The following is a 57,671-nucleotide window of genomic DNA, read 5'->3' as shown; positions in this document are numbered from 1 at the left end:
TTCCAACCACCTTCAACAAACTTACTAACTAATACATCAAACAATTCACCCCGTTTACACGAGCCCTTTTTATAAATTACTTCCATCCCAATCCCCTCACTCTACTCTTATTGCTACCGCGTTAGTTATAAATGACGTATAGTTATTACCCGCACCGCCCAAAGCAGTATAGCGATATTTTTGAGTCTTATTTTCAACCTTAATTTCGATTATATCACCATCTAGCATTCCACCAGGTGACAATAAATAGATTCTACCAAAACGTCCTCTTAAACCTGTAGTACTATCTCCATAAAATATCTCGCTCAATACAAATTTGTTGTCCACATTAGGAGAAAGGGGGGAGACAAGACTTAAAGTTCGTTGCGCCATAGTTGTTCTACTCGGTAACGGTAGTAAATTTTTAGGTGTTTCCGTTATCCTTGCGGAATATTGGCCAATATCTGAACCAGAATGCCCACTGTTGGCATATATAGCACCTGAATAAGGTTTCTTTTCTTCTTTTCGACTTTCATCAACAAATGACTCTTCTGGAAAACCTATAAATATTAAAGTATTACTTAGATTCGTATATCTAAATGGTGTTACTAAAAAAATAATAACTTCTTTATCCACATAATAATAGTATTCCATATCATATAGCCTATCATATTGACGAGCTGCACTTAAGCTATGATCATTGTATTGACGACCTGGAAAGAAGCAAAGAGTATTAAAACCATCTTGAGTGGCAAAGTTTCCATTTTGTTGTATTGCACCCATCGTGATTGAGCCATCAGAGTAATTTGTTGTTCTTATATTATAAACGGAATAATTACCATCAAGACAACTTATTCGAATCGCCAAATGTTTGTCTTCATTGTAACCATTAGTATATAGATCAATAGTAGTATCAGTTAGGTTAGTTCCATCACGTAGTTTCCATCCCCCATTCAATGCTACCTGAACAAATGTATCAAATAACTCATATTTTTTGCATGTTCCCTTTGTAAAAATAGCCTTTGTCATTTAATTTCACCCCTAAATTAATGTCGTTACTTTTAATACCACAGTATATAAAGAAGGAACATTACTAAAATTTTCAATAAATAGGTGACAAGACTTTGTTTGATCTTTATCGTCACAAGGAATATTGATTATATCGTATGTTCTTTTTTCTTTAATACTGCTGTACTGAATTTGCCCATCTTTTTGTTTATCAAAAATTGTACACTCATAATCATTATTTGCTGTATTTTCAATAAAGATTGTCCTAAGTTCATACTTGTTTATACCTAGTTCAATAGGTATATACTTCTTTTCATTACTATTAATCTCAACCTTTACTTTTTTTTCGATAAGCTTTGGAAGAATATTTTCTGTTTGTTCTTCTTGCTTGTAATATCGATTTACGATCATTGATGTTCCCATCATTTCACCTCCAACTACTCATGTTCAAGATGTATTTGAAATTGTAATGGAGCAAGCCCAACATAATCTGTTCCCTTTGTTACTTTTAACCAAAACTTTATTGTTTTTTCTGGATTTACATAAGGAATATTGATACTATCTTGATATTGACCTGGTTTACCATTACTGTCTAACGCAAGATCCGCCCATGACCATCCAAATTTATCTTCATATTGAGCAATACTTAAATTCACATTATTCGCTCGTGCAACTGAAGGATTCACAAGTTCTAGCATAATTTCTGATTTCCCTGATATCATATCTGGCAATCGAGTTTGTGCTAATGTTGAAAGCTCCTCACCTGAAAATTTAATTTCTAAATTAGATCCGAACCCATATACATCTCCACCATAAAATGTATTCTTAATAACACCTAATTCTTTACCTTCTACATTTTTCAAAATAACTTTACCTGCAAATTCTAGTGACGGGAGAGTAATTTGAATACCAGTGTTATACCCTGTATTTCCATTGAATATAATTCTCCCAAATTCATCTTCCATCTCCACACTTATATTCGGCGCTATATTAGCAATTGTTAACTTTCTTCCTCTTGTAGCAATAATGGAATCAATATCAAGATTTATAAATTTTGAATTCGATCCTTTTTTTAATACAACCCCAAACTTACTACAGTTCATTCTATCTGAGTCATAAAAATTAAAACCTTCGCCATAATCAGAAAAAAACGTCCAATCTTCATTATCTTTGCACGCCATCCACTTCAATTCAGTTGTTTTTCGAGTACCATCTTCTGTTTCTAAAAACTCAATATTCTCCTCACCGTTTTTCCAAACGATAATACCGCCTTTGTCATCTTCATGGGTTGGCGTATAATCAGCAGATACTTCAAATGCGAATTCTTTCTCATTTGGAAGGTCTGCAAGTAATAATGTGTCACGCGAAACATTGTGTAGCATTCTAAAATATCCTTTTCGATCAATTAAAGAATAGCTACCGACAGGAGATGCAATCCATCTGGAATCGAACGTATCAAAATCATCCTTAAAGATTAAACCACTTCTTATTTGATATGGTCTTAATTTCTCATCAGGTAGTTTTAATAGTGTTGCACCTTCTTCTAAGTCAATAGCATCGATACTGATGTATTTCCCTGACAACTCAATAACGTGAATCATATCTTCAAGGTTTTTCTTTTCATATGCAAACGTTTGATATTGCATACCTTCTCCTGAAAGTTTAAGTATTTCCTTTTGGCCATCAATTTTCAATTCAATGTCTTCCGGATAAGATGGACTTGTCATACTAATTAATCGGAACTTAGTACCCTTGAATACAAATCTAGCTGATATGGTGCTATCGTTATTGTCTTCCTTACTCTTCCAATGATGAGTATTATTGTAGCAACTAACATCAGCTTCAGTTGTTTTCCAGAAACCGTTGTATTCAATATTCTTATGAGTATCATCGAAACGTACCCAACCGGGTTCCGGCTCAACTAACTTGTCACCTAATCTAGCAAGTAAGTATCCGTCAGCGTCGATGTCAATGGAATCTAACGACATAGCTTTACCAATCACTTTTACAGTATGCTTGCCACGGTCTAAACCTATTTTCTCGTAACGTATGACTTGGTTACCTGAGGGACTATTGTAAACCATAGTTTCTTCTTTACCATCAATAAGTACTTTAGAAGTTGCATCGTAACCACTGTCGCCATAAGCTAGAAGTCTAAGTTTAGTACCTACGAACTCAAATTCGAAACTCGTATCAAGTTTCTTGTCGAGATTGTAATGAGTTGTCTTGTTGTAGTGCTTATCATTACCCGTGGCTAGTTTCCAGTTTCCGATATATCGAATTAAAGGGTCATTATCATCAATTCGTTGCCAACCTTTTTCAGGCTCTGTAAGAACAGTACCTACACCAGGTCGTGAAACAAGACTACCAGTGTCATCAATATCAATAGCATCCATACGGAAGTCATATTCTAAAGCACCGGGTTGATTTGTAATAACTGTTACCGTTACATCGTGCTCAATATCTTCTAAACCGAGTTTCTCATATTTCAAGACTTGGTTTGTATCTTGTGGTGCAATAGCGTCAAAATACTCTTCCGGTAAGTCATCAATTTTTACCCTGATTCTATCTGAATAATATTGATTAGTAGCACAGCCAACAATGAGTCGTAACTTAGTACCTTTAAATCTGAATACCATACTTGCATTTTTACCCTTTTTAGCACAAGTACTTTTCCCGCCATAAGCACCATTATAGGCTACGTTTTTACTCCAGTTAGCATCATATTGAATGTATGTGGAGTTGTCATCATAACGTTGCCATCCATAGTTTGGATAAGTAGAAACATCACCAATACTTACAGGTAGTCTATCAATGTGTCCAGTAGCGTCGATATCAACACCAATAAATTGAGGGTCCCAACCTTCATGAGTTCCACCGTTGACTGTTACCACGTGGTATCCTTCATCTAGGTTAAGTACTTCACAAGCGACTTTAGCTGGTCCGGATACAGGGAACATATTAACAGGATACTTCACTCCGTCAATTAATACGTGACCAAGTTGTTCTTCATTTGAGCCTAAGTTAGACGAATAAATCAATCTAAATTTTGTACCGAAGAATCTAAACTGAATTTTATCAAACGAGTACTTGATTGGCGGTGTTTGACTTTGGTAATCCATACCACCAGTATAATCGAAATACATATTCTCCTTCGTAAAACGTTGCCAACCTGATTCTGGTGTAGCTAAGAAATCTCCAACTGTTATTGGTGGTTTTTCAATATAGCCATCTGCATCAATGTCGATTGCATCAATATTAAGTCGATAAGTACCTTTAGTTCCACACTGAATTCTAACTCTATGCTTCCCTTTAGTTAATCCTAACTTCTCATACGCAAGACCCTGATTAACAATAGCAAGTGCTACCTCACTATATTTTTCAGTGACACCGTCAATTGTAATTGATATATCGTCTGAGCGATAAGATGCAACATCGAATCGAGTAATGATTCGTAGTTGAGTTCCGTAGAAATCAAATTCAACTGCACCTTTAGAGTCATTGTCTTTTACATAATGATAAGTACCATTATACCAGTCAGAAGATGAGCCTTTTTCCCAAGTACCTTGATATTTAAGTAACGAGTCGGTTCCATCAAGGCGTTCCCAACCTGCCTCTGGCTGTTTTAGTTGATCCCCGATTTTAACTGATGGCTTACCTCCAATTGAACCAGATTCATCAATGTCGATAGCATCTAGATTTATAAATTTACCTTTTATTTCAACAGTATGCACTTTATTTGATAATCCTAACTTCTCATATATTAACGACTGATAGATAGGGTATACAGCTGAAGTTCTAGAGAAGTTGATAGATTCTTCTACTCCGTCAATTAGAATCTTAGCATTTGAATCATACGCAGACCCAGCCAAACCTATAATTCTAAGTTTTGATCCTTCAAAATTAAATTTAACAGAAACAGGGTTAGCGTCTGGCGGTGTATTAGAAATCGAGTCCTTATAGTGAATAGTATCGTTGTAACACCTACCATCAGTGCCTGCTGCCCATACACCAGTGTATTGAATATTACTATCCGTATCGTCAATTCGTTTCCAACCTGGTTCAGGCTCAAATAATACATCACGAAGGTTTGTAGGAGTTCCTACTAAATCACCGCCTTTTATATCAAAAGCGTCTACTGTCATTAACGTACCAGTGAGTTTCACTGTATGAACGCCGTCGGGTAAGTTTTTCTCGTATAGTATAACCTGATACCGATTCTTGTCCCGGTCAGTTGGAGTGTTAACCTTATATTTCTCAGTCACACCGTCAATTTCAATGGTAACATCCTCCCAAGAACTGTCGGAGTAGTTTTTCGAAATGACACGAAGACCTGTACCTTTGAAAGAGAACTCTACTGTCCCTAATGTCCTGTTCGAATAGCTTGGGACTCTATAAGTTGCCGTTTGATTATATCCGGATTCAAACCCTGCGCCCATAGCTAAGTCCCAGTAGTCACCTCTGTAATGAATTAGGGGATTTGTATCATCTACACGAGTCCACCCTGGTTCGGGTTGTAATAGAATGTCTCCTACTTTAGCAGGTGGGTTTGGTTTTACTAAAGACCCCGTTTTGTCAATATCAATTGCATCTAGCGTTATGTCTATACCAGATAACTCAACTAAATGCTCTTTATCTTCAAGTCCACTTGCTTCGAACATTAAGGTTTGCTGAATTCCGCGAATTGGTGATCTTCCTTCAACCTTAGTTAAGTCGTAAGATACTCCGTCAATCTTTAAAATAGCTTTTTTCTGGAAGTAACTGCTTAATGCTACAATTCGTAACTTAGTCCCTTTAAAGTTAAAGGTAGCAGACGCTTCTTCTGTACTCCCCGAAGGTGCAGAATAATAATGCAGAGTTTCATTGTATGCACCTTTCTGAGTAGTTATGAAATTCCATTTTCCGTCATATCGAATATTTGAATCTGCGTCATCCATACGCTTCCATCCAGATTCTGGTTGGAGTAATTGGTCCCCTACTTTAGCAGGTGGTTTTTCAATACTTCCGTCACTATCAATATCAATAGCATCGAAAGTTAACGGGAAAGGCGAATTAGTTCCGGATTTAATAACCACATCGTGAACACCTTCTGCCAAACCAAATTTCTCATAAACCAATGTTTGATATCCAACTTTAGTAGCTTGCTCACTGTAAAATTCCTCTTGACCATCGATAATAATCTTAATATCGTTACTTCGATACTGAGACTCGTGTATACAACCAATAATTCTAAGTTTAGTGCCTGAAAATTGGAATTGTACTTCCCCTGAAGCTCCGTCAACATAGTGGAATGTATTGTTAAACCATTCAGGAGTAGTATTACCCGACTTCCACCAATCACCTACATATTTAAAACTAGAATCGGTATCGTCAATACGTTTCCAACCAACTTCAGGAATAGTTACAACTTCCCCTACAGTTGCATCATAATCTACAAAATAGTCTGCGCCTAGTAAATCAACTGTACATAAAGCCAAGTTCATGTTTTCATTTACATCAATTACTACACTATGAATACCTTTTGAAAGACCCGTTTTCTCGTAGCATAATTTTAATCCATCTTTCGGGTTACCGTATTGTGCGAAAGTACCACTAGCCATTCCATCTATCGTTACTTTAGCTGATTTTGTAGCATCACTAAACCACCTAGAAATGATTCGAAATGCCGTTCCGAAAAACTTAAATCTAATCTGACCGACATTCTTAACTCCTGTACAAGTATAATCTTCGAAGGTCTTCCATACGTCTTGAGGTAATAACTCAATTTTGCGCTTCTCACTAGATAACTTAGAATCATGGTTATGCCTTGTCCAACCCGATTCCGATGTATTAAGTACATCACCTACTTCAGCTTGTTTTACTAAGTAGCCCTTATTATCTATATCAATAGCGTCTAAATTGATTTTTTCTCCTGATATTGTAACAATGTGCTTCCCTTCTACTAAGTTGAGTTTCTCATATAATAGAGCACATTTTGTTACCCCTGTTCGATTGAAATTTATATCGTTCGTAATACCGTCTATCGTGATAATTCCTTTTTGATAATACTCTGTCATTAATCCAATAATTCGTAAGGATGTACCATAAAATGCAAACGTAGCAGAAACCATACCTGCAGACGTATAATCAGTCCAATGAAGAGTTCCATTGTAACTACCGTCAACAGATGTAGAAACATTCCATGGTCCAGAATACTTAATTAAGCTATTTGAATTGTCAAATCGTTTCCAACCATCTTCCGGCTGTAATAGAACGTCCTCAACTTCAACAGACGGTTTAATCATCGAACCAGTTTCATCTATATCAATAGCATCTAAGTTCATATACAGTCCTTTTATTTCGACCTTATGAACTCCTTGAGATAGATTCAGTTTTTCATAAACTAAACGTTGATATATAGTGTCAGTTGACGAGAAGTTTATTACTTCTTCTCTGCCATCAATTAGTATTTTTGCATCAGAGTCGTAAGGATTAACTGTCAAGGCTATAATTCTTAATTTTGTACCTTCAAAGTCGAAACTTATCGATGCTGGGTTATTATCTACTTCAGGAGCTTTATAATGGCATGTAGAGTTATAAAGACTTGAGTTAACAACATCGTTCTTCCAAACTCCTCTATACTTAATATTAACATCATTATCATCAATTCGTTTCCAACCATCTTCAGGTTGAAGCAGAATGTCACCTACTTTAGCAGTTTTCACTAATTCTCCATCAAGAACGTCAATAGCATCCATTATAATTCCTTCAGGACCCTCAAGTTTAACTGAATGAAATTCATTTTTCAGACCTTCTTTATTGTAAAGTAGAACTTTCCAGTTATCTGAACCTAGTACTGGATTGTACGATTCTTTAACACCGTCGATCGTTATATCTACAGGTCCATAACCTAAATTAACACTTTTAGAAACAAGTCTGACACCTGTACCCTTAAACGAAAATTCTACAACTGATTTGGTAAGGGAATATACTGCTGTACTATTATAGTACCTATCATCAGATACTCTATTCCAAGCACCATCACCATACTTAATTAATGAATCAGCATCATCGAAACGATTCCAACCAGGATCAGGTTTATCTAATATCTCCCCTACTTTTTTTGGTGTAAATACATAACCATCAGAATCGATATCAATTGCATCAAGATTTAAGTATATACCTCGAATCGTTACTGTATGCGGCCCTTTATTAAGATTTATTTTCTCATATATAACAGCTTGCCTTTTTCCCTCCCATGCATAGTAATCTAATCTCTCAGGATTACCATCAATAATGATTGTTGCATAGCTATCATAACCACCATTATTAGCAAGTCCAATAATGCGAAGTTTAGTACCTACGAAAGAAAATTTAATCTGTACTGAGTTTGATGGGTGACTAGACTCTTTATAGTGGAATGTTTTCGAATAATCATCAGAATATTTAGAGTATCCACTAATCCAATTTTCTCCTTCAAAGATAATATTCCTATCACTATCATCAATACGCTGCCACCCTGGTTCGGGCTGAGTTAATACTCTCACCATCATATCACCTCTCCATTTTTATCTTAAAATAATTTCAATTGCTCCATCAGTAGCAATTACTATGCCCTAACTATTTGTACTAACAGCTTGATGGATCAACAAATTCAAATATTTCATGCATAACAGAAAGGAACTAATTTACTTACTAAAAGACATTTAAAATACAATTGAACTGCTTAAACTTTTACTTTTACAACAGCTCTAGCAGTTCAATTTTAAAAATTACATAATGTCATAAGAATACGAATATTCGATATAATATAATTAAATAAAAGCTAATCTAGCACTCTACTTTATTATCTCGTTTTCTTCCAATTCCAATTATTCCACCAAGATTCCCGGCTATGTTTTAACCATATTTTTGGTTCTTCTTCGATTAATATATCGCTTTCCTCAAATTCAACCGGTTCTTCTGCCTGATAGATATTTTCTAATTTAAACGTATCGTTTTCAACAAGTATACTTTCGTTGTCTAAAATGCGATTAAATTGTTCTATTTCATCTATATTCGTATGAACGAGATTTCTTCTATTCACTGGAGTTGATTGGATCTCTATACTAGATAATTCTCTTACATTCTCAAACATACCGTATGTATTTATGGATGATTTATGAGTTGATTTTCTTTCCCATTCATATAGCTCATGAATATTTGAAGCCTCTTCAATTGACTTCCGATGCATATCCTTCAATTCTAAAATATTCATCATTATATTTCGTACTGTACGTTCTACTTCTTCATTCTTCACTACATTTGTATTAAATTCTCTTACATCTTTATGAAATTGATCCGTGACCACTATATTTGCCTCTGCCTCTTTCATAAGCTTTTCCATTGGGGCAGATGTAATATTCTTTACATACCAGTTTCGATCATTCATTGCAGTTTCATATTGTTCAATACTAATCTGTAACTCTCTGTCAATGATCTTAAAATTTTCTTTATCAATCATTTTTGCAGCTAATTCTTTTACGACTTTTACATTATCTATCGTTGCAACAGTCGCATCAACTTCTTGCAAGACATTGCCAAACTGATAGAATGAACTAATTTCTGCTCTTGTTTCATTTTCTTTATTCATTATTTCATACGTATCTATATTTGTTTGTAATTCTCTTTGGATCCTTGCAAACAAATCATAATCTGGTAAATAAACTGGAATCCCTAATCCTTCGAATAGATCAAACTCTTCATACAATGCTTCTATTTCTTTTTCTTTTTCTAATACAAAAGTATCACTTTCAACAAGTATACTTTCGCTGTCTACTGTTCGGCTGGATTGTTCTATCTCACCAATAGTAGTATTAAAAGTATTGTACTTATTCGTTAAAGTTGTACGGATTTCTTCACTAGCTAGTTCTCTTTCAGACTCACTTACATCATATTCATGTATTGATGCTTTATTATCTGCTTTTCTTTGCCATTCGTCTGCTTCAAAAATATTTGACTCGTACTCATTATTAATTTGTTGCAAATCATCAAAATACTTAATTTTCATTATGAGTTGTTTCGTAAGTCGTTCTAACTCTTCATCCTTAATTACATTTGTATTACGTTCTTTTATTATTCTCTCTAATTGATCAGTAGCGATTATATGCGTATCTATTTCTGGCACTCGCTTTGTCATCGGATTAGATATAGTACTTTCTGCATACCAATTCCTATCATTCGTTGCAGTTTCATATTGTTCAATACTAGTTTGTAACTCTTTCTCAATATGTCCTATATCATTACTATCAATTATATTAGTTGCTACTTCTTTCACTAGATTACCAATCGAATCAACCGTATTAATTTCTGCTTCTATATTATTCTCTCTATTTGCTATTTCAGCTGTCTCTATATCCGTTAGTAATTCCCTCTGAATCCTTGCGAATAAATCATACTCCGGTAAGTAAACTGGAGTTCCTATTAAATCAAAAAGATCAAATTCTTCGTAACGAGAGTCCTGTTCTTTTACATGTCTATTAACAAGTTCATATCCTTCTTCATTATGTGCTATCAATTGTTCTTGCTTTGTAAACTCTACAGGGCTTGTCCATTCTGTTTCAATATCGACTTTAACTCTTTCACTCGTTATTGGTTCATTACTTTCTTTACTTATGAACAATCGATTATACAATACAGAATCCGTTACTTTATCATCCTCCACTAACAACTCGTGAAGGTTGCGCTTTGCTAATTCATAGACATTTGTAAATGGAGTTTCTATTTCACCTAGAATCCGATCCATGGAAGATATATCCGCTTGGGCAGTATGATACTGTCCATTTACTCGATTAAAATGTTCATATCCATATATCCCCATTGCTTCTTGCTCATCTATAACTCGATTAGAAAGTTCATAAGAAGGTACATTCACTTCCATTTGTAATACTTTTCTATCTATAGCAGCTACGTCAAAAAAGACTCCCTCTTTCTCTTGCATGCTTCTATCTGCTAAATCCGTATCACGAACATTACCATATACTGAACGTATGTCTCTTTTAGCTGAATTAACTGTTATTTGTTTCGCTTGTAGTTCTCTCTGTACACGAGCAAATAAATCATAGTCTGGCATATAAACTGGGATTCCTAAACTATTAAAAAGATCAAATCCCTCATAAAATCCGGTCAATTTTTTGATTTGTCTACTAGCAAATTCATAGTTATCTTGAATAGTCCCCAATAATTGTTTATGTATTAGGTCTATTTCCTCATGGTGTATATATTCAGTCCATACATGTTTCGTTTTCTTATTAACTTGTTCGTCTTCAGCTAATTTTACTTCTACTTCTTTTGTGAGCACATCACTCTGTATCATTTCTGGAAGATTATAATCCATGTACAAATGATTCTGACTTGTTACCATCAATGTTTCTACTAAATTTATCTCATTAGAATGGTACTGTCTTTCCAATAACTCATATTCACTTATGAATTTACTTTCATATTCATGCGTTATATGATTCACGTCATTCATTTCTATGTGAGATGAATCATATTCTATTAATAATTTTTGAGCGTTATTATATACATGGCCACCATATGTATATATGTCTTGTATTATGCGTTCCGCAAATGACACATCATATTCATTAGTTTGAAGTTCTAACTTTTTACGTTCTAAATCTTCTATATTAATAAATCTTCCATCTATCTTCAGTGCTTTTCTATTTACAAATTCAAAATAATTCATTTCACCATTTTTCTGAATGGCATTTCTATTCGCTGTATTGTAATTTATATTACGAGTCTGTATTTCTCTTTGTTTACGAGCAAACAAATCATAATCTGGCATATAAACCGGAATCCCTGTATCAGTAAATAAATCAAATTCCTCATAAGAAGTAGTTACTTCTCTTGGCAATTTATTATAAAGCTCAAAATCACTTATATCTTGTACAGGTAATTCTTTTTGGCTAATCTCTACATGATCCACATTTCTAACTACAGTACTACATATTTCTTGCTCTCTTCTTTCAGTCAATATTGTTTCATAAAACCCTTCGCCATATAAAATACGTGCAACCTGTACCCATCGCGGTATTTCATCTACATTGGTTGCAAATTCTCGTAATTTCTGTTTTACTCTCTCTTGCTCAATTGGGAGCATATTACCTGCTTTATATATCTTACGATCTGTACTAGACATTTCTGTTACATCTGCATACTTTGTATCTAATCTGCTTCCATTGTTCCCTTCCATATGTTCCATATCAAAAGTTCGGTCATGTTGCATTGCTTTCTGATAGTAATGAACATCTGCAAGAATTTCTTTAAGCGGTTTAGAATCCTGTATGCTTAACAGTTCCATGTTGATACTCCGCATTAGGTTTGCAATATCCACTTTAGCAATATTAGCAGTCACCTCAACTTGCCTTATTGCCTCTACAACAAGGTCTGTTAATATACCTTTTCCCTTTACTATTTTGGTTGCAAATACCCCAGCATCTTCTTCCTTAACAGCTTTGAATCTTGAATATGGTGGCAAACTGACTGGAAAATTATTCGCATTTTTTACAAAAGGATTTAAAACAGAAAGCGAGAGACTATATGTTTTCTTCATTGTTGATCCCAAAGGAATCGAAACAACATGACTCTTCTTTTTCGTACATAAAGAAGGGGAAGCAATAGAATAAATTTTCTCACTCACTCTCTGCATTCCCCCTTATATGATTAATGATTAAATATCTTCTTTATAAATAGCTAGACCAATTGGATTAAATGGCGTTGCTTTCGCTTGTGTCATCGGAGAGACTGCAGTAGTCGGCAACGTATAACGATATAATTGTGCAAATTCATAACTTGCTGTAATCTCTACCCCGTTAATTGGGATTTCTTTAAACGTCACTGTTTTATCATCTTCATTTAAAACAAAGTCAGTATTAGGAACTAAAGTACATCCACTTAACAACTTAAGTGTTCCTGCTTTAGGTTTATGCTCTAAATGGAAAACTTTTCTCATTCCATTTCCTTTTCCTAAAGATTCACTTGTAACTTCCTTTTCAATTTCCAATTCATCGGCCTGTTGAATATTTTTTGGGTGAACAGCATAGACATCATCTAATTTCCCAACATATCCATCATTAGGATGAACGATATAAATCTGTGACAAATGATATTTCCCACTATAGACAGATGGATTAAATCGACCTTGTCCACTATCAATATCCATATCGTGAGTAATAAATGATAAATAATGTTTTTGATACATTGCACCTGTGTATGATTGAGCTAATAATACAGAATCATTTCCATTACCTGTATTTTCTCCGTAGTCTAAATTTGCATTTCCAATTTTTTTATTAGGCGCATAATTATATTGATCTCCGTTACGACAACCACCAATAATTACAGTGTTTTTGCGTGGTGCATTATCAAATGTGTACATTCTTCCAATATATAATGGTACAAATAATGCTCGAACAGGACTTGGTGTTGGATCTACACGCATAAACATAACAATACGGTCTTTGTTTCCATTTCCATACATATAAACGACAGAATCACGTTTCCAATCTTTTGTAAAACGAGCATCTGGTGTAAAACTAATTGGTGTATAAGGCGAAGGGTTTACAAAATTAACTGTAGAATATACTTCAGCCATAATACTTTCCATTTTTTGCACGTCAAATGACGTCTTCGCTACTAAAGTATCTAACGTTCCGTCTGCCTTTGGTGCTAAAAAATACACTCCAGAAAATTTAATGTTCTCAGAACTTTTTGGGGCAGTTTGAAATTCAATTGCTGTAGCTGAAATTGTATATTCCCCTGGATCAACAATTTGATTATTTCTATAAACCATAAAACGATTTTCATCAAAATTTGAAAATGGTAAATTAAATGATTTTTTCGAACCGGTACCGTTTCCTAAATCACTTTCAGCATCTGATAACTTTACTTCCTTCTCAATAAAATATTGGTTAAACGTAAAGAAAATCATATCATTATTCGGTTCGTATGCATCATTTGTTAATCGATACTCACAGGTGATTTTATCTCCTTTTGCAACCGCTTGATTAAAAATAACTTTCCCCGCTTTAGCATCAACTTTATATTTATCCTTTTCTAGTAAAATGCTATTTACATACACTAATAAAGAACTTTCAACTACAGGAAATGTCGGAATTTGAAATTCCTTTTTCACTCCATCTCCCATGCCTAGCTTTCCTAATGGAGAATCCACAGGAATAAATCTACCATCTGTGAAATCAGAATCGCTTGTATCATAAGCATTTGCCACTCCAAATCTGCGCCATTCTCCATCGCTACCTAACGATTCAAATAATCGAACATCAATAAATTTATTGATACCACTTCTAATTTTAAAGTATAACTTTCGACTCCATCCTCGCTCTGTAATCATTTTCTCTAATTCAACTGGTAATGTTTGTAAATAAGCTACTTTATCAAACCACATGTTTTTCTCTCCCCTTTACATTGACTTCTCATAAATTCCTAATCCAGCTGGACGATATGGTGTCGCTGGTCTTTTTGTAATTGGCGAAATCGCATCAACATTATAAAAACGATAAATATCAAATGTATCTGGACAAGTATTCTTTCGTACTTTTAACTTATCCCCATTCAATAATCCTAAAGGTGATAGTAAGACCATATGAGGTAAGAAACCTCGCACACCTTCATCTGGATGAACAATATAAGCACGAGATGTATGAACTCGACCACTATATACCGAAGGATTAAATTGATACTTATATTCATCATTATCATGAGACTGCCAAGCTAGTGGATATTGACCACCATTTACTCCTTTTCTATCAGGCGGCATCTCATTCGGAGCAACATTCCAAGCAATATAATGCGCTTGATATCTAGCCCCTAATCGCGAACGCTTAATAATAACGTTATCAATGCCATTACCCGGTGATTTAGGATACGTTTTTAAAATTGGCAAGCTATCATTCACATTTCTATATGGTTTCTTATCATTAAAATCAAATGCATTTGAGCTATTTTCTGTACCTGTATCAAATGCTGTCCCAGCCCAAAGCGCGTCACCAATTTGATCATCTTTTGCATAACTTTCAATTTTCCCCATATATAAAGGTGTAACTGGAACTACATTATTTTCAAATGCAGGTGTATTATCTGCTTGAATTAATAAAACTACACGATCCTTATCTACTTGGCCAGTCACTCTAACTAATGAATCAGGCCACCAATTTGTTTTCACATCAATCCCTTCTAAATTCGGGTTACGTAATGTAATTTTTACAAACGGTGACATCATAACATCCGTATTAGCACCAGTATATTCTATAATTGTAGAGCCACTTTTTATAACAACATCTGTTTTACTTACTTCTACATCTATTAAACTTTTTGGGAAGGAATCAAATGCTACTACTGTCGCTACACCATCTTTAAATACAGGTTCTTTTTCAATCATATAAATATAAAAACAGGAACGATCAAGATTTCTACTATATCTTAATTTTGCATCCTTAATAAACTCCGCTTTATCCTCTTCCGTATCAAATCTATACGAAATATCCTTTCTAGCAATATCCCAAGATGCGATTTGGACTAATCCATACATAGTCCCTTCTGCGTTTTTAATAATTGTATGTTCCGCAATTCCAAATCGGTATAATGCGTCACCACTACCCGAATTCCTTAACACTTCTGAAGGATACCCCGCCTTTTGAAACTTTTTAACCTTTGTCCATCCGTTATTAGTTACTAGACTTGTAAGATCGTCTAAGAAACTCCCCTCTTGAAATAACTTTTCAATAAACGCCACTTTACTTCACTCCTAATCTTTTAAAAATTGATAATTAAGCCAAATAGCTTTTTTCTCTAAAGATTTATTTATATATTCAAAACGGATAATCGCTTTCGCAGGAATTTGTTTAACAACAGAAAAATTAAATCCTTCGGGAACATCTTTCATATAAATTTCATCTGCTATTTTTTCATTATTAATATATAAATTCCAATAGTCGTTATCGTTATATTTTGATGCACCAATAGAAAATGCGATCATTTCCATATCAACTGGTGCTATAAATTCATTATGATGAATATTTTCATAAACACCTATTCTTCTTCCTTTTATAAAAGGAATCGTTTTGGTTGGAAAGTATGGAGCATCTAATCGGCCACCAGCCATATAATTTACAGCAAAACTCATAATCTCCCTCCAATTACTTCAAAAACTGTAAAGCAATCCATACTTGCTTATTATTAATTCCTTGGTTATGAAATTTAAAAATAATTTTATCTCCAGCCTTTAATTGCATATAGGACATAAGACTTATACCTTCTGGTATTTTTTTTGTATAAATATCCTCACAGACAATACCGTCATTTACAATAAGCGACCATTTATCATCGATTTCATACATAGAACTACTCACGCTAATGGCATAAAACTCCATGTCAATTGGTAATACGTATTCCATCTTATCTTCTGTCCATGCTTTAGAATCCATTATAAAACCTTTCATATACGGAAAAGTTTTCGTTGGATAAAATGGCGCATCTAATCGACCACCAGCTATATAAGTTGTTTCAAACAAAGGTAATCACCCTTTTTATTGTATTAAAAAAATCCCCATGCATCATTACGACACATCGGGAATTGGTAAATCAGATAACATACCGCTACCTTTATTAATAAGCCTTGGTTGTACTCGATCTAATTGTTTGTTTGCGTTATAAATTAGTTGCATCTCCATCTTTTTACCCGTTATTTTATGGGATATAAGGACCTTTTCAAGCAGTGCTTGCCCATTAAAAACCAAATCGTAGTGCAGATATTTATCTCCATCAACTGCCGATAACCGAGCACCATCACGAACCAGTGTATATCCCTCGGTCATACCCTCTTTAAAAACATCATTTGGATCGTTACCAGGCATCGGTTTTCCACCGCTGTAAAATTCTCTATCAATTAATCCTTTCATTAAATACATAATAGGATCATATAAATTCTTTTGCATTATCATAGAATCACCCCTAATTTACCCTTGTTACAGGCCACGTTTTAGCTGGGCGTTTAATATAATATCTATCTGCATTTAAATCTGTTTCATCAAACGTTAAATCTGGTAAAGAACCATAATCAAATAAGATATTATTTTGTGTATCTAATACTTGTAATCGCCCGGTAAGTATTCCTAAAGGAGTGCGCACCGCTTCAAAAATAATAATATTCACGCCATATTCAAGTGGTATATCAACATACGTAGGATTGTTTCGGATAAAGTAGTTTTCCACTATTAATTTGTTATTACAATAAATATTTAATAAATCTCCATCCTCATAATCCCAATCCCACAGCTTTAGTCGTAATGTATCTACATTTACTGTGATTCCTGTTATATCGGTATACGGAGTAGGTTCATATCCATAGTTAACGGATAAATCTAAAGTTTGATAGAATCCATCATCAGCAGAAATCATTGTGTTAATTCCTTTAACAAAGTAGTTCCATTGTTGCCCAGAATCCCTATTGTAAATGGAAACCACATCGAACAATTGAATTCGCGGATTCCCTATCACAGCAACTGTTAGTGTTCTGAATTTTTGAATCGCTTTTAAATGATAAGCTGCAGCAACTGCCCTTCTTGCAAAGAATGTTGTTGCCCAAGGTACCTCTATCATTTCCTCTCGCAAATCCCCTAAAGAGACGTTTTTAAGTAAGAATGAATTAACAAAACCATTAGCATAATCTCCACATTTAATAACAATACTATTACTAATGTCCTGATCTGTTAATTGCATATCTAAAGAGATCAGGTTTTCCCCTTCTCTAAAACTAAATTTGGCAAGTTCGTTAATTTCGTAGTCTGGCATTTTCATAAATGTACAACTTCCATCTGGTTCATGTTTAATGTAGTGGAATGTTGTATCTATAATATCCCGTACAATTTCATCCCACTTTTGAAACCTCTTTCCAGTTGCCCCTTCAACAATCCAGCTTTGATTTGTACCGGGAATATTTACCCTACTTCCGTGTAATGTAACTCCTGCTTTTTCAAGGAAGAATTTCACTACATCATACACATTTCCAGTCGGTGCAACAATTTCATCTGATCCCGGCGTTGGAATTACTGACTTTTGTAGAACCTTTTTATAAGATGTTGTGCAGGTAACTGATATTGTACCGCTTTCGGCATTCACCTTTACGTCAGATACAAAACCATGTATATATGGTAAGGCTTCTTCGCCATAACCGATAGAAACCTTAAATTCAGTCTGCGGATATAGTTGGTTTGTGTTTGTTACTTCACTGTTGTAAAACCATTCTTGAATGGAAGAAAACTTACCATACCAGTTATCAGGTGCCATTTGCCCATATTCATTAGCAAAGGTAATAGAAAATGTACTTGCGAACTGATCTGCGTTCTCCTGCACTTCCAGGCTCACTACACGATGTTGTATTTGTACATAAGAAGAAGATTCTCTTTTTTTCATATAAACAATTAAATTAGGAGCATTATTCCCCACTTGGAAATAGCTCCCCAACATTCTGATTAAAGAAATAGATCCTTCTCTCACATTCCATCAACTCCAATACCTGCTTGTGACATAGATATTAATTTACACTTTGCTATTACTAGTGTTCCTTTACGTATTGCATCAACTTCATTAGGTGGAATAATACCACCATAGGTACCGTAATCACCTGTAATAATATGAGGGCGATATATTTCCCCCATGAACTCACGCCAATGGCTGATATCATTGAATAAAGCAGTAAATTCTACTTCACATCCTTTATTACCAGTACTTTGGTAACGAGGATATCCATGCATAACATTGTAATTTTTTAATCCGTTTAAAGATTTAGGCATTTTCGTTTGTTCAATCATTGCAATTGTAGGTATAGGTCCATATGCATGATAATAAACATCACGCAAATAGGCTACGTCAGAAGAACCGTAACCGCTTGTTGTAAATTCAATTGTTTGTGGCCCCGCGCCAACAAAAATTTCTCTTGCTTCCCAGGCATAAGCACCTCTTGCTCTAAATTTTTCAATACCATTTACTCGAACAATAAAGTATTTATCTGGTAACATACCATCAGAACCAATAGGAACTTGGGACATAAAAGAAAAATTATATGTCCCAGGCCATGAAAAATTAATAGTATATTTGATTGTACTTTTTAATTCTGTAGCATCCCAAAAGAGATGATATGAACCAGCTCTTCTATGCAATGTTTTTAATATACTCATACATTACGCACCGCCATTCCCATTAGATCGTCAGCAACTACGTTTTGTAGTAATTTTCTCATTTTCACAAAATCCTCTGCGGTTTGCAATTTTTCAACAGCAACTTTGAATGTAGCATTTTGAATTGTAACACCTTTATCAGTTTTCTTTTCAACAGAAGAGTGCCCAGCAAATGGATGTGCAGCTTTTCCAATCATATCAGCAGAATGTGCACCCATTTGTCCAATTCGGGTAGATACATCCGTTACTAGTTGCATCGGTTTCGGTGGAACAACCGCTTTATTTAATAATCCAGAAGCCTTGTCCACAGCCGGGATCATTTTTTCCATCCCTACACCAAGACCTTCTGTAATATATCCGCCGTACTCCATCATTAGACGAGAAGGAGATTTTATACCAAAGAAACTTTTAACTGCTTTTGGTATTCCGTCTACAACGCCTTTAGCTTTATCAACAACCCAGCCAGCCATAGATGTCATACCTTTACCAATACCAGCAATAATATCTTTCCCCCAGCTTACAGCGTCGTTTGCTATCCCCTTAACTATAGAACCAACTTTACCGAATACATCCCTTACTGTATCAACAATGCCGTCAAACGCTCCGACGATAGCTTTTTTAATTGCTGCAAAGTTACTTACTATGAAATCTCTAATAGCACCAACAACACTAAATATTGTGTTTTTTATCTTATTAAAGTTATCCACCACAAAGTTAACAAATGTCCGAACAGCAACTATTATTGTTTCTTTAATAAAATTCCATGCAGTTACAATAATAGACTTTACGATATCCATTACAGTCGTAATTGTGTTTTTTATAAAATGAAATGCTGTAACCACAAAATTCTTTATAGTCTCTAATACAGTTATAAAAACTGTTTTAATTACATTCCAAATCGTAGAAATAACCGTCTTTATTCCATTCATTACAGTTGTAATTATGCTATGAATTGCTTGAAACACACTACTTACAACTGATTTTAAGAAGTTTAATACAGTCGTAAAAATTGCCTTTATTCCATTCCACACTGTAGAAATGACGGTTTTTATCCCATTCATCACAGTCGTAATTATGCTGCGAATTACTTGAAATGCACCACTTATAAATGATTTCAAAAAGTTTAGCACCGTCGTAAAAACTGTTTTTATAATATCCCAGCCAGTTTTAAAAATATTTTGCCATATTTTAATAGCAGTAGAGATATAGCTTTTAATAAATTCTAAAGCAAACTTAACAACACTTTTTATTACGTTTAGCACTGTATTAAATATCGTTTTTATTAAATTCCAACCAATTTCAAATGTCTTTTTCCATATGTTGATATACATTGTAATTACAGTAGTAATTATTTTCCATGCCCCGCTAAGTATTTTATCTATAAACGATACCGCAGATTGGAATACTTTTTTTGTTCCTTCCCAAAAACTTGAGAAAAACTTTGACAAGCTATCCCATACTGACTTCGCAACTTTAACGATAGCATCCCAGGCTTTAGAACAAATATCACTGATCCATTGCACTGCCTGCTTTGTATATTTCACAATTGAATCCCAATTTTTATACAGCACATATACTAAAGCAACCATTGCAATTATTGCAAAACCCCATGGGCTTAATACTAATGAAAACATTGATTTTCCAAGACCAGTCAATATCTGTGCAAACTCACCAAAAACTTTAATAAGTTTTAAGGCATCTTTAATAATCGCCGTAATTGCACCCGGTATTTGCATCAATGTTTTAACTATATTTACAAGGCCACCAATGATTTCACTCGCCTTAGATATAAGACTAGACACAGATTTGATTAACTCAACCGTTTGCTTCAACGATGGTATTACTATATTGGAAATCTTCACGACTTGTTGAGCGATAGGTTGAATAGTTCCAGCCAAACTCTTTGCATCTTTTTCAGTTAACCCAAGCATATCCTGTAGTTTTTTTTGAGAACCTTCCAAATCGGTAGCAAATTGTAAAGCTTTGCTATTGACTTGTTCTATAGGTTTTGTAACTTTATTTGAAATAGTGTCACCAAACGTTTGCATTTGCTTGCTAATATTCCCAAGAGAATCTGCTGATTTTTGGATTTTTTCTTGCATTGTATTAGAGGCTTTTTGCACTCTCTCTTCAAACTTTTCTACACCTTTATATGCCTGATCCGCTTTGTTACCAATCTTCCCAAAAACATTGGTCGCCCCGCTACCAAATTTTTGAATTTGGCCATTTATTTGATTAAGTACTTCTGCTGGTTTTTGAAATTTTTCTTGTATGTTCTTAGAAGCCTTTTGTAAACTTTCCTCAAACTTTGCTAAATCCTTATAAGCTTCATCTGCTTTAATTCCAATTGTACCAAACAACTGGAATACTTCTGTAAACATTCACTCCCCCCTTTCTAACTAGGAAGTTTTTTATTCCTGATCGTCTTCAAACTGAAACTCTGCAATCAGCTTATTTGCATGGTCGATACATTCCTCTTTGGACCAAACTTCCATAGTCTCATTTTCTTCCCCATCCGACGTAGATTCCATAAGTCCAAAAGCTTGCAAATAGTCCTGAAAAGTTGTTCCTTCTTCTAATTGCCTTGTTTGAAATCCGATAAAGGCCATCTTTTTCCATTCATTTAATTCTTCTTGCTGCTCTTCCTGACTAATAAAAGAAAATAAGTCCATTAAACGAGAATACGGTATGGATAAGACATAATCATCTGTCCATCCATACCGCTTTTGGACTTTATCAAAAGCCCTTAGCATATTTTGCTCTGTTTCTTCTATGTATTTATTAGAGTCATTTTCTACATTTCTTGTTTGTTCCACTTGAGACTTTGAGATTTGATTAGACCCTTGACCTGATTGAAAAAAGACATTAAATCTTCACTTTCTAATAATCCTTCAATGACTACTACCATGGCTTCTGGTGGTAACTGATCGAATTCTTCACGCTTAATCTGTAATAGACTAGAGAAAAATTCCGAAAACTCATCTTCACATTCCGGAATCATAGACAATAATTGAAAGACAAACTCTAAACCCTTTTCTTTTTTTTGTTTTTCAATTTCATTTAACTGTTCTTGTTGCTCTTCATTCATTTGGGCCAATTGGATTTTTTCATCGATTTCATTCTTTTCTTTCCCAAACTCCATAAAATCAGTCATTGCATGACGACCAACTTTAGAAATAATCTTAGTAAAACGCCAAACATCTTTTACATTTAAACGTCTCATCTTCATCTTCTGACCTGAAATTGTAATTTCTGTACTATTATGCATCATTTTTTCTAGCATTGTTGTCATATTCAATATCTCCTTTTATAACCTAAAAATAAAACCTACAACTTATTTACTTGTTGTAGGTAATTTAGGTGCTTTTTTCTTTGGTAAATAAATTTCATAAGGGGGTGTATTAGGCGAACTTTCACTATAATGACCAATAAATTTGCATTTAAGTCCTACAGTTCCTTTACCATCTTTTAAATCAATTTCTACAGAAGAAACTACCATTGCATTTCGGATAACAAAAATAACCGGAATATCACTTCCTGAAACTACACCTACTATTGCAATATCACTATAACTTGTGTCTTTAATTTCATTGGTTGGTTTTACAATGTTATAATCGTTATCAGTCGTACTATCTACATCTACGCCTGGTAGAGCTAACTCTAAATTTTCTTTCGTAAATTCTACAAGTGTAACCTCCATATGTGGTTCATCTTTTAATAGCCATTTTCCGCGAACTAGTTTTCCTAAAACACCATCAATATCAGCATCATAGTATTCTCTAGTAAACCCCACTTTACAGCCACCTGTAGTAGCTCCTAACATCTCACCTAGGTCTTTTACACTTTTAAAACCTTTATACATTACACCCGGCCCAATAACAAAATTATCAGTTGTACCCTCACGTACACCATTAATAAGCTTCCAACTCATTTTTTTCCCTCCTTAATATAATTCCATTCTTCCTACCCTTACAAGAAACTTAATACTAATATGAATAATTGATGGATCTTCATCTGGAACTGTAATACTGCCTGCTCGATGAATCGTAATAATACCAGAATCTCTTAACAATCCCGCTTCCCTGTCTAACAAATGTTCTATTCGCCTTGAAATTACATCCGCTTTTTCATAATCACCTTGGCCACAATATATATCAAAAGTGAGGATCATACGATCAATTACCTCTATATCATCCGGATTATTAGATTCAATTCTCATTACCGCATAAGGCATCTTCATATCATTTTGTGCAGTTTGAAATGTTAGAGCAGGCTCTCCTTCATATTTCGATAGATTACTTTGCACAATTGTATCTTTCTCAATAATATTTCTGATTGTTGCAATCGCTTTTGTCGTCATTGTTCTCCTCCCAATGTCCTTTTTAATTCCCCACGCTCTTTTTCAAACGTTTTTAAGAAAAAAGGTCGGGCTTCTACAGTACTTGTACCATTTTCCACATACACCGCTCTTTTTAATTGACTTCCAATCGTTCCTACTACTTCGGTATCTGTAATATGTAAGCCATATTTAATAGAATCTTGTAATTCTCCCGTTCTAGAAGCAAATGTCTCTCCTGGTTTTGAAGCAATATATGTGCGACTTGATCGTGGAATTTTATACTTCACACCATTGTGACTACCTGATACTGTTTGTTTCATTTCTCGTTGCAGTTGATTGCAAGCACTTATAATTCTTTCTACCATCATTTTATTAAGTTGTTCTTTAACCTGTTCTACATTACGTGTAACCATGAATTCTGATGTATTCGTCATTTTATTCCAACAACTCACAATACAATTCAATATGGTGATTTAAAAATGATGGATTTCTTGGTTCTCCTCTTACCTCAAATACATAATCATGAAAATAGATTACATCATTTGTATGGATGTTATGTTCTGCAGAAGTATAAATTTTAAAATTCGGCTCAAAATTTTGTTTATTTCTTTTTAACCTTTCATTATCTACCGCTGTGTGTGTTGTTACACGACACTTCATTCTTTCATAAATAATGACAGGCTCTTCTTTAAAATTTCCTGCCGGCTGTTTTACCTTTTGATTCCTTTTCACAGTTACTTCATGTATATATAATTCTTCCATATCTAATGTTCACAGCCTATCCTTTCATTCATAACGCTATTAAAGGGTTTCTACTTCGGTATTTTTTTAATACTCTTAAAATCTTTTTATTAACAGTTTCCTCATCTAGCGATTCAATATTTATTTCATATGAATAATCTCCGATATTTGCTGATTTTTTCATATTTTCATATTGTAGATTTGTTCGAATTACCGCATAACACGTCATATCGATGATACATTTTTTCATTAAAGTCAAAAGCCCATCATAATCTTGTATGGTATACTCAAATTCATATAATTGATTCTCACTTAAACCATATACAGTGCAACCATCAGAAAAAACTGAACTGGTAACTTCTTCTCCAGAACCAATATGGATTACCTTGATCAAATTTTCTGCTCGAAAAGAAAGCCAAGCCAATTTACTAGTTCTAACTTTCTCTTTCATTGGGTTACTTGGCTTACTTCTCAAATAGTTTTTAGTAATCAATTCATATTGACTAATGAGTTCCTGGATTACCGTATCGGGCATTCGTTGAACATTTACCCTGTTCTTTATGTCCTGTACAGTAATTTCCATCCTTCCACCTCTTTTACTTCTCTTTCTTTTTAACCTCTATACTATCTATTAACTTAAAATGTCCTGTACTCAGTAAATAGTTTGCTTTCTCATTTGCAACCTTTTCCTTCACTCCGTTAAAAAAAGTATAGCCATATGCAGTATATGTACCGCCTAATTTCAATTCTATAATCTTCATATGCAAATTACCTTACTTAATTTCCAAATTTATCAGGTATATTAGTAAGAATTGCTACTGCATCCATTTCTTGAATAACTGCATCATCATCCAAATGAATAACATAGAATCGCTTATCTTCCATAACAGCAGATTTACCTTCTACAGTCTTACGAACTCGCGTGTCATACGTATTTACCGCAATAAAGTTTTTAGGATCTGCAAAAATAATTACATCATCTTGAATAGAAGGGACTGTAACAATCTCATACCCCAACGGCTTATTAACTTGATCCCCTGTACCTAATAACGCAGCATCGCCTAAGCCAGTTGAACGAGTTGTTAAATATTCAATCCACTTCTCTCTACGAGCAGGTGACATAATCCACTTTAAACCTTCATTTTTATATTTATTAGGCATCGCCTTAGATAAATTAAAGATTGAGTCTTTACTAAACCCAGCGCTAGCTTCAGCATCTCCCGTTCCCGTCACTAATTTAAAATGATCGACAATATGAGATTTACTTGATTGTTTAATTTGTTTTAACCAGCCATCATTAATTTGAAGAAATGGATCTTCTGAAGTTACATCCCCATTCCAATGCAGGTCTTCAAGGTCAATACCTAACTGAGTTGACATTAATGTCATAACAGTATCTTCATATCCTTCACCTTCGATATTTTCTCGAAGTAGCTCCTCCGTTATCTCCCATGGTAAACGAATAGAAACTGTATCATATTCAACTTTCGACGTTTCTACACCTGCTCGATAGCCATCATCACTATTTTCCATTTTCCTACGTAAAATTCGACCACCGATTGCAATTTTATCTAATTCACCTTTTTTCGCTTTGCGAATCTCTTTACGATGCAATTGAGAAAATGGAGTTGCATCAAATACCATTCGGAAAAATTCTTTACTTTGTTCCGGATATAATAGCCCCGCTTTCATTCCTCCTGTTGTCATTGTGCTCTTTTCAATTCGTTCAATGCGTGCTAATAATTCTTTATTATTCATAGATTGATTTCTCCTTATCTTTATAGATCTAATCCTACCCATTTATTTACTGGTTTTCTCATCTCGTTTGTTGGTTTGGCATCGGCCCCAAGACTTTTACGAACTTGTGCTGATCGCTCAATTACTTCAAGTCTCTTTGAAATGGGATCTATTACCTTCTGAATAAATTCACTTGTTTTTTTAGATTCTCTGTCATTTTCTAATTCATTAGTATCATGAGTTGATTCAAGTTCTTTATTTAACTGTTCTTCCAACTCCTGTAACCTCTCGAGAAAAGGACCCATTTCTCTCTTTACAATGTCTGTAATTTCATCTAAATTTTGATCTGCGTTTTTTTGCAACTTATTTTCTTTAATTTGGTTCATCAAAGAAATCATTTCATCAAATTTTTTATCATTTTTCTTATATAAGATTGTGCCTGCTTTATTCATGGAATTAATTGTAATATCTTCCGGTAAGAAATCTGTATCACCACCCTTCATTGTATTTAAAATGTCCTTCATTTCATCTAAGGTGGAAACCATCCGCTTAATATCTACATTTCCCTCCCAAATCCCAACATAAAATACATCTTCAAACAAATTAAATACCGTTTGCATCTTAGAGTTTTGTTTATTATTTAATGATTGATTATCCATCTCCTGAGTTTGTTCCTCGTCATAATGTGACTTAAAAAAACTAAACATCTTACGAATTACACCTTTCTCATCTTGTGTAAACTCATCCATTTGTGGCATCTCCATTCTTTCTCCAACCCCTCCCATCGAAAAGCCTGTGATTTTCCCTTTTTTGATTTCTTTCCATGTTTCACTATCGTCTACTCGAACAGTCATAAGCCATGTTCCTTTTTTAATATTTTGTTTTCCAACAACCGTATTATTTTTAGAAATCCAGCTTTCTACTACTGTTCCTTTTCCTGCCAACTCGTCATGGTTTTTATCTATGTATCTATATTTCTCTAAAAAATTATAAGCCGCTCTTTCAATTTCTTCAGCCGTCATGATATCACCATGTGCATCTTCTATATTAGGTTCATAAACAACCCCTGTTACAAGTTGTTTTTCATCTTCCCTCTTTAAAATAGGAACATTTTTCAAAACATTAGAGCCATTCATGTTCATACCCTTCATAATTGCAAATGGCCTACCATTAGCCCCTTTTGTAACTAATGAAACATAACTAATTTCTACATTTTTCAATTCATTTGGCATAATATATTCCTACTTTCTAGCAAGACTACTAAATCGAATTTGAATCTTCATTTAAAAATTTATCTCCTTCTAGAACTGGTTCGTATCCGATTACTTTTCGGCATTCATTTCTTGTTAATATACTCTTTTCGTATCCATCTATTGCATATTGCATATCACTTGCTCGATCATCTGTATCAATTTCATTCAATTGAAACTGCCAGTCCAATTCCCCTAATGTTCCTGTAAACTCTTTAAATAATTGTGTATTTAATCGATGTTCTAAAATTTGTTGACCTGGTTCAATAATTGATCTTTTATACATTTCATTCATTTCTTTTGCTGTCGTCTGCCCAAGTGATCCTGTCATAGCCCAACCAATTCTATATGGTGGCACCCGATGAGCTACACAAATTTCCATAGCATTATCTTGGCGATATAAACGAAAGCTCGCTTCTTTGACATCAGGCCCTAATTTCTCTAGACGAGCTTTTGCCCCTTCAGGGACAGGAACAACCGCTAACTTATGATGTTCTCCTTTTGTTTCGACAGAGAAAAATGTTTTTAATTCTCTTTCAACTGAATCATCTATTTCATCAACACCCTCAACAAATAAAACAGCATCTGGAATTGTTTTACCAGTGAAATAATTAATATTGTAATCTCTTACAGCTTGTGATCCTACAATGGAACCAATAGAACTCACATAATCGGGAATACCATAGTATGATGATCTAGAACCAAATTTACGAATTACAATAACTTCGCCAGCTTTTTCTTCAGTGTCTAATAACGAGTTTTCATCTAAGCTATCACTAATCATTTCTCCATCTACTAACCTAAAATCATATGGATAACTAAATCTTTTAAACCATCTCTCCTCATTATTTACAATCTGTGCAAATCGAATCTTATCTTTATGCGCACGTACCGTATGTGCTGGAATATGGTGAAGCTGCGCTGGTTCTCCTTTCAAGTTACGAACAACCTCTATAATTCCCCAACCTACAGTTTCATAATCCTCCCATACTGCCCTAAGTATTTCGCTACTTGTCATTTCATTGTTGCAATATCTCATAAAGCGCTTTAATTCTTTATATTGTTCTTGATTTGCCTCTGTCACTTCATCTAGCGGTGCAAAATCAAATCCCATACCAGCAATATCATTTACTTTTGCACTAATACATGCTGAGTGAATAGGGTTACTTTCTCTCAAATTTAATAATACTTGCATATCATATGGAGGCTTTACTAGTTCTTTATCACCGTACACTTGTGCAAATGGATCAATTGCCATTTGTTTACTTTGAAGTTCCTCATTACGTAAAGTCATCTCACGATTTTGTAATTTAAGTACTTTCACATTCTTAATTGCTTTCTTCTCAACCATAAAACCTATACCTCCTTTCATATACAAATCATTTATTCAATGTTTTTCATAAAAACTTTACCAATATAAAGAAGCTGAACATTACATGTTCAGCTAAACTCTTTTTATTTTTCCACCCATTATTTTTTTTTGCTTAGTAAAAAAGTATTCTAAGGCTTGTGACGTTGTATCTACTTGATCATTATGCTTACCAGATGGGAAAGAAGCTAATTCATCTACATAATCATATACCCAAGATTGTATTTTAGGATTAGGTATATATACATTTCCAGATTGAAATTCAGGGGATATCGCCTCAGCACGTGTTTCTTTTGAACCCTGTGGATTTATAGGAATAATACCACTTATTTCATTCTTCAATGAACTAATAATGGCAGGGCCATTTGCTTTTTTTTCAACTAATTTCGGAATGGACTTTTTAAAACCAGAATTCCGAAGAATCGACTCATATTTATGATGAAAAACAACAAATGCTTTCTTTGTTTCTAGGAAATTCATTTGCGCTCTCACTTGATCAATTAAATATTTGTCTCCATCTATTTTTCCCCAAATCTGTCCAACCACAAATGAACTTTTATTTGTAGTATTATCAAAAGCCATATCCCAGGAAGTAATAATTTGATCAAATTGTTCCCAATTTGGTAACACATCATAATATTGAAACCAGTTCCTTTTAAAAATATTCCCTATATCACTTGATGGTTTTTGTTGCCATAAAGATAACCAAGAGCGTGCAGAGGAAAACTTCTTTTTATCTTCATAATAATTTTGGCCATAGTGTTCAACCCATAAACCTCTGCCTATTTCTCTGTTCAATGGATCATCCCTTGACTCTGCTATAGCAGGAATTGATAACACAGTCCATTTCTCCTGTTCTTTCTCTAACAATCTACCAGCTAAATCGTCCTCATGCCATCGCGTCAAAATTAGAATTACCTTTGCACCTTTTTGTAAACGTGTAGATAAAGTATCTTCCCATTCATCCCATAGTCGATTTCGGTATGTAATTGATTCGGCCTCTTGGCGATTTTTAATAGGGTCATCAATAATTAATAAATCTGCTCCTTCCCCTGTAATCGAACCACCAACTCCTACAGACAACATTCCACCAGAGTGGTTATGTAGTGCCCAATCTGTTACTGAACCTTGTCGCTCATCAATTCTAATGTTAAATATTTCTTTACCAAACTCTTCAATCTTAGCACGATTTCTTCTACCAAACTTTTCAGCTAAACTTGATGCATAAGATACCTCTATAACTCTCTTATTTGGATACTTTCCTAAATACCAACTTGGCAATGTTTCTGTTATAGACTGTGATTTTGAATGCCTAGGTGGCATAAACACCATTAATCTATTAGTCGATAATTTCTCTTCAATTAAATCTTGGCAAATCTTTGTTATTAATTTTGTGTGTTTTGCATGTTTATAGAATCCCTTATGTGTATACTGAACATAGAAAGGGGTAGTTCACTTTTGCCAATTCCTTAAATGTATTTTCATCTATTAGCTTATGCACATTCATCCGTGTCATGATTGTAATTCCCCTCCTTGAACTTTCTCAAATAATTTCATAGCTAAATCAAGCATTTCCTCATCACACCCAATTTTCATGGCCATTTTATTATGCTCTACTTTCATTTCTCCTGAATGATTTACGTTTGCTTGCAATTGATCTTTCCTTCCCCATTTAGTTGGGAATTTTCTTTCTAATCTCCATGCTGCCGCTTTCCAATTAGATTTTGCATGCTCCCCAATTGTCTCAACGTCTCTCGCCTCACTAAATGCTAATGCCTGATCAATTTCCATGACTAACTTCACATAAATCTTATCTTTTCTCGGTACTACTTCACCTGTCTTTTCACTCGTTTCAATTGCTCTACGCCCTTGTTTTAACCAAACATAAACTATACTTCTACTAATTCCAACTAACGCACATGCGGTTTCAATATAATTCCCTACTTTAATATATTGGGTCAACCTATTTATCAGCTCATCATTCAATTTCATTGGTCGCGCCACTAGCAGTCCCTCCCGTTTTAACTCATCATTTGTACTTCTTTTTCTAAACACTCAATACATATTGTTGTTATATTGTCGTCAACTACCTCACGAATTAACATTTGTTCACAATACTGAATTGTGATTGGAAATTTCAAAACCCACAAACATTTTTCAAGACAAATTGAACATATTGGCATTGTATCTATATCTTGTTCTAACATCTAATCGCATCCTTCTGTAGTTTTTCATGTACTACTGCCTTTTTTGTAGTAAATAAAAAGATGCCGTCATTTTTAAAATTTCTCATTTAATTTATAGATACCCTTCGAGTTACTCATTTTTTTCTAGTATCTATTCTTCATTTTTTATATTTCAATTAAACTTATTTTATTACTCTCTATTTATAGGTGGCACTATGGTGACAAGAATGTATTTGTAAATAAAAAAAGCCTTAACTACTTTCGCAGAAAAGACTTTTTCTTACTTGTTTAGCAATTTTTATTTCAGATCTATGTAGAATCGTTTTAATTGTACTTCTTGAAACATTCAAATATTTAGCGATTTTCTCTTGTGTAATGCCTCTTCCTCTTGACATGATATATATTTCTCTTTCATATTTTGTCAAAGTAGAGAGCGCATCTTCTAGTTTTATTCTTTCCCATTCTGAAATAACACTTTCCTTGTTTTCATCATCCCATTCATATATTGTATCAGTACTACGAAAATATCTTTGCATTAACAAGGAATCATATGATTTTTCTCGTTGGTAAGCAGCTCTACGTTCTATTCCCCGGCGATTACCCGGCATCTTTGCATTCTTCATCCACTCCAAAGCATATGTGACATCACTAATCATACTCGTTAATATTTTAATTTCTTCTTCTTTTGCACTTATTTTGGCACGCTCTAACTCACATAACGTTTCCTTATATTGGATAATTAAATCTCGCATATACTATTCCCACCCCTATAACAAAGCAAAATTGTTAAAAATAGAGACCATCTAAATCTACATTTAATTTCCATTTATTTTTTCTCACCAAAAAACTAAAATTATTAAAATATCTTCCTTAATACTATTTATCATTGCTACTTTGTACTTATATGATATATGTATATAACGATTCGTTTTTATCTCTTTTTCATCATTTTTTTACATAAAAATAACCACCTGCTTGTTTACACAGGTGGTCATAATCCATATTAAAAACTAATTTATTATTAGTAATCTTTACACTCCTCAACCTCAATCCCTAATGCATATGCATAGTTGTAAAGAGCAGTATTTCTTTTTCTATAATAATCTCCCTCGGATAAATTCAACTCTTTCATAACCTCATATCTATTAACTCGATTTTTTAACAAATATTTTTGAATAATTATTCTATCACTTTCAATATCTAGCTTTTCTAACCCTTTGTTCATCGCAATAATATAGTTGATTCGCTCTTCTTTCGCATTTTCTTTGAATATATTTTCTTTCGAGAGTATCGTTTCGTTAAAATAATTACACTTCATAAATAATCTGTATTTTTTTATAGCTTTCAGTACATTTTCTTTTGTAGCTTCTTTATTTAATACTGGTAATTCTATATTTAACATGTTAAGCCCCTTTCTTATCATTTATCCTTAATCATAATTTGAATTTCATATACTAAAATCATTACAATGATTTGCTATTAAGGCTTACATTCTTTATGTATTATTTCATACATTGTATTGCTAACATTTATTTTCTTATCCTTATGATTTTTGATTAATGTTATTAACTCATCACTATTTAATTCATACAATTGTTTATCCTTATATTTGTAAATTCCATTTTCAATAAGTTGATTAATTAAAAATAACTTCATCTTGCTACACCACCATATCTTCAACGAAAAATTGAATCTCAATATCTTTCGAATTATAATAACAAATTGCTCCTCCATTAATCGGAACACATCCTACTACAATTTGAGATTCACTTCCACTTTTTACAATAGCCACTTTATACAATTTATTATCTCTTTCAACTACATCACCAAGTCTAAACTCATCTATTTTACGCCCTTTGATAGCGAATAATTTTGCCCGTTCAAATAATAATTTTTCACTTTTTTCAGCTTTCCTAATTTTTAATTTCGTACTCTTTTCAAAATGACCATAATTATTAGAGAACTCCTCTCCATTAATCCAGAACCAACTACCATGCTTTATTTCTTTTTCATTTTCTTTACAATATTCAGCGATGAATTTTTCACTTTTTTCATTTTCAATATACAATAGTTCTCCTTTTCGAATAGTTTCTCTACAATCTATAAATTCATTCTCAAAAAAGAAATTAATTTGTTGATAGCTTTCTTTTTTACCTAAATAATCAGCAATCACTCTTTCACCTTCTATTTTCCAACACATCGGTGTCTCTTGTACTGTTGTAATCCAATTTGTTTTCATTCGTTTAATTGCTTCAAATCCTTTATATGTTCTCATTTTTAAGATGCCTCCATTTAATTATTTAAAAAATATTAAATAAACTTAAAAACTGCTTTCAATGTACATACGTGGAATTTCTAATCAAATGCTCTTTCCATTCCTCATATTCTTTCTTAACTTCCGAATCACTTCACTTACTCGCTAATTAAAAGAACCAATTCATACAGTACAAATTTCTTGAACAATATGTTTTCATCTGCATCTATATTTCCTAAACAATATATATTCTTTTCTTAAAAAGGTAATTTTCTCTTACGCTTATCTCTTGTTTTTTTAAATTCTATGTGTCGATATGTATTAAACATACGAGATGTAACTCTTTCATCGTACGCTTTTATAATTGCCTCACCTGTTAAATTCGTTGTAATAATTGTCTTTTTCCCTTGTCGTCCATCAAATAGTTTAAATAACACACGATTTACAAATGCTGTTGCTTTTAAATCATTAATATCCATATCCCCTAGCTCTGCTCCTAGATCATCGATGACTAATAAATCCATAGAAATTAGCATATTTGTTATGCTATGTTCTGTTTCACATGATTGCGTATTAAATGTCGAACGTATGTAATCAAAAAGTTCTGAACTTGTAACATACATAACTTTATCCGAACTTCGTTCATTCATTTCATGCGCTATAGAGTATGAAATATGACTTTTTCCAGCTCCAACTTTACCCACGAGAATCAAATTAAATCGAATATCATTTAAATAGTCTGTAAGAGCCTTTTTAGCTAAAATTAAATTATTTTCATCCTCTTCACACTCTGATATAAATGTCGAAAATCTAGCTAATTTAATAGTTTCATCTTTAATAAGACTTTGATCGTAAAATATACTTTTACGTTTTCTTTCCTCTTTCTCATAACGAAAAACATTCATTTCTTTTTCTAACCTTCTATTTTCTTCTTCTAAACGACATACTGGACAAATCGTTTCACCCTGAATCTCCATCAATCTTACCATTCGCTTCCTCTCCTGATTACATATCACACATGTTTCAGAAAGGAAGTTCATTCTCTTCGAAAGACTTTGTACTATATCTGTTACCTTTGTTAAAGCCATTTGATTTCACCATCTTTCTCTGCTGCAAATATCCCTCAAATTTAGTTCCAAATAAGGTTTCTGGTCTTAAATATTTTGCCTGTTCTGTATAAAGCCATTCTTTCGCCTTCGTCTCAATAACTTCTTTAAATTCATTTATATTAAATCCCTCTTGTAGTCTAGATTTAATTAACATTTGTGTCTTTTTAGTTGAAATACGATAACTTGTATTACATATACTGTTGAGATAATTAATTATCTCTACTATATCTTTTTGAGTGGTATTCTCTGAGTTAATCTTTTGTGTAGTCTCTGGTATTGGTTGAGACATATTATCATTTTCCATTATGACAATATGTTCTTTTCGTTGAGACAATTTGTCACAATCGTTATCTATTTCTAATTCAACTAGTCTGTCATAATTTATTGAATACCATTTTGTTTTATCAAACTTTAATTTGTTATAGTTACTACTTATCAATAAATTAAACTCTTCTAGATTTTTAACAATACGTTTCAACGTTCTTTCATTCCAAAACGGGAATTGTTTATGCCAATTTGTAATGCTATTATAGACCCAATAGCGATCATCATAATAATGTTTCGAGCGCTTGAGCCAATAATGTATTTGTTGAAGAAAAATTGCCTCGTTCAATCCAATCTTACTTGCTAATCGAGGTAATACTAATAGTGGCTCATCCTGTATTAGCAAACTACTCATTTTATCTTCCTCCAGATTTTTTCTTAAAATCAATATATTAAATTTCCCAACCTATTAATACTTGTATAGCTTGATTAGCTTGCTTCCTTGTAAGATCACTCAGTGATTGAATTTTAAGTATTACTTTTAATTTATTTTTGATTTCCTCTTTTGATATTACTCCATCATATTTCAATGCTATTATATGAATTTTGGCATAAATCATTTTTAACTGTTTATTCGACAGTTTTTCTGATTCAAAACAACTAGTATTACTAAATCCTTTATTTTCATTAGTACTCTTGCTGACATATCCTTGTTTTTTTGTTACTTTAAAAACCATGTTTAATCCTCCTCCCTACAATAGACTTTCCTATAAGATTTGTTTTTTAAGACGATAGTCTTTCTTTTCTTACACCTTATTCTCTGTTTGCCAATTTAATAAAAATGCTTTCGTTTCTTTAGCCGGAAAATACCATGTCCCGCCCACTTTAAATTTTGAACACGCTGATTAAAAAAGAATTCTTTTTAAATAGTAGTTCACAACATGCACGTTCTTTTTTTTTATTCACTTGTATCCCAAAATACAAATTCTGCATCTACTTCTTTAAGCTTTTCTTCTGATTTTTCTAAATATATTCTTCTGATTGCTCTTTCATCCACTTGAATATTTAGCATTCTATATTTCATCTCAATTTTTATATACCAAATACACTTTAGCGTTTATTTTTTTAATCTCTTTCCTTCTTTTCTAAGTCAAAAAACTATATATAAAGTACACTTAATAGTAGGATTATTAGATATTTAGTTTAAAATATCCCCAAAAAACATCCTATAATCCAGATATAAATACGTGCATTTTTGTCACAAATTATTTAAAAAAAGATCAGGGAATAACTCTTCTATAGATTTCTCTAAATAGCACGATAACATATGTGCCTCTTTCAGAGTGAATTCACTTTTATTATGTTCTTTTGCCCAATATGTACGTGGAGAAACATTGAGAAAATCAGCAACTTCTTCAATAGTTTTTCTCTTTAATTTTCTTTCTAAAAATATCATCTTGTGCATTTTTGTCACCTCTTTTCAAATTCAAATATAGTACTACGTGACAAAACAGTCAAGAATTTTTTTACCAAATAACGAAGAAAGTTGCATTTTTGTCACACCAATTATATAATCAATCAAGACGGAGGTGACAAAAAGTCATGAAATCATTCGGTTTAAAATTATCTCAATTGATGAAGAAAAATAATATGACAGACGAACAATTAGCTGAATTATTATCTGTTAGTAGAACTACTGTTTTACGGTGGAGAAATGGTGAAAGAAGTCCTAAAATGTCAAAAATATCACAAATCGCTAAGATGTTAAATGTCCCTGCAACTTACTTTATTGATGAGAATGAATCCTATTGTCCTGAAGATCACGTAATTAACAAACGGGATATTCCCATTTATGGTACAATCGCAGCTGGTAAACCTATTGAAGCTATAGAAAACGTAATTGGTGATATACAGGTACCTGATATCATTTTAGATAAATATGGATTTGAAAAACTATTAGCACTTCGTATAAACGGAGACAGTATGAATAGAATTGTACATGATGGACATATAGCTGTACTTGAGAGGACAACAAATATAAATAATGGCGACATTGCCGCTGTACTCATCAACGGATATGACGCCACTTTAAAAAGAATTTACAAAACCAATAATAGAATTATCCTAGAACCAGATTCTTTTAATCCTAGTATACATCCATTAATGTTTGATTGTACAGATATAGAAAATTGTCCAGAAATAAAAGTAGTTGGAAAATACATTTGGAGTTGTGCACCAATTCAATAATATTTCACCAATGAATTAAGTTGTTTTTTTATAAATTTTAAAGTAGGGGGCTTTCTCCCCTTCTTTTTTATAGCAGGAATTTATCTTGGTTAGTTTCAGGAAATCTTGATTTTTTATGTGAGCATTTTATGGTTGAATTACTCTTCTTTCAAATAAAAGTGTTTTACCCACAACATAAAAAAACTCAACACGTTTTGTGTCAAGGGTTTGAGCCTCTTATTATAGAGACATATACTGTCCGCTTTCGCCTCTTAAACGTTCAATCATACTTGGTACTTCTTCAAAATCTATACTTGAATGCTTTTTCTTACTCAATACAAAATACCTTCCTTACAAATTAATACAATAATCTAATATTAACATGGTGCAGTTTTAGGGGTAAGTTATCAGAAGACATATGAAGTAAGCACCTTACAAATTATAATAAATTGAATCTTAGTAAAACAAAAAGAGATGTCTTAGTAGTATACCTAGGACATCCTCTTCATTTTATAATATCTAGATTCTATACATCCCTAACAATTAAATTTTTATTCTACCTAAAACATCGTATTATCATTAGCTGCTTCATTTGGAATCTCTTGAATTACATCCCAGTGATCGACAATCTTTCCATCCTTGATACGAAATATATCGACTATAGCAACTCCCTTATCTTGAGAATTAGTACGAGAATGTACATGAAGAGCAACTGTATCCCCTTCAGCTACTACACGTTTAATCTCTGCAGAGGAATTAGGGTTTTTAACAAAATACTCCTTAAAGAAATCCATGAAGGCTTTTTGTCCATAAGCAACAAAAGGATTATGTTGCTTATACTCTTCACCTACATATTTTTAGTAAACAACTCATAGTTGAATTTAATATATCTAATTCCTTTTATTATCAGAATAAGCCTTTACAACAACTATTTATTATTTTTCATTTCATTAATTCTATAATTTCTTTAATACACTTACCATTATCCATTGTTATATCTAATTTCTATTTAAAACCCTTCTTTGTAAGTTTATACCTATATATCGTGTAATTGTGTGTGGCAAGATAAAACAAGCTGTCAAATTTAATTATTGTTAGGTAGTTTCTACGGTATGATATTATCACACAATTAGTTATACATATAAAAAAGGTTTCCTTCCTTATAACAGGAAACCTTTTACGTGTTATTAACCTACAAACCTAAAATTTCAACAATCTGACGGGCCTTAGCATTATCTATATAATAATGCATCTCTAACCCTCTTCTTTCTGAGCGGAGTACGGTTCCCCTCAATTTTGATAAATGTTGTGAAACAGTGGATTGTGGAAGTCTCAATATCTCCGTTAACTGTGTAACATTGCATATTTTATGGTGCATTAATTCATTTACAATTTGTAATCGAACAGGATGTGCCATTACTTTTAGTACATCTACATCGTCTTCATGGATTTCAGCTAGATTTCTTTCAGATATTAATGTTATCATTTCGCATTCTCCTTTATTATTAATTTCTATTTTCCTTTTATCCTTATAATTAATACTTATAGCTAATTACCATTTGTCCTGTTGAGAAAATATATTCTCTTTTTAAAACAAAAAGGACACCAATTCATAAAAACGTTTTTTACTGCTTTAATGAATTGATGACCTCTAATTTTTTGACCAGAATATATCTTGTTTTAAAGGATATTTTCAATTCCTTTTTCTCAAATCTAGTAAAAAATTTGTATTTTCTTTAAAATCCATATTAAGAATATTCTTCAAATCCTGAAAGCATAAGTTTGCGGCAAACTTATGCTTCCTATCACATTCCACACCAATCAGGATAATTAACACTATCAATGTAGTACTAACTATCTTAATTGAATATTAGTAATAGTGAGTCTAAATATTATCAATTCACTTTGTATTACATGTATGTAAAAATAATGACATGATAAGCTTTTTCAAATTTTTCTCCTGATAAAGATTTGAAATTAGCATTTCAATACTCTCCTTACTGTTAATATGCCTGGAAAAAGAACCCTATAGGGTTCTTTTTCTCTTCATTCCCAAAAATCCCATAAAAAAAGAAGAGGGATATCTCCCCTCTTCACCAATAAAATCGAACATATTTACAATTAAGGAAGGGCATACATTCATCAAGAGACGAAATGAACAATAATAGTTCACCTAGTGAATTATAACATAAACCCAATTCCATTAATAGTTAATATTAACATTTATGGAATAATTGTGACATAATTGTTAAGTATCTTAATATTAAAAGGCTTTATATATATGTAAATTGAAAGTGGATAGTGTAAGAATAAAATTTAAGGGGGATATACCATGTTTAACAAAAAACAAATATTCGTAACAACGGTAACAACTTTAACACTAGGATGTGGATTTACATTCGGATTAACACCGGCCTTTGCAGATTCTAACAAGATTTCCGCCAACAATATTCCTGTTCATTCTATTCAGAACCAAGAACAAGAACCTTTTACTGGATATGTCATTTCAGTAGAGAACAATTATTTAGTAGTTGCTGCTACGTCTACAAAAGATGCAGCTCTTGCTTATCAACATGATTGGTGGGATCTAGTTTCTCAAAATAAGATTTTAAGGGTCCCTGTTTCAGATGGTGCAAACTACACATTAGGTGAGAAATTAAATGTATATGCAGCTGCATGGACTAAATCCCTACCACCAATAGCTGTTATGCCTACAATTGAAAAAGTATTTCAGTAGGTAATATTTCCAATAATTAAGTTATCCCATAAAAAAGAGTCGAATAACGACTCTTTTTTTATTCTTTTTTACCTTTCTCTGGATTCCTTACGTTCTCATACCCCTAATATTTAATAACATGCTTCTTTCTCACTAGCTAACGCAATTTTCATCTTAGGAATTATTAACCATATTACTTATTTGAATCCTTATCATAATTTTAAAAAATATCTATTATAAAATAACATATCACCACCTACATTTACCTATACGAATTTAAGAAATAAGTAATTCAAAAAGAAAAATAAAAATACTACAACAAAGAATATCCATTTGTTTCTTTTCGTTGGTTTTCCAGCATGTTGTATATAAAAAAATAAAGCAATGCCTGTCATAGTAATTAAAAAAATTTGATAGTAATCAATCATCTGTAATACCCCCTCCATACAAAAATAAGAAGCCCCTTTTTAAAGAGACTTCTCATTTCTAATACAAACGACATACATAGGATAAATATACACAATATTATCAGGATGGTTTGCTTTGTTGCTCCTTTAGCATAACATACAATATCTCATTTTTGTTTAATAATCCCAAATTATAAAACTTTATCAACATTAAAATATTTCATTTAAAGCAAACGAACAAAAATAAACTCAACGAAATATTTACTTATAAAACCGACGTATGTAAAAAAACAGCTACAATTCCATTCATAGTTTTAAAAATCTGTCCTCCTCTTCTTCTAAGAATATTCTAAATCTCAGATAGATTGTCTTATATCGCCACCTTATGTATGCAGAATTACATATCAAACTATATTGAAAATCATTCTCATTGTAACTATAATGGTTTCAAGAAGTGGTAATTTCACTTCCTTTTCAAATCTCAGAATATATTAAAGGAGGAACTAGCATTATGAAAAAAGCTATTTTAGCAGGGGCACTAGGAATTGCAGTACTATCAGGTATGAATTTACCAGGAGCAGAGGTACCAAAAGCGAGTGCAGCAACTACGAATTTAGAAATTCAAGAAGTTACAAAATATTACTCTATGAATTCCTATGAAGTTTCTCAAAAAGAATCATTTAATCTTAGTAGAGGGGAAGAACTTACAGTTTTTGTACAAAATTCCGGCTTCCCAATTTCTTATACAGTCTTTGATGCAGATAATCAAGTAATTGGCACATACAATGCTAATTCACCATATGGTCGCGTATTCAAAGCACAAAAAGACGGTAATATTTCTGTACAATTTCAAGCAGGAGTAAATTCTTCTTACATGAAGAAAATGAATTTCACAGCTAAATTTGCAGTTTCTAAACTTAACCAACAATAAAAATTTTAACGATCCTCTTTAAAAGAAAATTAAAAAGGTATATCCCTTCAATGGGATATACCTTTAACTTTAGTGAATTTTATATTGACCAGATAACTGCTCTTGCGCCATACGAACTAAACGTTTCGTAATCTCTCCACCTACTGAACCATTTGCTCGTGATGTTGAATCTGGTCCAAGTGTAACGCCAAACTCCTGAGCAATTTCATACTTCATTTGCTCAATTGCACTTGCTGCCGCTGCTACCAAAATCTCGTTTGAATTATTATTTTCTCGAATTTGCATTTCTAACACACCTCCATTTATATGGTAATATCATGCTCTATTTCCAGTGGAATATGCAAAAGAATTATTCTTTTAACTATTTTACATATATATCTAAGCTTTCATCCCTTATGTGGGAATAAATAAAGGTATAGGTCATACCTACACCTTCTTCTATCCTACTTAATTTTGAACCCTCCTATTAACTCCTGTAATTCTTGGGAGAGCCAATTTAAAGAATTTGCTAGCTCTGCAATATCTTGTACATACATTTCTTGCTCTTTCATACTTATCTCAACATTACTACTGCTACACTCATATGTATTTGCAATATGTGATAATTCATTTACAACCTGAACAATAGATTGACTATTTTCTAAAACATCTCTTGAATTACTCGAAGTCGCTTTAATTTGATTTGTAACAGATTGTGCAGATTTTGAAATTTTTTCGAAGAAAGCGCCACTACTCTGAACAAGTATTATTCCTGATTCCACTTCCTTTGAACTCCTCTGCATGGATTTTACAGCCTCTTCTATTTCAGCTTTAGTTTCATCAATTAATTTAGCTATATCTCTCGAAGATACATCAGTCTTTTCCGCTAATATACATACCTCTTCCACAACACTTGAAAATTCTTTACCGATTTTTCCAGCACATGAGTCTTCAGTAGTAGCATTTAAAGCTAATAGATTAGTTTGATTTGAAACGGTTGTAATTACAGTAATAATTTCATTAGATCGTGCTTCTAATGCATAAATACTAGAAGATACATCTTGAACCCTATCTTGGATTATTTTCATTTGATTAACAATTTGCTTAATCAAATCTTTCCCTTCTATAGAATGCTGTTCCATGCCTTCGGAAGCAGTAGCAACTTGTTTTGCAGCTCTCTTAATTTCTTTCATCTTACTTTCCATTTCTTGAACAATCCCTAAACAGTTATGCACTACATGAGAATGTTCTCCTAATTTCAATCCTGTCATAGAGCTTGCAATCTCTTGAAATGCCATACTATTCTCTTTTGTATTTGCCGACAATTCCTGTGAAGATGCCGAAACCTGTTCAGCAGTCTGCCTTACTTTATCTATAATCCTATTAAACTTTTCAATAGTGTTATTAAAATGGGAATTAGTTATCCCTATATCATCAGATCTTTCATTCAATTTAATACTTAAGTCACCTTCACCAACTTTACGTAAACCTTCCTGTAAATCCTTCAAAGGCGATAAAGAATTTCGTGAGATAAATATTTGAATCGTGGTTGCGATTGTTAATGAAATTATAACAAAGAGTAACCCTTGCGCTATAAATTTCCCCTTTGTAAGTGGGATAACAGAAGCGTCCAAATCCGCTGCAACAATCGCAATTATATTTTTATTTTCATCTGTAACTGGCTCTAAAATTGTTACCCAGAAACCTAATTCATCTTTATACACTTCTGTCATTTGTGCCTGTTTCGTTTTCATTACTTTACTGTATGTTTTCATCCAATGAGTAGGATGCTCATAATAGTCACCTGTTTTTAAAGAACCTAGTTTTACAGAAACTGTATTTGCTAATTCTGTATCCAAAGCTACTAATTGTAATTCAGCTTTATCATTTAGCTTGGCTCCTGTAACATATGTTTGTCCGACACTTTTCATACCTTTTATAGCTTTATCTAATTGCTCTGTCAATTTTTCTTTCTTCACTCTTTGTGCTGTGGGGTCTTTTGCTACATCTCTCACTATTTCTACATCTAATTGATTTATTACTGTATCTCCTGTTTCAAAAGACTGCCTCTCAAATATAGACATCATACTATTTTGAAACATTTTAAAACTTAACGCCCCCATACTTCCCACAAGCGTCAGAATTACTAATACCGTTAGTAATATATTTTTTTGAAGTAACGATAGCTTATGCCAATATTTTTTCATTAAAATCACCTTTCAAATTTTCCATAATAAAAACAAAGTAGTAATACATTTAAAAGACACCCTATTCATTTTATTATTATAAAGTAATATTCTGGATTCTCTCCTGATAAAATAAAAAACGGACAATCTGGTCCGCTTTTTATTTTATGGTAATTCCTCATATTTCTCTATGCTATTTTCCGCCTTAGATTTATTTTGAAATAATTAAAACTTAAACCTATATATATTTGAATGATGACAATTTAGCATAATAAATATCTTTGCTTATCAGGATTCGTTTACACATAAAACTCAGAATTAATTAAAGAAACATTAGTGTTTAGATGTAAACGCAGTAAATCAAAGAAAGATACTCTTTAAAGAGTATCTTTCCACTATGCAGCCATATAATACTTGCTTCTTTCATCTTTAAATCAAGTAGGCAAACCACTAAATTGTTATGTTAAAATTAGAAAAGAGCATATCAATCTCTCCTCACCTATATAGCGTCTCCCTATAATTCCAATATCCCCATAACTTCTTTTGTAAACAGCTTAAAATCAGTTAAATGTTTTTCAATAATTTGCCGAACAATATCTAAATTTACACTTTGATAATCATGTACAGCGATATTTCGAAATCCAACCATCGCCTTTAACTTATTTGCCAGCTCTGCGCTAAGTAGTCCTGCTGTAACCAATAAATCAAAAGCTTCTCGACTAGATTGAGGTAGTCCTAGTTTTTTTCCAGCAACAATATGCATTGCTAAATCAATACTCGCTTCACAAGCTCTTTGTATATTTAATATTATTGAATCTTGCTTTGTGTAATCCTCCAAATTTTCAGGGTCATTTCCATACACGTCTTGGATTCTTTTTAAACAACGCTCTATTGTGGAGATTTTATTTAAAATAACCTCATTCTTCATATATTGAACCTCTTTTCTTTATATCATCGAATACTATCTTGCGTTCCTCATTCAATTTTGAATACATTTTTAAAGTTTTCATTTCAAAAATGATTTTCCGTTCCTCATCAGAACAAAATATTGTCTTTCCTGTATGTATAATCTGAGCTTGAAAAACTGTAGAAGCTTCGGATAAATCAACTAAATCAACATCTCTATGAACAATGTTAGCTAACTCCTGTGCTAATAAAAAACGTTCATAATTCCCTAAAGTTGTATCACTTACATAAGCTATATCAATATCACTATCTTCCCGTTCTCTATTCTCAGCCGTTGATCCAAACACAATTATCCAATAGGGATTCACCGTCTCTTGTAATTTTTCTATAATAGCTGTAATCATGCTTTGAAAAATCATTTAATTAATCCCCCTTAGTATACTTGAACCTTATTATATCATAACCAACCCAAAATCCTTTCAACTCCTACAAATACCTAAACAAAATTAAGGATCCTTTATACAATTTCGCGTTTAAAAAATACATACTTTTATCAACTTACTACTAGTTAAATTAAGAAAAGCTGGACTTCTATCATTTTAAGTAATTGCATATATGTAATATAAAGCATGTAAAGGAGGTCAAAACGTGGTAATCTCAAGGCAAGATTCCTGGACTAACGATAACGATTCACTTCTCGCATCAACAGTACTCCAGAATATTCGTAACGGAGGAACACAGTTAGCTGCATTCAAAGAAGTAGCTAAACTACTAAATAGGACACCTGCAGCTTGTGGATTTCGTTGGAATTCATACGTGAGAAAACAATACCAAGAGGAAATACAACAAGCAAAACAAAATCGAAAAGGAGAAAACAATATTTCTCCCCCTCAACAAAAAAAAGAAACAAACTCTTTATCTATGACATTAGATGATATTATTCTCTTTCTACAAAATTATAAAAAAACAAATGAATTTACAAACTTACAAAACCAAATAAAAAATTTAGAAGCAGAAAACCAGTCCCTTCGACAACGTGTAACTATGTACGAAGAAGAGTATCGTATGTTACTAAATCATATTGATAAATCAAGAAGTTTAGTTGTAATTGATTAAAAGAAGCAGTAAATTACTTTTATATACTTAGGTCGTAACCTAAAAAATTTATATATATGAGTTAATTTAAATACTAATAAATAAAGTGCACGTTTACTAATAATAAACGTGCACTTTATTTAATTCTTAAAACATAAAATTTAATTTTCAACTCATCAACAATATTAAAATTAAGATGTTTGTTTTATAGGTATTTCTTTACTTCTATTCTCAATAAGTCTATCTAAAAGTAAGTAAACAAATCCAGAAATAATACAACCTACACCTAAGATTGTAAATAACATATGCCCTAAAAGCTGATCCAGTAATACACCACCTAGTAGAGGTCCAAATACATTACCTGTAATCCATTGCAGATTAGCCGCTCCCATATAAGTCCCCCTCATATGTTCTGGAGCTATATTAGCAACAAATGTCATTTGGACAGGTGACATAATCATTTCCCCTACTGTATAAACTGTATAGGCTATTAATAATGAGCCTAGAATAACTAAATCATTTGCGTCTATTACTTGAAACCACTTTGGTAACCATCCTATCGCTAAAAGGCCAATTCCAAAAAGAATGGCACCATATAGCATTGATTTACCAATTGATTTGTGAGTTAACCACTTTGAAATTGGAAATTGAAAACATACAACCAATAAGCCATTTAAAGTCATTAAATATGGAAATGGATTACTATTTCCAAAAATCATTGTATCCTCATTACTAAAATGAAGTGGTAACATACCTTCCGATTGTGAGAATCCCATAAATATAATGATTCCCGTCACTATATAGAATAGAAATATTCTATCTCTTATAACAACTCTTAACGTAAATCTTATTGACTGTTTATGTGTTTCCTCATGTATCATTATATTTTTAGGTTTTGTTTCCTTTAGAAACAATAACATTAATATTGTATAAAACAGCATTGTTCCAGAAGTAATCAAAAATATGACATCTTTTGATACAACCACAACTGCTGCACCAATTATAGGGCCTATTGCAGCTCCTATATTATGGGCCATTCTAAGTAATCCATACGCCTCAGTTCTTTTTTCAGGTTCTGTTACATCGGTAACCATTGCAGATGCCGCTGGTTCAAAGAAAGAATTACATAGACCTAAACCAATTGATAAAATGGCATATGCTATAAAACCATCAATAAACAAAAAAACAAGCATTAGTAGCCCATTACTGGCCATAGAGAGTACCATAGTTGGTTTCCGTCCATAAGTATCCGCTATATGCCCTCCAATTAATGAACCAAAACTTGCCGCAATTGGGGATAAGGCTATAATTATACCTACCTCAAGTAGAGAATCCACTTTATCCTTCAAATATAATGCAAAAAATGGCATTAACATCATCATTGCAATACCATTTAAGGCTTCTCCGATAAAGCGAATCCAGACATTAAGGTCCATCCCCCTTAATTCTTTCCATGTACTCCTCATATAGTTACCTCGCCTATGCTCAAAGTATATTTTTATCCCAACAAAAGTTTTACTATATTATTATTAAAATCTAAATTTAGACGGCTATGCTAAAACCTCCGAAAAAATCTATCTTTTGATAAAGTAATACAAACTTGTCCCTATGATTTCTAGTGCCTCCTGCATACGTTGAGGAGAAATATTTTCTAAAACGGTATCTTGAGGTGTATGGAATACCTTTTCAACATGATAAACAAGGGGATTCCAACTCTCTACATCCATCCAAATAAATAGTGCCGAGGAAATTCCAGCTTCGTAAAATGGTACATGATCACTAGAATCAAACTTTCCAGTTAATACAACTGATTTCCCTAATGCTTTACTAGTAGCTACCGCAGTATTTGTTACTTCATTTTGAGAACCATCTAGTGTCATTGCATATAAGTCCTTAGCCTGCTGGTAACTTGTCGCTATCATATCTGCATTAAAAACCCCTAGAATATGTTTCTTATCTGTTGTAGATAACTGATTAACATAATGGTAAGCACCTAAAGATTCATTTTCTTCTGCTCCAAAGGCTATGAATTGAATTTCTTTATTAGTCTCTATATCTTTAAAATTGTATGCTAACTCTAATAAAAGTCCTACGCCAGAAGCATTGTCATTTGCTCCAGGTGCTCCGATGACACTATCATAATGAGCACTCATTATTGCTACATCTTCATTGTCTGTCTTGTATTTGGGCTTTTTTTTCGCAATAACATTTAATGAACTCAAATTCATTTCGTGTTTTGCCTTTAAACTAACTATATTTTTATTATGCACTATCTTGTCTTTCATTCTAATTCCCTGATTATAAGCAAGCCCAAATACAGGTATTGATTGTTTCTTTTTTAGAACTGGGTTAAAGGCTTCTCCATAGTTGCCTCTATCCCCAATCGTACTATATAACAATACGGCTTTTGCTCCCTTTTCTGCTGCATACTCAACTTGCTCATTATATTTCTCATACGTATCAGCTTGTTCTAATAATACTATTTTCCCATGAATTGGCTCAGGTGAATTTTTAATATCATTCTCTTTTCCAATAGAAACTACCTGTCCCACGACAGGATGTTTAGGTATAGATGCATTGGACGCTGCTCCAACTTGCCATTCTTTTTCTCCATACATACTAAAAGAGATACTCCCAATATATTGATCTGGTACAGGAAATGCCTGATACTCAACTTCATACCCTAATTTTTTCAATGTATTTCCAATGTATGTAGCTGCTTTATGTTCGTCCTTAGTCCCACTTGGACGTGGACCAATTTTCTCAGACAGAAAACGTATATGTTCAATAGCTCGACTAGCACGAACCTTATCTGCCATGAGAGAACGCTGATCGTTCTTAGTCATAGCATGTACTGGTATTACCTTTCCAGCTAAATTACTAAAAAGGAAAAGCAACAAAATCCCAAAAGTTACAATAAACTTCTTTGTCAGATTTAGTTTTTTCATTTGTCCTCCCCATGATTAAAAAAAATTAATAGTAAAACCTTCCCTCCTAACACACTTACTTAGAAGAAAAGGTTCATTAAAATAATCTCTAACTCAAATTACATGTAAAAATAAATAAGCCGATATTGCTTTTTATATCTCCAAAAAATTCATTTTTGTTTGCATACCAGCAATATTCTTTTGAAACCAATTAAGAGTATCCCATGACCTCTTTCTATTCGTATAATCAGTTTCCTGAACCTCAAATACAATTCCTATGTTTTTATCCAAAGTATTGTTCTTCACTTTTAATAAAGTTTCATGTAATAAATTTTCATCAATAGATCCATTAACCGGATTCTCTCCCTCAAAGCAACGTACCTCACTATAAGGAATCGTTAAATGCTTAAAAGAACTAAAATGAAAATGTTTAATATGATCCATTAAGCTTAAATACTTATGAAAATCCTTATATTCAATTTCCTCTTGCCTTAATAATTTAGAAATACCTAAACGTGTAAGATAGGTTATAGACCAATGACATATATCCCATGTTATTCCAACGTTAGATAACTTCAAATTAACCAAATCAGTAAAATCTTCGGGATATATAAATATAGGATCAAAATCATTGCCCAAGTTTCCAATAATAGGTAGGTTTTCAACGCCAATCCATATATCAGTTCCTTTTATTTCTTCATCTAGCATGTTAAAGAACTCTATAATCCTTTTTCTATTATCAAGAAGATTATAGCTCTGAAATTCCGCGACATTCATGAATTGATTAGCATGCACCGTTATACCAGATGCATTATACTTTATAGCAAGATTAATAAATTCATATAGTTTCTTTTTAATAAATTCATCATTGAGGTAGTCTGCATTATCAGTAGGAAAATGCAACGTTAACAGGGATGGATTAAGAGTTTGAACAAAAGAAAGGACTTCTGAAAACCTTTTTATATATGAGTTATCAAATAAAGATTTCCCATCAAAAATATTTGCTTCTAATCCATAGCCTTTTTCAACCCATTTTAAGTCAATCTGTTTACTATCTAAACCAAAGAACGGGACCTGTGGTATTAACATATTCTCTTCACCTACCATGTCCCCCTTACTAACATAAATGCCTCAGCCGCTTGGTATCCAGATTTGGCACCCCATACCAATGCGTTATGTCTCATTGCTTCTATAGATCGTGGATGAGGAAATTCCCTTAACTCAGATTCATAATGTCTCATCGCACTTAATTTCTCCTCCAAATGATCTTCAATATTCACAAAATAATTAGGAAGGAACTTATCTTTTTCATTATAATTCCACTCTGTAGAAGATAAAGTTTCATATGCAAATACCCATTTGATATTAGTATCTGGCAGAGGGCGTGTCGCTGTCATTACTGCTCTGTAAACAACAGTATGATCAATATTTATATCTCCACCATATTGAGTATAAATAATTGTAGGAGTTATTTTTTTAATGTGATGTTCAATCTCTTTCACTACATCAAGTAAAGGTAATGTATCAAGACGATTATCAGGGAAATCTAGTCTTGCAAAACTTTTTACACCCAGTGTAGTACATGCCCCCTCTGTTTCTTTATAAGATAAGTTCTTAACCTCTAAATCTAGCTCTTTATATTCTTTAGCTCTAGAAGATTTTCCCTCTGCAAGTATTACAACATGTACATCATCACCTTGTTTCACGTGTTTCGCTATTGTTCCACCAACACCAATTATTTCATCATCCGGATGAGCGGCAAATACAAGTACATTCATAGAATTTTAGACTCCTTTAATTAATTTTTCTGTTTCCTTTGGCCCACAATTTAGTAAAATATCTAACATAGATAAATGTGGTATAAATTCCCCAAATAATTGCTTGTACGAATAATCTCTTATCCTTTGGTAAATAATTTCTATATTCTCATTCTCAAAGTCGTTTTCGTTTAAATAATCTTGCCCTAAACTTCCAGAATAATAAGTGCTGGCATTAAATTTCTGACACAACTCTAATACAAAATCACTTTTCTTACCTGTAATCCCTTCTAACTCTGATACATAATATAGCTCCGTATCAATGTTTAATTCACGGATAATAAAATGAATAAAATTCATGTTCATATCATTTAAATTAAGCCAATCTTCTGAATAAAAATTTTCTAAATAATCCTTATATACATTAAAGTAAGGTGCATTAGAATAATTAATTCTTATCGCTTTCCAATGCTTCCGTTCCCAATCCTGAGTATTGTCTATCTTTAACTTATTAAATGGAATTTCTTTATAATTCTTCATTTGTATTGGAACCGTTAACCATGATGCCCCTTGTGAAGTTTTAATACGGTTCCTATTTAAAAAACCTTTTTTTTCAAATTGTGCTATATCATGAAATACAAACACATCTGATTTATGAATTTTTTCAAAAAAACCATACCAAGGTAAATAACTTGGTTGGTGGCCACTAATAATCATAGCTTAAATCCTTTCTTTTAAACAAAAACATTTTTTCAAAGCTGCTCCCCAGTATATCTTAGGTCTAGCAATCCCTTTATTATGTGAATATCCTAAATCTGCATACTTTAATTTATTATGAATTGCTAATTCAAACGCATCATTTAGTAGTAAATATGAAGATTGTGAATTTTTCCCTTTGATATTATTAATATTAATCCAATAATATAAAACCTGTTTATCCATTATAAAAATGCTGGAACTAATTAGTTCTTCTTCTAAGAATGCTCCTAAGAAAAGGATTTTTTCTTGTAAATTAAGAACTAAATGATAAAAAAACTCTCTACTAAATGAATAACTCGCTCCTATACTGTTATTATGTTCTTGATATAATTGGTAAAACTCATCTAATTCCGCTACAGTTATAGGACGAACTTCAATATTCTGTTTACGTGCATACCTAACACTTGTCCTAGCTTTCCCAGAACACGATGTCCATAAATCCTCAAACCTATTTGGTAGATCTAACATATAAGTTTCTTTATAATCCCACTTTTCCTTACTATAACTTTGAAAAGGATTTATCGTTATAGGTAATAAAAGCTTTTGAATTTTATTTTCAAACTTCTTATTTATTATGGATTCATAAACTGAGAAATCTATTTTATCTTGGCCAATTATTATTGGGCCTCCATAACCAATTAAACTTCCCAATAGCCTACCATCCTGCACATACATAGGAGATAAAACTACTGTATCTCGTGTTTCTATTAGTACTGGGAAAAATTGAACACCAGGTAATAATTCCATTAATTTTCCCCATTCGTAACTATGAAATACAGAACCATTGTATTCTTCCATACAGGCATCCCAATATTGGGCGTCAGTACATATTTCGATTTCCATATAATCACCTTTTAATTCTTATTCTCTAAATATTTTAGAATTTGACTACATATATACTTAAGGTCCTTGTTATCTAAAGGATGTTTAAAAGGTATTGATAATACCCTTGGCCATAAATAATCTATATTTTCTGACTCAGTTGCGTACTTCGAAAAAATAGGGATCTCACTCAGAGGTAAATAATTCCAACAAGTTTGTATACCTTTTTCCGCTAAATGTACAGAACACTCATATCTATCAGTTGGTTCTTTGAATATAATGGTAAAATAGTTCAAATAAACATTCTGAGCTGAAAATATAATCTTAACGCCATACTTTTCTTCAATTTCCTGCAGCATTGTATAACACAGACTAGCGTTACATATATTTATTTCTAAAATCCTCTTTGTTTTCTGTAGGTGTTTATCAATTAACAATGAACGTACTATAGACATTCTTTTTGGATTTATAACGTCCGCTTTCTCCGGTAAAGAATCTAATTTACTATTATTATAGAAGGGCAGAATCTCTAATTTCCTCCAATAATTAGTAAATAAACTCAGTACTCTACTCTTTTTTATTCTTATAGCCAATTGTGTTTTTAAATGATTCTTATAATCTAAAATCACTTCTTCTTTCTTTTCTTCATCCATGTCACACAATTCACTTATTGTACGATTAAGAAGTAACGCCCCTCCCCCTATACTCGGGATTGGTTTCGTTCCCCCAAAACTTAAAATACCAATGTCGCCTAAACTACCAACTGGCTTTCCATTTTGATAAGAAAACATTGCTTGTGCAGCATCATCGATGATATAAATATTATTTTCTCTAGCCCAGTCAATAATTTCTAAATCGTCATGACATCCATACAAGTGTGTAAGAATAATTGCCTTTGTATTAGCATTCAAATGTTTTTTTATTTTATTAAGAGAAATTGAATGATTCGTGTTTAAATCAATTAATACAGGTTTTGCTCCTACTGTTAATATTGCTTCTATCACATTAGGACAATTAAAGTTTGATAGAATCACTTCATCTCCCTTTGCTACTTTTAGGTACTTTAAACCAACAACTAATGCAGATGTACCACTATTAGTTAATATAATTTCTGCATCCGGATAAAAAGCTTGAAGGCTTTTTTTTAGGTTAGAATTATTAGGTCTATATACACTTTTCAAAAAAAATACATGATCAGATATACTCCAAAGAGAAGAATATATGGGATACTTAATTTTCTTTGGATTCTTAGGATATAGATACTGTGTTTCCATACTTCTCCCCTATTATTATCTCTAGTCCTTTATCTAATGCAATAATTGGTTGATAATTTAAAAATAATTTAGCTTTCTCTATTGAAGGGATTCTTCTAAATATTTCAATACTAGAATTTCTGACTCCCTCTTCACCTAAATCAAGAAATTTAATTTTACTTTTATTTCCCATTAATTCATTAATTTTTATTGCTAGTTCTTCCATAGATATAGGTTTGTTATTGCCAATATTAAAATCTGCAAAGTTCTCTCCTTCATATTCAAAGGCTAGTATAGTTCCGTTAACAATGTCACTTATATAACTAAAACATCTAATTTGCTGTCCATCTCCAAAAATAGTAATATCTTCGCCACTATGAGCTTGTTTTAAAAACTTAGAAATTACGAAGTTATCATTTTGTTGTGAACCGTATACATTAAAATAACGTACCACTCTGATTTTCAAACTATTACTAGCATATTCTTTCAAATAATCTTCGGACATTAATTTAGCTTTTCCATAAGCTGATTTTGGAATTTTAATATCATTTTCTTTAAACGGAACACTCACGCCATCCCCATATACCTCTGAACTGGAAGAAAACAATAATTTTTCTATGCCATTTTCGCTACAAACCTGTACAATATTTTTCGTACCTTCAAAGTTCACCCTCACTACATCTTCTTCATTTAAACGGCAATTATCAACACCCACTAATGCAGCTAAATGGATTATCCCATCGACATTAATAAGATTTTCTCTTAATGTTGCAATATCTAAAATATCAATTTCCTTAAAAGGAACATCAATACTTGGTTTAAATTTATCAAATATAACTACTTCATAACCCCTTGCTAATAACTCCTTTGTAACATGCTTACCAATAAATCCGCTGCCACCAATAACCCCAATTTCCATAAATATTTACCTCCCTATTTTTAATTGATATAGACTTTTTAAAGACGTTATAATATGTTCAACTTCATTGTCTGTAAGAGCACTATACAGTGGTAATGAAATAATTTGATTAAATATTTCTTCCGTTTTAGGTAAATATACGTTAAATCTCTCTTCATAATACGGATGCATATGAACAGGAATAAAGTGAACACTAAGCCCAATATTTCTCTTTTTCATTTCCTGAATTACCTGATCTCTACTAACAGGAGAATTAGAATTAATTTTTATAACAAATAAATGCCATGCGTGTTTTACACTTGAATCGTTAGTATAATTAGGTAACGTTATAAACTCTTGAACCTCTTTTAATTCCTCTTGGTACCTTTCAGCTATTCTTTTGCGTTTTTCAATCATTTCATCAGCTCTTTTTAACTGACTAATACCCAAACTAGCTTGTAGATCCATCATGTTATATTTAAACCCAGGTAATAGAACATCATAACGCCAGCTTCCTTCTTCACCATAACGATTCCATGCATTTTTCGTGATACCATGCCAACCATACAATCTAGCTTTTTCAGCAATCGATTCATTTTTAGTGACTAACGCTCCACCTTCACCTGTTGTTATATTTTTTGTGGCATAAAAACTAAAACAAATAACATCTCCATGTGTACCAATTAAAGTATTATCATATTTTGTCCCCAATGCATGCGCCGCATCCTCTATCAAAAACAGTCCGTATTCTTTACATAATTTTTGAAGTTCTTTTAATTTAGCCGGGTATCCAGCAAAATGTACTGCAATAATTGCTTTCGTTTTTTTAGTGATTTTTCTTTTAACATCCTGAAGATCAAGACATAAATTCTCTTCATCTATGTCTACAAATACTGGTTTCGCACCTACATGCATAATAACGTTTACACTAGAACAAAAAGTAAAGCTTGGAACTATTACCTCATCTTTTAATCCAACTCCCAGAGACAATAATGCTAAATGTAATGCGGCAGTCCCTGAATTACAACTCACTACATGTTCAGTATTCAGATATTCTTTTAAATTCTCTTCAAACTCTATCACTTTAGGCCCCTTTGAAAGCCATCCAGATTTAAGGGCAGAAACTACCCTATCTATATCTTCATCATTGATTTCCGGTCGATAAAAAGGAATAAACTCTACCATGTAATCACCTACAGACTTATAATATTTTTTTTATATACTGATTCATCTTTAAATATGTTTCTTGTGTCTAAAATTAAGCAATTTACCTCATTAAGCAATTTAAAATTAATGCAATCATGATCCGTATGAACAATAATTAAAGCGTATTTGTCTAATTGACTTAGGTTTAAATCTATAGATTTTTTCAATGTGTTATTGCCCACAATGAGTTCCTCTATAAACGGATCGTAATAATCCACGTTATAGTCTTCTATCATTAAATCATTCATAATATCCAAAGCTGGCGATTCCCTAGCATCATTAACATTCTTTTTATATGCTACCCCAACCATAAGAATATTCTTACCATCTTTATCATGTAGTAACTGTAGTGCTCTATTAAGAACATACTTAGGCATGTTTTCATTAATTTCTCTTGCCACATCAATCATTTTTGTTGCTAAGTCCTTATTATTTGCAATCCACTTAAAATAAATAGGATCAATCGGAATACAGTGTCCTCCTACGCCAGGACCAGGATAGAATTTTTGAAATCCAAATGGCTTAGTTCCTGAGGCATCAATTACTTCCCAAATATTTATATTTAACTCATTACAAATTTGTGTCATTTCATTAATAAAAGCGATATTTATAAAACGATACGTATTTTCTAATAACTTAGCTGTCTCTGCTACTTCTGGACTGCTTACCTTATGAATATCCTTAATTAAATTACTATAGAAGGCTGCTGCACAATCGGTACAATTAGATGTAACTCCACCTACGATTTTTATAATATCTTGAATTGAAAACGATTGATTTGCAGGATCGATTCGCTCTGGGGAGTATGCTACAAATATATCTACACCAATTTTAAAATTAGTTTTCTGTTCTAATTTGTATAAAACTTCTTCCCTTGTAGTACCTGGATAAGTAGTACTTTCTAAGATAATTAATGTACCTTTTTTAATGTATTTAACTATTTCATCAACTGCTGAATGAATATATGTTAAATCTGGTTGTTTACTAGTTCTTTCTAATGGTGTAGGAACACATATAACTACAACATCACATTCGTTTATATAATTCATTTCTGTACTAACAAAAAATCTATTTGTATGTAAAGCATCTTGGATTTCAGTATCTTGAATATCACTGATATAACTTATTCCACGTTCTAGTTTTCTTATTTTTGCTGAGTTTTTATCAAAACCTCTTACCGCATAACCTACTTCTAAACACTTAAGAGCCGATGGTAGTCCAACATAACCTAGGCCTACATATCCAATACACGCATTTTTATTTGCAATTTTTTCAACTAATAAACTTTTAGTTTCATTATTTAATACTGTGACCATTACTTATCACTTCCCCAAAAGATTTGATATTAAAATGCTTACTAGCAAATAATAACTGTGCGTTCTAAAATCCCATGGATGCATATAAAATACTGAATTAGCAACAAACTACATTTTTGGCACTATCAATCCTCCTAATTTAATAAACATCTAAATTTGTAGAAATTCATGCGAAATATCAAGGTGTAATTTATATCTATAATATTCACACGTTATTTTTTGGGATTCAATTGATATTTTTCTATTTTTTTACTTTCTCAATATATAATAATATTTATAATTCAGAAAATTCTTTTTAAAAAACCAAATATTTTTATATCATTAAAAATATATAATAGTTGTTATATCTACATTTTGTACAATTTTCATCCTTGAATAAAGAAAAAATCATGCTTATACTTATCCAACAAATTCCATTTTTAGTGATTTAAATGAACATTTAACCATAACTAAAATGGATGATTTTCATATTTTTTACTTTTCATTAAAATTAATGGAAAAAAATCTATCTGAATAATAAAAAACAATTTGAAATATATTCAAATTGTTGACATAACAGATGAATTTATTAATACTTGTTGATTTTTTAATAATTCTCAAATACATATACTCCCTAATGCTACCCACCACACATAATGACGCATTACATCAAAAAAATCGCAACCCTCCACATTTAATGGATGTTGCGATTTTTATGTACAAATAATTTTTATAAATTTTGCGTTAACCTAATCATATCTATACATTGAATACCATTTTCATATATTTCTTCATTATAATTTCGTAAGAAAAAGTCCTTATCCACACTAGTTATTCTAAAACCACATTTTTGATAAAGGCCTAATTGCATTAAACTAGAATTTCCTGTGCCTATTTCTATAGTTTTATATTCTTCCTTTTTAGCATAGTCTATAGCAAATCCAAGCAAATATTTCCCATATCCTTTTCCTTGCTCTTTTTCAGAAACTGCTATATTTATAATTTCAATTGTTTCAGTTCGGGTAGGAATTAAAATCATAATACCTACAGTAACAGCTTCTTTTTTTAATACAAAACAATCTCCCTTTTTAAGATACCCATTAACTACTTCAGTTGAGGGATCAGCAAGCAATAATAAATCCATTTCTTCCATGTTAATACTTGTACTTTTTTCTATACTAATTCCATCCCCATTATTTAATTTCATTTCTAACATCCTCCCAATTAATATTTTCAATTTATATCTTAAATGAATTCCTTCTTATAAGACAATATCAACAACAATAGTAATTTACATCATGCCAATTCCATCGTCTTACGCTATGATTGGCTGACCGTTTCCATCAAATTGTTTCCATTCATATTCTAGCTACTGCTTTTACAACTTCAGGAGGAACATTTTCTTTTAATGATGCGTTATAAGGCCTTACTCCTCTTCTAAAATAGCGTAATAATATTCGTCCCACCATTCATTCCCATGTGGTATACACTTCCTGAAGTAGCCTTCTCTTCTCATTCCAATCTTCTCCATCACTCGATATGATGGTATATTCTGTGGCTGACATGTAGCTATAATTCTATGTAACTTCAATTCCTTAAACCCATATTCCAATGTAGCTTGTGCTGCTTCAGAAGCATATCCTTTATTGAAATATTTAGGATTGAACACCCAACCAATCTCATATGTATGCTCACCAAAATATTTATGAAAAACAATATGACCAATTAGGATATTTTCATCTATTAATACCACAGGAAAGTTCTTAGCACTTTTACCAATGTTTTCACTCACAAAGTTCCTTGTATCTTCTTCAGTAAAAACCCCTTCAGGTATGTATTTCATAACATTGA

At 32.5% G+C, this 57,671-nt stretch carries 57 protein-coding genes and 1 pseudogene (1 of these 58 running past the window's edge); 4 read left to right on the top strand and 54 right to left on the bottom strand.

The window, feature by feature from the left end; all coding sequences use genetic code 11:
• From COK05_RS08760 to COK05_RS08590, 35 genes are all read right to left on the bottom strand, one after another.
• Positions 1-86 carry the beginning of a hypothetical protein gene (locus tag COK05_RS08760; protein ID WP_098612274.1) on the bottom strand. 847 nt of this gene lie to the left of the window's left edge, so 86 of the gene's 933 nt are visible here — the first part of the coding sequence; the start codon lies at positions 84-86; its stop codon lies off the left edge, out of view.
• A gap of 10 nt (positions 87-96) precedes the next feature.
• Positions 97-1,008 (bottom strand): hypothetical protein, encoded by a 912-nt coding sequence (locus tag COK05_RS08755; protein ID WP_098612273.1) that lies wholly within the window; start codon positions 1,006-1,008, stop codon positions 97-99.
• Positions 1,009-1,020: 12 nt separating this feature from the next.
• Positions 1,021-1,410, bottom strand: coding sequence for a hypothetical protein (locus COK05_RS08750; protein WP_098612272.1), 390 nt, complete (start codon positions 1,408-1,410; stop codon positions 1,021-1,023).
• 14 nt (positions 1,411-1,424) lie between these two features.
• Positions 1,425-8,516: a hypothetical protein gene (locus COK05_RS08745; protein ID WP_255290311.1), complete on the bottom strand. Its 7,092-nt coding sequence runs from the start codon at positions 8,514-8,516 to the stop codon at positions 1,425-1,427.
• A 296-nt stretch (positions 8,517-8,812) separates the two neighbouring features.
• The gene (locus COK05_RS08740; RefSeq protein WP_255290310.1) at positions 8,813-12,661 is read right to left on the bottom strand and encodes a hypothetical protein; all 3,849 of its coding nucleotides are present in this window, start codon (positions 12,659-12,661) and stop codon (positions 8,813-8,815) included.
• 21 nt (positions 12,662-12,682) lie between these two features.
• The gene (locus COK05_RS08735; RefSeq protein WP_098612269.1) at positions 12,683-14,419 is read right to left on the bottom strand and encodes a hypothetical protein; all 1,737 of its coding nucleotides are present in this window, start codon (positions 14,417-14,419) and stop codon (positions 12,683-12,685) included.
• A gap of 15 nt (positions 14,420-14,434) precedes the next feature.
• Positions 14,435-15,766 (bottom strand): hypothetical protein, encoded by a 1,332-nt coding sequence (locus tag COK05_RS08730; protein ID WP_098612268.1) that lies wholly within the window; start codon positions 15,764-15,766, stop codon positions 14,435-14,437.
• Positions 15,767-15,778: 12 nt separating this feature from the next.
• Positions 15,779-16,156 (bottom strand): hypothetical protein, encoded by a 378-nt coding sequence (locus COK05_RS08725; RefSeq protein ID WP_000006644.1) that lies wholly within the window; start codon positions 16,154-16,156, stop codon positions 15,779-15,781.
• A 13-nt stretch (positions 16,157-16,169) separates the two neighbouring features.
• Complete coding sequence (locus tag COK05_RS08720; protein WP_000464270.1) at positions 16,170-16,544, bottom strand: hypothetical protein; 375 nt, start codon at positions 16,542-16,544, stop codon at positions 16,170-16,172.
• A 45-nt stretch (positions 16,545-16,589) separates the two neighbouring features.
• On the bottom strand, positions 16,590-16,973 hold the full coding sequence (locus COK05_RS08715) for a hypothetical protein (protein ID WP_085311997.1): 384 nt from the start codon (positions 16,971-16,973) through the stop codon (positions 16,590-16,592).
• 10 nt (positions 16,974-16,983) lie between these two features.
• On the bottom strand, positions 16,984-18,528 hold the full coding sequence (locus tag COK05_RS08710) for a hypothetical protein (RefSeq protein ID WP_086391825.1): 1,545 nt from the start codon (positions 18,526-18,528) through the stop codon (positions 16,984-16,986).
• Complete coding sequence (locus COK05_RS08705; protein ID WP_098612267.1) at positions 18,525-19,208, bottom strand: hypothetical protein; 684 nt, start codon at positions 19,206-19,208, stop codon at positions 18,525-18,527. Before COK05_RS08705 ends, COK05_RS08710 begins: the two co-directional genes overlap by 4 nt.
• Positions 19,205-21,589, bottom strand: a complete 2,385-nt coding sequence (locus COK05_RS08700) for a phage tail protein (protein WP_098612266.1) — start codon at positions 21,587-21,589, stop codon at positions 19,205-19,207. Before COK05_RS08700 ends, COK05_RS08705 begins: the two co-directional genes overlap by 4 nt.
• Before the next feature lie 30 nt (positions 21,590-21,619).
• A complete protein-coding gene (locus COK05_RS08695) occupies positions 21,620-21,961 on the bottom strand; it encodes a hypothetical protein (RefSeq protein ID WP_255290319.1) in 342 nt (113 codons plus the stop codon).
• A 41-nt stretch (positions 21,962-22,002) separates the two neighbouring features.
• The gene (locus COK05_RS08690) at positions 22,003-22,500 is read right to left on the bottom strand and encodes a hypothetical protein (protein ID WP_098612264.1); all 498 of its coding nucleotides are present in this window, start codon (positions 22,498-22,500) and stop codon (positions 22,003-22,005) included.
• Positions 22,501-22,542: 42 nt separating this feature from the next.
• Complete coding sequence (locus tag COK05_RS08685) at positions 22,543-23,139, bottom strand: hypothetical protein (protein ID WP_000118567.1); 597 nt, start codon at positions 23,137-23,139, stop codon at positions 22,543-22,545.
• A gap of 12 nt (positions 23,140-23,151) precedes the next feature.
• The gene (locus tag COK05_RS08680) at positions 23,152-23,568 is read right to left on the bottom strand and encodes a hypothetical protein (protein WP_098582203.1); all 417 of its coding nucleotides are present in this window, start codon (positions 23,566-23,568) and stop codon (positions 23,152-23,154) included.
• Positions 23,565-23,981 carry an HK97-gp10 family putative phage morphogenesis protein gene (locus tag COK05_RS08675; RefSeq protein ID WP_025117878.1) on the bottom strand — a complete coding sequence of 139 codons (417 nt, stop codon included), beginning with the start codon at positions 23,979-23,981 and terminating at the stop codon, positions 23,565-23,567. The genes COK05_RS08680 and COK05_RS08675 overlap by 4 nt, the downstream gene beginning before the upstream one ends.
• 1 nt (position 23,982) lies before the next feature.
• Positions 23,983-24,309, bottom strand: a complete 327-nt coding sequence (locus tag COK05_RS08670) for a hypothetical protein (RefSeq protein ID WP_000392019.1) — start codon at positions 24,307-24,309, stop codon at positions 23,983-23,985.
• A 28-nt stretch (positions 24,310-24,337) separates the two neighbouring features.
• Complete coding sequence (locus tag COK05_RS08665) at positions 24,338-24,871, bottom strand: hypothetical protein (protein WP_000406979.1); 534 nt, start codon at positions 24,869-24,871, stop codon at positions 24,338-24,340.
• 13 nt (positions 24,872-24,884) lie between these two features.
• A complete protein-coding gene (locus tag COK05_RS08660; RefSeq protein ID WP_000691127.1) occupies positions 24,885-25,049 on the bottom strand; it encodes a YqbF domain-containing protein in 165 nt (54 codons plus the stop codon).
• 16 nt (positions 25,050-25,065) lie between these two features.
• Positions 25,066-26,046: a phage major capsid family protein gene (locus COK05_RS08655; protein WP_001060156.1), complete on the bottom strand. Its 981-nt coding sequence runs from the start codon at positions 26,044-26,046 to the stop codon at positions 25,066-25,068.
• A gap of 20 nt (positions 26,047-26,066) precedes the next feature.
• Positions 26,067-27,257, bottom strand: coding sequence for an XkdF-like putative serine protease domain-containing protein (locus tag COK05_RS08650; protein ID WP_098612263.1), 1,191 nt, complete (start codon positions 27,255-27,257; stop codon positions 26,067-26,069).
• Between the two features lie 28 nt (positions 27,258-27,285).
• Positions 27,286-28,626, bottom strand: a complete 1,341-nt coding sequence (locus COK05_RS08645; protein WP_098612262.1) for a phage portal protein — start codon at positions 28,624-28,626, stop codon at positions 27,286-27,288.
• A 93-nt stretch (positions 28,627-28,719) separates the two neighbouring features.
• Positions 28,720-29,967 (bottom strand): phage terminase large subunit, encoded by a 1,248-nt coding sequence (gene terL, locus COK05_RS08640; RefSeq protein WP_002094259.1) that lies wholly within the window; start codon positions 29,965-29,967, stop codon positions 28,720-28,722.
• A 189-nt stretch (positions 29,968-30,156) separates the two neighbouring features.
• Entirely contained in the window at positions 30,157-30,648 is a 492-nt protein-coding gene (locus tag COK05_RS08635; protein ID WP_000113634.1) for a hypothetical protein, read from the bottom strand.
• Between the two features lie 17 nt (positions 30,649-30,665).
• The gene (locus tag COK05_RS08630) at positions 30,666-30,851 is read right to left on the bottom strand and encodes a hypothetical protein (protein ID WP_000892960.1); all 186 of its coding nucleotides are present in this window, start codon (positions 30,849-30,851) and stop codon (positions 30,666-30,668) included.
• A 230-nt stretch (positions 30,852-31,081) separates the two neighbouring features.
• On the bottom strand, positions 31,082-31,582 hold the full coding sequence (locus COK05_RS08625) for a sigma-70 family RNA polymerase sigma factor (RefSeq protein WP_098612261.1): 501 nt from the start codon (positions 31,580-31,582) through the stop codon (positions 31,082-31,084).
• A 269-nt stretch (positions 31,583-31,851) separates the two neighbouring features.
• Positions 31,852-32,232, bottom strand: coding sequence for an ArpU family transcriptional regulator (locus COK05_RS08620; protein WP_098612260.1), 381 nt, complete (start codon positions 32,230-32,232; stop codon positions 31,852-31,854).
• A gap of 77 nt (positions 32,233-32,309) precedes the next feature.
• Positions 32,310-32,486 carry a Fur-regulated basic protein FbpA gene (locus COK05_RS08615; RefSeq protein WP_098612259.1) on the bottom strand — a complete coding sequence of 59 codons (177 nt, stop codon included), beginning with the start codon at positions 32,484-32,486 and terminating at the stop codon, positions 32,310-32,312.
• A 4-nt stretch (positions 32,487-32,490) separates the two neighbouring features.
• A complete protein-coding gene (locus COK05_RS08610; protein WP_098612258.1) occupies positions 32,491-33,105 on the bottom strand; it encodes a hypothetical protein in 615 nt (204 codons plus the stop codon).
• Positions 33,106-33,341: 236 nt separating this feature from the next.
• Positions 33,342-34,124 carry an ATP-binding protein gene (locus tag COK05_RS08605; protein ID WP_176539432.1) on the bottom strand — a complete coding sequence of 261 codons (783 nt, stop codon included), beginning with the start codon at positions 34,122-34,124 and terminating at the stop codon, positions 33,342-33,344.
• A complete protein-coding gene (locus COK05_RS08600; RefSeq protein ID WP_098612256.1) occupies positions 34,108-34,872 on the bottom strand; it encodes a conserved phage C-terminal domain-containing protein in 765 nt (254 codons plus the stop codon). Before COK05_RS08600 ends, COK05_RS08605 begins: the two co-directional genes overlap by 17 nt.
• Before the next feature lie 37 nt (positions 34,873-34,909).
• Positions 34,910-35,194, bottom strand: a complete 285-nt coding sequence (locus COK05_RS08595) for a hypothetical protein (RefSeq protein WP_098612255.1) — start codon at positions 35,192-35,194, stop codon at positions 34,910-34,912.
• Between the two features lie 521 nt (positions 35,195-35,715).
• Positions 35,716-35,922: a helix-turn-helix transcriptional regulator gene (locus COK05_RS08590; RefSeq protein ID WP_000549412.1), complete on the bottom strand. Its 207-nt coding sequence runs from the start codon at positions 35,920-35,922 to the stop codon at positions 35,716-35,718.
• Between the two features lie 137 nt (positions 35,923-36,059).
• Between COK05_RS08590 and COK05_RS08585 the strand changes: the two genes are divergently transcribed.
• A complete protein-coding gene (locus COK05_RS08585) occupies positions 36,060-36,704 on the top strand; it encodes a LexA family protein (protein ID WP_098612254.1) in 645 nt (214 codons plus the stop codon).
• 539 nt (positions 36,705-37,243) lie between these two features.
• Here the strand turns inward: COK05_RS08585 and COK05_RS08580 are convergent.
• Together COK05_RS08580 and COK05_RS08575 are read right to left on the bottom strand one after the other, a co-directional pair.
• Positions 37,244-37,540, bottom strand: a pseudogene (locus COK05_RS08580) (nuclear transport factor 2 family protein); the annotation flags it as partial.
• Between the two features lie 335 nt (positions 37,541-37,875).
• Positions 37,876-38,169 carry an ArsR/SmtB family transcription factor gene (locus COK05_RS08575; RefSeq protein ID WP_000631352.1) on the bottom strand — a complete coding sequence of 98 codons (294 nt, stop codon included), beginning with the start codon at positions 38,167-38,169 and terminating at the stop codon, positions 37,876-37,878.
• A gap of 846 nt (positions 38,170-39,015) precedes the next feature.
• On the opposite strand from COK05_RS08575, the gene COK05_RS08570 reads away from it, so the two are divergent.
• Complete coding sequence (locus COK05_RS08570; RefSeq protein ID WP_098612253.1) at positions 39,016-39,420, top strand: DUF3221 domain-containing protein; 405 nt, start codon at positions 39,016-39,018, stop codon at positions 39,418-39,420.
• A 245-nt stretch (positions 39,421-39,665) separates the two neighbouring features.
• Here the strand turns inward: COK05_RS08570 and COK05_RS31285 are convergent, their stop codons facing one another.
• Positions 39,666-39,827: a hypothetical protein gene (locus COK05_RS31285; protein ID WP_016513559.1), complete on the bottom strand. Its 162-nt coding sequence runs from the start codon at positions 39,825-39,827 to the stop codon at positions 39,666-39,668.
• Positions 39,828-40,317: 490 nt separating this feature from the next.
• Between COK05_RS31285 and COK05_RS08565 the strand changes: the two genes are divergently transcribed.
• Positions 40,318-40,737 (top strand): hypothetical protein, encoded by a 420-nt coding sequence (locus COK05_RS08565; RefSeq protein WP_098612252.1) that lies wholly within the window; start codon positions 40,318-40,320, stop codon positions 40,735-40,737.
• A gap of 69 nt (positions 40,738-40,806) precedes the next feature.
• Here the strand turns inward: COK05_RS08565 and COK05_RS08560 are convergent, their stop codons facing one another.
• The 4 genes from COK05_RS08560 to mntA form a co-directional block, all read right to left on the bottom strand.
• Complete coding sequence (locus tag COK05_RS08560) at positions 40,807-41,022, bottom strand: alpha/beta-type small acid-soluble spore protein (protein ID WP_001167052.1); 216 nt, start codon at positions 41,020-41,022, stop codon at positions 40,807-40,809.
• Positions 41,023-41,180: 158 nt separating this feature from the next.
• Positions 41,181-42,923, bottom strand: coding sequence for a methyl-accepting chemotaxis protein (locus COK05_RS08555; RefSeq protein ID WP_098612251.1), 1,743 nt, complete (start codon positions 42,921-42,923; stop codon positions 41,181-41,183).
• A 493-nt stretch (positions 42,924-43,416) separates the two neighbouring features.
• Positions 43,417-43,830 carry a type VII toxin-antitoxin system HepT family RNase toxin gene (gene hepT / locus COK05_RS08550; protein WP_098612250.1) on the bottom strand — a complete coding sequence of 138 codons (414 nt, stop codon included), beginning with the start codon at positions 43,828-43,830 and terminating at the stop codon, positions 43,417-43,419.
• Entirely contained in the window at positions 43,820-44,227 is a 408-nt protein-coding gene (gene mntA / locus COK05_RS08545) for a type VII toxin-antitoxin system MntA family adenylyltransferase antitoxin (protein WP_050845253.1), read from the bottom strand. Before mntA ends, hepT begins: the two co-directional genes overlap by 11 nt.
• Before the next feature lie 229 nt (positions 44,228-44,456).
• On the opposite strand from mntA, the gene COK05_RS08540 reads away from it, so the two are divergent.
• Positions 44,457-44,924, top strand: a complete 468-nt coding sequence (locus COK05_RS08540) for an RsfA family transcriptional regulator (protein WP_098612249.1) — start codon at positions 44,457-44,459, stop codon at positions 44,922-44,924.
• Between the two features lie 170 nt (positions 44,925-45,094).
• On the opposite strand, the gene COK05_RS08535 is transcribed toward COK05_RS08540, so the two are convergent.
• The 12 genes from COK05_RS08535 to COK05_RS08480 all read right to left on the bottom strand — a co-directional run.
• Complete coding sequence (locus tag COK05_RS08535) at positions 45,095-46,369, bottom strand: MDR family MFS transporter (RefSeq protein ID WP_098612248.1); 1,275 nt, start codon at positions 46,367-46,369, stop codon at positions 45,095-45,097.
• A gap of 108 nt (positions 46,370-46,477) precedes the next feature.
• A complete protein-coding gene (locus tag COK05_RS08530) occupies positions 46,478-47,851 on the bottom strand; it encodes a M28 family peptidase (RefSeq protein ID WP_098612247.1) in 1,374 nt (457 codons plus the stop codon).
• A 132-nt stretch (positions 47,852-47,983) separates the two neighbouring features.
• Positions 47,984-48,919 (bottom strand): TIM barrel protein, encoded by a 936-nt coding sequence (locus COK05_RS08525; protein WP_098612324.1) that lies wholly within the window; start codon positions 48,917-48,919, stop codon positions 47,984-47,986.
• Positions 48,920-48,930: 11 nt separating this feature from the next.
• Positions 48,931-49,608, bottom strand: coding sequence for a PIG-L deacetylase family protein (locus tag COK05_RS08520; protein WP_098612246.1), 678 nt, complete (start codon positions 49,606-49,608; stop codon positions 48,931-48,933).
• Between the two features lie 6 nt (positions 49,609-49,614).
• Positions 49,615-50,304, bottom strand: coding sequence for a WbqC family protein (locus tag COK05_RS08515; protein ID WP_098612245.1), 690 nt, complete (start codon positions 50,302-50,304; stop codon positions 49,615-49,617).
• 3 nt (positions 50,305-50,307) lie between these two features.
• A complete protein-coding gene (locus COK05_RS08510; RefSeq protein WP_098612244.1) occupies positions 50,308-51,189 on the bottom strand; it encodes a GNAT family N-acetyltransferase in 882 nt (293 codons plus the stop codon).
• Between the two features lie 11 nt (positions 51,190-51,200).
• On the bottom strand, positions 51,201-52,442 hold the full coding sequence (locus COK05_RS08505; protein WP_098612243.1) for an aminotransferase class V-fold PLP-dependent enzyme: 1,242 nt from the start codon (positions 52,440-52,442) through the stop codon (positions 51,201-51,203).
• Complete coding sequence (locus tag COK05_RS08500) at positions 52,417-53,340, bottom strand: NAD-dependent epimerase/dehydratase family protein (RefSeq protein WP_098612242.1); 924 nt, start codon at positions 53,338-53,340, stop codon at positions 52,417-52,419. The genes COK05_RS08505 and COK05_RS08500 overlap by 26 nt, the downstream gene beginning before the upstream one ends.
• A 6-nt stretch (positions 53,341-53,346) precedes the next feature.
• Entirely contained in the window at positions 53,347-54,504 is a 1,158-nt protein-coding gene (locus tag COK05_RS08495; RefSeq protein WP_098612241.1) for a DegT/DnrJ/EryC1/StrS family aminotransferase, read from the bottom strand.
• Positions 54,505-54,512: 8 nt separating this feature from the next.
• Positions 54,513-55,841: a nucleotide sugar dehydrogenase gene (locus COK05_RS08490; protein WP_048564912.1), complete on the bottom strand. Its 1,329-nt coding sequence runs from the start codon at positions 55,839-55,841 to the stop codon at positions 54,513-54,515.
• 709 nt (positions 55,842-56,550) lie between these two features.
• On the bottom strand, positions 56,551-57,027 hold the full coding sequence (locus tag COK05_RS08485; protein ID WP_098612240.1) for a GNAT family N-acetyltransferase: 477 nt from the start codon (positions 57,025-57,027) through the stop codon (positions 56,551-56,553).
• 219 nt (positions 57,028-57,246) lie between these two features.
• Positions 57,247-57,671, bottom strand: a 425-nt coding sequence (locus COK05_RS08480) for a GNAT family N-acetyltransferase (protein WP_098612239.1), incomplete at its 5' end; no start/stop codon positions are given.

Origin of the sequence: Bacillus cereus (assembly GCF_002567495.1) — a bacterium.
Classification (GTDB): domain Bacteria; phylum Bacillota; class Bacilli; order Bacillales; family Bacillaceae_G; genus Bacillus_A; species Bacillus_A cereus_AQ.
Note: the sequence above shows the minus strand (reverse complement) of the source record. Positions and strands in the feature narration are given on the sequence as shown.

Coding starts and splice junctions, on each gene's coding strand:
- terL (WP_002094259.1), bottom strand. CDS start 29,967: ATGCCACCTAGGCATTCAAAATCACAGTCTATAACAGAAACATTGCCA.
- COK05_RS08530 (WP_098612247.1), bottom strand. CDS start 47,851: ATGAAAAAACTAAATCTGACAAAGAAGTTTATTGTAACTTTTGGGATT.
- COK05_RS08500 (WP_098612242.1), bottom strand. CDS start 53,340: ATGGAAATTGGGGTTATTGGTGGCAGCGGATTTATTGGTAAGCATGTT.
- COK05_RS08745 (WP_255290311.1), bottom strand. CDS start 8,516: ATGGTGAGAGTATTAACTCAGCCCGAACCAGGGTGGCAGCGTATTGAT.
- COK05_RS31285 (WP_016513559.1), bottom strand. CDS start 39,827: ATGATTGATTACTATCAAATTTTTTTAATTACTATGACAGGCATTGCT.
- COK05_RS08620 (WP_098612260.1), bottom strand. CDS start 32,232: ATGTTAAATATAGAATTACCAGTATTAAATAAAGAAGCTACAAAAGAA.
- COK05_RS08715 (WP_085311997.1), bottom strand. CDS start 16,973: ATGATAATGCAAAAGAATTTATATGATCCTATTATGTATTTAATGAAA.
- COK05_RS08735 (WP_098612269.1), bottom strand. CDS start 14,419: ATGTGGTTTGATAAAGTAGCTTATTTACAAACATTACCAGTTGAATTA.
- COK05_RS08740 (WP_255290310.1), bottom strand. CDS start 12,661: ATGCAGAGAGTGAGTGAGAAAATTTATTCTATTGCTTCCCCTTCTTTA.
- mntA (WP_050845253.1), bottom strand. CDS start 44,227: ATGATTTTTCAAAGCATGATTACAGCTATTATAGAAAAATTACAAGAG.
- hepT (WP_098612250.1), bottom strand. CDS start 43,830: ATGAAGAATGAGGTTATTTTAAATAAAATCTCCACAATAGAGCGTTGT.
- COK05_RS08560 (WP_001167052.1), bottom strand. CDS start 41,022: ATGCAAATTCGAGAAAATAATAATTCAAACGAGATTTTGGTAGCAGCG.
- COK05_RS08650 (WP_098612263.1), bottom strand. CDS start 27,257: ATGCCAAATGAATTGAAAAATGTAGAAATTAGTTATGTTTCATTAGTT.
- COK05_RS08495 (WP_098612241.1), bottom strand. CDS start 54,504: ATGGTAGAGTTTATTCCTTTTTATCGACCGGAAATCAATGATGAAGAT.
- COK05_RS08630 (WP_000892960.1), bottom strand. CDS start 30,851: ATGTTAGAACAAGATATAGATACAATGCCAATATGTTCAATTTGTCTT.
- COK05_RS08690 (WP_098612264.1), bottom strand. CDS start 22,500: ATGACAACAATGCTAGAAAAAATGATGCATAATAGTACAGAAATTACA.
- COK05_RS08645 (WP_098612262.1), bottom strand. CDS start 28,626: ATGGTTGAGAAGAAAGCAATTAAGAATGTGAAAGTACTTAAATTACAA.
- COK05_RS08570 (WP_098612253.1), top strand. CDS start 39,016: ATGTTTAACAAAAAACAAATATTCGTAACAACGGTAACAACTTTAACA.
- COK05_RS08585 (WP_098612254.1), top strand. CDS start 36,060: ATGAAATCATTCGGTTTAAAATTATCTCAATTGATGAAGAAAAATAAT.
- COK05_RS08655 (WP_001060156.1), bottom strand. CDS start 26,046: ATGAATAATAAAGAATTATTAGCACGCATTGAACGAATTGAAAAGAGC.
- COK05_RS08535 (WP_098612248.1), bottom strand. CDS start 46,369: ATGAGGAGTACATGGAAAGAATTAAGGGGGATGGACCTTAATGTCTGG.
- COK05_RS08750 (WP_098612272.1), bottom strand. CDS start 1,410: ATGGGAACATCAATGATCGTAAATCGATATTACAAGCAAGAAGAACAA.
- COK05_RS08675 (WP_025117878.1), bottom strand. CDS start 23,981: ATGACGAATACATCAGAATTCATGGTTACACGTAATGTAGAACAGGTT.
- COK05_RS08625 (WP_098612261.1), bottom strand. CDS start 31,582: ATGCGAGATTTAATTATCCAATATAAGGAAACGTTATGTGAGTTAGAG.
- COK05_RS08600 (WP_098612256.1), bottom strand. CDS start 34,872: ATGAGTAGTTTGCTAATACAGGATGAGCCACTATTAGTATTACCTCGA.
- COK05_RS08490 (WP_048564912.1), bottom strand. CDS start 55,841: ATGGTCACAGTATTAAATAATGAAACTAAAAGTTTATTAGTTGAAAAA.
- COK05_RS08605 (WP_176539432.1), bottom strand. CDS start 34,124: ATGAACTTCCTTTCTGAAACATGTGTGATATGTAATCAGGAGAGGAAG.
- COK05_RS08700 (WP_098612266.1), bottom strand. CDS start 21,589: ATGTTTACAGAAGTATTCCAGTTGTTTGGTACAATTGGAATTAAAGCA.
- COK05_RS08595 (WP_098612255.1), bottom strand. CDS start 35,194: ATGGTTTTTAAAGTAACAAAAAAACAAGGATATGTCAGCAAGAGTACT.
- COK05_RS08575 (WP_000631352.1), bottom strand. CDS start 38,169: ATGATAACATTAATATCTGAAAGAAATCTAGCTGAAATCCATGAAGAC.
- COK05_RS08610 (WP_098612258.1), bottom strand. CDS start 33,105: ATGAGAACATATAAAGGATTTGAAGCAATTAAACGAATGAAAACAAAT.
- COK05_RS08565 (WP_098612252.1), top strand. CDS start 40,318: ATGAAAAAAGCTATTTTAGCAGGGGCACTAGGAATTGCAGTACTATCA.
- COK05_RS08485 (WP_098612240.1), bottom strand. CDS start 57,027: ATGAAATTAAATAATGGGGATGGAATTAGTATAGAAAAAAGTACAAGT.
- COK05_RS08515 (WP_098612245.1), bottom strand. CDS start 50,304: ATGATTATTAGTGGCCACCAACCAAGTTATTTACCTTGGTATGGTTTT.
- COK05_RS08510 (WP_098612244.1), bottom strand. CDS start 51,189: ATGGAAATCGAAATATGTACTGACGCCCAATATTGGGATGCCTGTATG.
- COK05_RS08665 (WP_000406979.1), bottom strand. CDS start 24,871: ATGGAAATTACTGTACAGGACATAAAGAACAGGGTAAATGTTCAACGA.
- COK05_RS08695 (WP_255290319.1), bottom strand. CDS start 21,961: ATGCTAAGGGCTTTTGATAAAGTCCAAAAGCGGTATGGATGGACAGAT.
- COK05_RS08725 (WP_000006644.1), bottom strand. CDS start 16,156: ATGAGTTTTGCTGTAAATTATATGGCTGGTGGCCGATTAGATGCTCCA.
- COK05_RS08505 (WP_098612243.1), bottom strand. CDS start 52,442: ATGGAAACACAGTATCTATATCCTAAGAATCCAAAGAAAATTAAGTAT.
- COK05_RS08520 (WP_098612246.1), bottom strand. CDS start 49,608: ATGAATGTACTTGTATTTGCCGCTCATCCGGATGATGAAATAATTGGT.
- COK05_RS08670 (WP_000392019.1), bottom strand. CDS start 24,309: ATGGAAGAATTATATATACATGAAGTAACTGTGAAAAGGAATCAAAAG.
- COK05_RS08680 (WP_098582203.1), bottom strand. CDS start 23,568: ATGACGACAAAAGCGATTGCAACAATCAGAAATATTATTGAGAAAGAT.
- COK05_RS08525 (WP_098612324.1), bottom strand. CDS start 48,919: ATGTTAATACCACAGGTCCCGTTCTTTGGTTTAGATAGTAAACAGATT.
- COK05_RS08705 (WP_098612267.1), bottom strand. CDS start 19,208: ATGAGTATATTAAAAACATTGCATAGAAGAGCTGGTTCATATCATCTC.
- COK05_RS08755 (WP_098612273.1), bottom strand. CDS start 1,008: ATGACAAAGGCTATTTTTACAAAGGGAACATGCAAAAAATATGAGTTA.
- COK05_RS08590 (WP_000549412.1), bottom strand. CDS start 35,922: ATGCACAAGATGATATTTTTAGAAAGAAAATTAAAGAGAAAAACTATT.
- COK05_RS08685 (WP_000118567.1), bottom strand. CDS start 23,139: ATGAGTTGGAAGCTTATTAATGGTGTACGTGAGGGTACAACTGATAAT.
- COK05_RS08555 (WP_098612251.1), bottom strand. CDS start 42,923: ATGAAAAAATATTGGCATAAGCTATCGTTACTTCAAAAAAATATATTA.
- COK05_RS08660 (WP_000691127.1), bottom strand. CDS start 25,049: ATGAAGATTATAGAATTGAAATTAGGCGGTACATATACTGCATATGGC.
- COK05_RS08615 (WP_098612259.1), bottom strand. CDS start 32,486: ATGAAGTTATTTTTAATTAATCAACTTATTGAAAATGGAATTTACAAA.